The sequence below is a fragment of the Sphingobacterium tabacisoli genome, assembly GCF_017908035.1.
In the GTDB taxonomy this organism is placed as follows: domain Bacteria; phylum Bacteroidota; class Bacteroidia; order Sphingobacteriales; family Sphingobacteriaceae; genus Sphingobacterium; species Sphingobacterium tabacisoli.
Map to the genome: position 1 here is coordinate 115,344 of NZ_JAEQMU010000006.1, position 57,671 is coordinate 173,014.

At 42.1% G+C, this 57,671-nt stretch carries 48 protein-coding genes (2 of these 48 cut by a window edge); 18 read left to right on the forward strand and 30 right to left on the reverse strand.

Annotated elements, in window-relative coordinates:
- Positions 1–638: the 3' portion of a GDP-L-fucose synthase gene (gene fcl, locus JKG64_RS19250; protein ID WP_210355897.1), read on the forward strand. It extends 292 nt beyond the left edge of the window; 638 of the gene's 930 nt are visible here — the last part of the coding sequence; the start codon falls outside the window, past its left edge; the stop codon is at positions 636–638.
- On the opposite strand, the gene JKG64_RS19255 is transcribed toward fcl, so the two are convergent.
- The 3 genes from JKG64_RS19255 to JKG64_RS19265 form a co-directional block, all read right to left on the reverse strand.
- Complete coding sequence (locus JKG64_RS19255) at positions 635–1,168, reverse strand: hypothetical protein (RefSeq protein ID WP_210355898.1); 534 nt, start codon at positions 1,166–1,168, stop codon at positions 635–637. The genes fcl and JKG64_RS19255 overlap by 4 nt on opposite strands.
- Before the next feature lie 181 nt (positions 1,169–1,349).
- Positions 1,350–1,799, reverse strand: coding sequence for a phage holin family protein (locus JKG64_RS19260; protein ID WP_210355899.1), 450 nt, complete (start codon positions 1,797–1,799; stop codon positions 1,350–1,352).
- 103 nt (positions 1,800–1,902) lie between these two features.
- On the reverse strand, positions 1,903–2,172 hold the full coding sequence (locus JKG64_RS19265; protein ID WP_210355900.1) for a YtxH domain-containing protein: 270 nt from the start codon (positions 2,170–2,172) through the stop codon (positions 1,903–1,905).
- Positions 2,173–2,617: 445 nt separating this feature from the next.
- On the opposite strand from JKG64_RS19265, the gene JKG64_RS19270 reads away from it, so the two are divergent.
- Positions 2,618–4,156: a YifB family Mg chelatase-like AAA ATPase gene (locus JKG64_RS19270; protein ID WP_210355901.1), complete on the forward strand. Its 1,539-nt coding sequence runs from the start codon at positions 2,618–2,620 to the stop codon at positions 4,154–4,156.
- Between the two features lies 1 nt (position 4,157).
- Here the strand turns inward: JKG64_RS19270 and JKG64_RS19275 are convergent, their stop codons facing one another.
- From JKG64_RS19275 to rsfS, 4 genes are all read right to left on the reverse strand, one after another.
- Positions 4,158–4,787, reverse strand: a complete 630-nt coding sequence (locus JKG64_RS19275; protein WP_210355902.1) for a rhomboid family intramembrane serine protease — start codon at positions 4,785–4,787, stop codon at positions 4,158–4,160.
- A 5-nt stretch (positions 4,788–4,792) separates the two neighbouring features.
- Positions 4,793–5,440: a LutC/YkgG family protein gene (locus JKG64_RS19280; RefSeq protein WP_210355903.1), complete on the reverse strand. Its 648-nt coding sequence runs from the start codon at positions 5,438–5,440 to the stop codon at positions 4,793–4,795.
- 70 nt (positions 5,441–5,510) lie between these two features.
- Complete coding sequence (gene ftsH, locus JKG64_RS19285) at positions 5,511–7,586, reverse strand: ATP-dependent zinc metalloprotease FtsH (protein ID WP_210355904.1); 2,076 nt, start codon at positions 7,584–7,586, stop codon at positions 5,511–5,513.
- A gap of 30 nt (positions 7,587–7,616) precedes the next feature.
- The gene (gene rsfS / locus JKG64_RS19290; RefSeq protein ID WP_210355905.1) at positions 7,617–7,991 is read right to left on the reverse strand and encodes a ribosome silencing factor; all 375 of its coding nucleotides are present in this window, start codon (positions 7,989–7,991) and stop codon (positions 7,617–7,619) included.
- A gap of 47 nt (positions 7,992–8,038) precedes the next feature.
- Between rsfS and JKG64_RS19295 the strand changes: the two genes are divergently transcribed.
- The 4 genes from JKG64_RS19295 (at position 8,039) to pfkA (ending at position 12,312) form a co-directional block, all read left to right on the forward strand.
- Positions 8,039–8,812, forward strand: coding sequence for a biotin--[acetyl-CoA-carboxylase] ligase (locus JKG64_RS19295; protein ID WP_210355906.1), 774 nt, complete (start codon positions 8,039–8,041; stop codon positions 8,810–8,812).
- Between the two features lie 112 nt (positions 8,813–8,924).
- Positions 8,925–9,374 carry a protein-disulfide reductase DsbD domain-containing protein gene (locus JKG64_RS19300; RefSeq protein WP_210355907.1) on the forward strand — a complete coding sequence of 150 codons (450 nt, stop codon included), beginning with the start codon at positions 8,925–8,927 and terminating at the stop codon, positions 9,372–9,374.
- 81 nt (positions 9,375–9,455) lie between these two features.
- Positions 9,456–11,174: a protein-disulfide reductase DsbD family protein gene (locus JKG64_RS19305; protein WP_210355908.1), complete on the forward strand. Its 1,719-nt coding sequence runs from the start codon at positions 9,456–9,458 to the stop codon at positions 11,172–11,174.
- A gap of 163 nt (positions 11,175–11,337) precedes the next feature.
- Positions 11,338–12,312 carry a 6-phosphofructokinase gene (gene pfkA, locus JKG64_RS19310; protein ID WP_210355909.1) on the forward strand — a complete coding sequence of 325 codons (975 nt, stop codon included), beginning with the start codon at positions 11,338–11,340 and terminating at the stop codon, positions 12,310–12,312.
- Positions 12,313–12,354: 42 nt separating this feature from the next.
- On the opposite strand, the gene JKG64_RS19315 is transcribed toward pfkA, so the two are convergent.
- The 3 genes from JKG64_RS19315 to JKG64_RS19325 all read right to left on the reverse strand — a co-directional run bounded on the left by JKG64_RS19315 (position 12,355) and on the right by JKG64_RS19325 (position 15,568).
- Positions 12,355–13,611, reverse strand: coding sequence for a metallophosphoesterase (locus tag JKG64_RS19315; protein ID WP_210355910.1), 1,257 nt, complete (start codon positions 13,609–13,611; stop codon positions 12,355–12,357).
- Positions 13,612–13,619: 8 nt separating this feature from the next.
- A complete protein-coding gene (gene hemH, locus JKG64_RS19320) occupies positions 13,620–14,648 on the reverse strand; it encodes a ferrochelatase (protein WP_210355911.1) in 1,029 nt (342 codons plus the stop codon).
- A gap of 71 nt (positions 14,649–14,719) precedes the next feature.
- Entirely contained in the window at positions 14,720–15,568 is an 849-nt protein-coding gene (locus tag JKG64_RS19325; protein ID WP_210355912.1) for a 4-hydroxy-3-methylbut-2-enyl diphosphate reductase, read from the reverse strand.
- Positions 15,569–15,761: 193 nt separating this feature from the next.
- Here JKG64_RS19325 and JKG64_RS19330 point away from each other — a divergent pair, with 193 nt between their 5' ends.
- The gene (locus JKG64_RS19330) at positions 15,762–16,181 is read left to right on the forward strand and encodes a nucleoside-diphosphate kinase (RefSeq protein WP_210355913.1); all 420 of its coding nucleotides are present in this window, start codon (positions 15,762–15,764) and stop codon (positions 16,179–16,181) included.
- A gap of 59 nt (positions 16,182–16,240) precedes the next feature.
- Here the strand turns inward: JKG64_RS19330 and ybeY are convergent, their stop codons facing one another.
- Both ybeY and ruvX read right to left on the reverse strand, forming a co-directional pair.
- Positions 16,241–16,675: an rRNA maturation RNase YbeY gene (ybeY, locus tag JKG64_RS19335; protein ID WP_210355914.1), complete on the reverse strand. Its 435-nt coding sequence runs from the start codon at positions 16,673–16,675 to the stop codon at positions 16,241–16,243.
- 3 nt (positions 16,676–16,678) lie between these two features.
- Positions 16,679–17,092 (reverse strand): Holliday junction resolvase RuvX, encoded by a 414-nt coding sequence (gene ruvX / locus JKG64_RS19340; RefSeq protein ID WP_210356143.1) that lies wholly within the window; start codon positions 17,090–17,092, stop codon positions 16,679–16,681.
- A 254-nt stretch (positions 17,093–17,346) separates the two neighbouring features.
- On the opposite strand from ruvX, the gene def reads away from it, so the two are divergent.
- On the forward strand, positions 17,347–18,069 hold the full coding sequence (gene def, locus JKG64_RS19345) for a peptide deformylase (protein WP_210355915.1): 723 nt from the start codon (positions 17,347–17,349) through the stop codon (positions 18,067–18,069).
- An 18-nt stretch (positions 18,070–18,087) separates the two neighbouring features.
- Here def and JKG64_RS19350 read toward each other — a convergent pair whose 3' ends face one another.
- From JKG64_RS19350 to JKG64_RS19365, 4 genes are all read right to left on the reverse strand, one after another.
- A complete protein-coding gene (locus tag JKG64_RS19350; protein WP_210355916.1) occupies positions 18,088–19,125 on the reverse strand; it encodes a glutaminyl-peptide cyclotransferase in 1,038 nt (345 codons plus the stop codon).
- A gap of 38 nt (positions 19,126–19,163) precedes the next feature.
- Entirely contained in the window at positions 19,164–19,517 is a 354-nt protein-coding gene (locus tag JKG64_RS19355) for a YraN family protein (RefSeq protein ID WP_210355917.1), read from the reverse strand.
- 71 nt (positions 19,518–19,588) lie between these two features.
- Positions 19,589–21,583, reverse strand: a complete 1,995-nt coding sequence (dnaG, locus tag JKG64_RS19360) for a DNA primase (RefSeq protein WP_210355918.1) — start codon at positions 21,581–21,583, stop codon at positions 19,589–19,591.
- 31 nt (positions 21,584–21,614) lie between these two features.
- Complete coding sequence (locus tag JKG64_RS19365; protein ID WP_210355919.1) at positions 21,615–21,812, reverse strand: PLDc N-terminal domain-containing protein; 198 nt, start codon at positions 21,810–21,812, stop codon at positions 21,615–21,617.
- A 185-nt stretch (positions 21,813–21,997) separates the two neighbouring features.
- On the opposite strand from JKG64_RS19365, the gene JKG64_RS19370 reads away from it, so the two are divergent.
- From JKG64_RS19370 to JKG64_RS19380, 3 genes are all read left to right on the forward strand, one after another.
- The gene (locus tag JKG64_RS19370) at positions 21,998–23,383 is read left to right on the forward strand and encodes a nucleotide sugar dehydrogenase (protein WP_210355920.1); all 1,386 of its coding nucleotides are present in this window, start codon (positions 21,998–22,000) and stop codon (positions 23,381–23,383) included.
- A gap of 116 nt (positions 23,384–23,499) precedes the next feature.
- Positions 23,500–23,877, forward strand: a complete 378-nt coding sequence (locus JKG64_RS19375) for a hypothetical protein (RefSeq protein ID WP_210355921.1) — start codon at positions 23,500–23,502, stop codon at positions 23,875–23,877.
- A gap of 95 nt (positions 23,878–23,972) precedes the next feature.
- Complete coding sequence (locus tag JKG64_RS19380) at positions 23,973–24,308, forward strand: phosphoribosylpyrophosphate synthetase (RefSeq protein ID WP_210355922.1); 336 nt, start codon at positions 23,973–23,975, stop codon at positions 24,306–24,308.
- A 350-nt stretch (positions 24,309–24,658) separates the two neighbouring features.
- Here JKG64_RS19380 and JKG64_RS19385 read toward each other — a convergent pair whose 3' ends face one another.
- Positions 24,659–25,255, reverse strand: a complete 597-nt coding sequence (locus JKG64_RS19385; protein ID WP_210355923.1) for a TetR/AcrR family transcriptional regulator — start codon at positions 25,253–25,255, stop codon at positions 24,659–24,661.
- Positions 25,256–25,710: 455 nt separating this feature from the next.
- Between JKG64_RS19385 and JKG64_RS19390 the strand changes: the two genes are divergently transcribed.
- Together JKG64_RS19390 and JKG64_RS19395 are read left to right on the forward strand one after the other, a co-directional pair.
- Complete coding sequence (locus JKG64_RS19390; RefSeq protein WP_210355924.1) at positions 25,711–26,220, forward strand: GNAT family N-acetyltransferase; 510 nt, start codon at positions 25,711–25,713, stop codon at positions 26,218–26,220.
- 114 nt (positions 26,221–26,334) lie between these two features.
- The gene (locus JKG64_RS19395; protein ID WP_210355925.1) at positions 26,335–28,800 is read left to right on the forward strand and encodes a phosphocholine-specific phospholipase C; all 2,466 of its coding nucleotides are present in this window, start codon (positions 26,335–26,337) and stop codon (positions 28,798–28,800) included.
- 68 nt (positions 28,801–28,868) lie between these two features.
- Here the strand turns inward: JKG64_RS19395 and JKG64_RS19400 are convergent, their stop codons facing one another.
- The gene (locus JKG64_RS19400) at positions 28,869–29,291 is read right to left on the reverse strand and encodes a nuclear transport factor 2 family protein (protein WP_210355926.1); all 423 of its coding nucleotides are present in this window, start codon (positions 29,289–29,291) and stop codon (positions 28,869–28,871) included.
- A gap of 590 nt (positions 29,292–29,881) precedes the next feature.
- On the opposite strand from JKG64_RS19400, the gene JKG64_RS19405 reads away from it, so the two are divergent.
- From JKG64_RS19405 to JKG64_RS19425, 5 genes are all read left to right on the forward strand, one after another.
- Complete coding sequence (locus JKG64_RS19405) at positions 29,882–30,460, forward strand: RNA polymerase sigma factor (RefSeq protein ID WP_210355927.1); 579 nt, start codon at positions 29,882–29,884, stop codon at positions 30,458–30,460.
- A gap of 115 nt (positions 30,461–30,575) precedes the next feature.
- Positions 30,576–31,760, forward strand: coding sequence for a FecR family protein (locus JKG64_RS19410; protein WP_210355928.1), 1,185 nt, complete (start codon positions 30,576–30,578; stop codon positions 31,758–31,760).
- A 169-nt stretch (positions 31,761–31,929) separates the two neighbouring features.
- Entirely contained in the window at positions 31,930–35,250 is a 3,321-nt protein-coding gene (locus tag JKG64_RS19415) for a TonB-dependent receptor (RefSeq protein ID WP_210355929.1), read from the forward strand.
- Positions 35,251–35,268: 18 nt separating this feature from the next.
- On the forward strand, positions 35,269–36,735 hold the full coding sequence (locus JKG64_RS19420; protein ID WP_210355930.1) for a RagB/SusD family nutrient uptake outer membrane protein: 1,467 nt from the start codon (positions 35,269–35,271) through the stop codon (positions 36,733–36,735).
- Positions 36,722–37,861, forward strand: coding sequence for a metallophosphoesterase (locus JKG64_RS19425; protein WP_210355931.1), 1,140 nt, complete (start codon positions 36,722–36,724; stop codon positions 37,859–37,861). The genes JKG64_RS19420 and JKG64_RS19425 overlap by 14 nt, the downstream gene beginning before the upstream one ends.
- Positions 37,862–38,101: 240 nt before the next feature.
- On the opposite strand, the gene JKG64_RS19430 is transcribed toward JKG64_RS19425, so the two are convergent.
- From JKG64_RS19430 to JKG64_RS19485, 12 genes are all read right to left on the reverse strand, one after another.
- Positions 38,102–39,244, reverse strand: coding sequence for an Sb-PDE family phosphodiesterase (locus JKG64_RS19430; protein WP_210355932.1), 1,143 nt, complete (start codon positions 39,242–39,244; stop codon positions 38,102–38,104).
- Positions 39,245–39,415: 171 nt separating this feature from the next.
- The gene (locus tag JKG64_RS19435) at positions 39,416–40,291 is read right to left on the reverse strand and encodes a phosphodiester glycosidase family protein (RefSeq protein ID WP_210355933.1); all 876 of its coding nucleotides are present in this window, start codon (positions 40,289–40,291) and stop codon (positions 39,416–39,418) included.
- Between the two features lie 21 nt (positions 40,292–40,312).
- Positions 40,313–41,464 (reverse strand): YdcF family protein, encoded by a 1,152-nt coding sequence (locus JKG64_RS19440; RefSeq protein ID WP_210355934.1) that lies wholly within the window; start codon positions 41,462–41,464, stop codon positions 40,313–40,315.
- Positions 41,465–41,469: 5 nt separating this feature from the next.
- Positions 41,470–43,158, reverse strand: a complete 1,689-nt coding sequence (locus tag JKG64_RS19445) for a hypothetical protein (protein ID WP_210355935.1) — start codon at positions 43,156–43,158, stop codon at positions 41,470–41,472.
- A gap of 40 nt (positions 43,159–43,198) precedes the next feature.
- Positions 43,199–44,983 carry a RagB/SusD family nutrient uptake outer membrane protein gene (locus JKG64_RS19450; RefSeq protein WP_210355936.1) on the reverse strand — a complete coding sequence of 595 codons (1,785 nt, stop codon included), beginning with the start codon at positions 44,981–44,983 and terminating at the stop codon, positions 43,199–43,201.
- Between the two features lie 13 nt (positions 44,984–44,996).
- The gene (locus JKG64_RS19455; RefSeq protein ID WP_246512696.1) at positions 44,997–48,527 is read right to left on the reverse strand and encodes a TonB-dependent receptor; all 3,531 of its coding nucleotides are present in this window, start codon (positions 48,525–48,527) and stop codon (positions 44,997–44,999) included.
- A gap of 170 nt (positions 48,528–48,697) precedes the next feature.
- Positions 48,698–49,879, reverse strand: coding sequence for a FecR family protein (locus JKG64_RS19460; protein WP_210355937.1), 1,182 nt, complete (start codon positions 49,877–49,879; stop codon positions 48,698–48,700).
- A gap of 97 nt (positions 49,880–49,976) precedes the next feature.
- On the reverse strand, positions 49,977–50,570 hold the full coding sequence (locus JKG64_RS19465; RefSeq protein ID WP_210355938.1) for an RNA polymerase sigma-70 factor: 594 nt from the start codon (positions 50,568–50,570) through the stop codon (positions 49,977–49,979).
- Positions 50,571–50,739: 169 nt separating this feature from the next.
- Complete coding sequence (locus JKG64_RS19470) at positions 50,740–52,242, reverse strand: PKD-like family lipoprotein (RefSeq protein ID WP_210355939.1); 1,503 nt, start codon at positions 52,240–52,242, stop codon at positions 50,740–50,742.
- Between the two features lie 40 nt (positions 52,243–52,282).
- Positions 52,283–53,062, reverse strand: coding sequence for a DUF4843 domain-containing protein (locus tag JKG64_RS19475; RefSeq protein ID WP_210355940.1), 780 nt, complete (start codon positions 53,060–53,062; stop codon positions 52,283–52,285).
- Positions 53,046–54,554, reverse strand: a complete 1,509-nt coding sequence (locus tag JKG64_RS19480) for a RagB/SusD family nutrient uptake outer membrane protein (protein ID WP_210355941.1) — start codon at positions 54,552–54,554, stop codon at positions 53,046–53,048. Before JKG64_RS19480 ends, JKG64_RS19475 begins: the two co-directional genes overlap by 17 nt.
- Before the next feature lie 8 nt (positions 54,555–54,562).
- Positions 54,563–57,671, reverse strand: partial view of a SusC/RagA family TonB-linked outer membrane protein gene (locus JKG64_RS19485; RefSeq protein WP_210355942.1) — the 3' portion only. 197 nt of this gene lie beyond the right edge of the window; the window shows 3,109 of its 3,306 coding nt (coding positions 198–3,306); its start codon lies beyond the right edge, outside the window; the stop codon is at positions 54,563–54,565.

The window sequence follows — 57,671 nt, forward strand, 5'->3', positions numbered from 1 at the left end:
AGCAGGTCAAGAAATTATTGTTTTTAGGTTCTTCCTGTATATACCCTAAGCTTGCGCCACAACCTCTCAAAGAAGACTATCTATTGACTGGCACATTAGAACCTACTAATGAACCTTATGCCATAGCAAAAATTGCAGGTATAAAAATGTGTGAGGCCTATAGAAGTCAATATGGTGACAATTTTATCTCGGTCATGCCGACCAATCTATATGGTTATAATGACAATTACCATCCGGAAAATTCACACGTGCTCCCTGCCTTGATCCGTAGATTTCATGAGGCCAAGGTTAATAAAGTCCCTGAAGTAACTATATGGGGAACGGGTTCTCCTTTACGTGAGTTTTTATTTTCAACAGATTTGGCAGAAGCCTGTGTCTTTTTGATGAATAACTACGATGAGGAACAATTCATTAACATCGGTGTAGGAGAAGACATTAGTATCAAGGATCTCGCTCTATTGATAAAAACAATTATTGGTTACGAGGGTGCGTTAAATTTTGACAGTAACAAGCCGGACGGCACCCCGCGAAAACTAATGGATGTCAGCAAATTACATGCTTTAGGATGGAAACATAGTATCGATCTAGAAGAAGGTATCCGTCTAGCTTATGCAGATTTTATAGCGAAACACTGTTAATAGGTTTCGCTATCTGGTGGAATCCCGAAATTCACCGTATCGTTATTTTCAATATCTTCCAACGGAGCAACTTCTTTATGCTTCTTTTTGGATTTCTTTGGTCTAACGAATTTGGTAAGCTTAGCCATCAGTGAACTGACTTTACCCTGTGTAACCTGTGCTACAGCACTATCTGAGGCAAGTAGTACGATTGCTTTTTTAAGCCATCCAGAGTTCTTAAGAAAGGTTCTATTCAGCACCAAAGGCAGTCCGAGCTGTAGTGCACGTGCCAACCAATCACTTTGATTAGCGGCCCCTTCTACCTTAGCTCCCCCTCCACTGCCGAAGGCAGAGAAAATACCCTTTACAAAATCAACCCCCGGGATACTTGAAGTAATACTATTTATAAATCGGGCCGGTGCTTCGACTTTATGCTTAAGAAGCTGATACTGGTCGCCCAAGTACTCTTCCTGTTCCCTTTTGAGTTGATTCAAACGGACAATCTCTAACCGAAGGTCTCCTATATTTTTAATTTTTGATTTCACCTGCATATTATTGTCTTCGATGATCCACCAGCTGGCAGATCGGTTTGTCTTTTAATCGCCATTAACTTGTTCCGATTCTCGGGATGGAATGTCCAGATTATATGATACACGCCTCGTTGCAAATGGTGTGCATGCTACTTCGCGGTCATGCATGTTTCTGTTTTGCAATCACGGACATTGCATCTTCTTATGTCGTTTTATTGTCCGATTGTGTATTCTGTCCCTCAAAAGTATTGGCTCCTTCATAAGTGTCCTTACTTTGCTGAGTTTCTTCAAAAAACTCCTCGTCTTCTTGCCATTTACCCAAAACCCGGCGAATGGTTAAATCCATAAACTTGGCTTCCAACTTCGGTTCAAAAGCCCTAATAATAAGAAGTATAACAAAGAAAATAGCCCCTGTGAGCAAAAACCCCAGTGCATTACTACCCAAAAGCTCTCCAAGAAAAAAACCAAGTGCTAGTGATAGAAAAAAAACAACGATTAAAGTAAGAAGCAGTTTGGTTGCGTCAAGGACAAGTGTTCCGATAACGCGTCCCATCCTGGCTATAGTTTTTAACTTCAGCAGCTCTACCTGTGTATCGATATATTCTTTAGCCTTTTGAAAACTCCCAGAAAATGAAAATTTTTGATCACTCATTGGATTGTGTTTTATTTAAATGCCTATGAAGTACAGCGTCGGTAGACACTGCACCCCATAAACTATTGTAAATATTAAGTTTTGGATTATCATTTAATCCAAATTATGCATGTTCTTCTATTTCCTCATCAACGAATGTCTCTGCATTTGAAACCTTCGATTTGACCATCGCTAAAACTTTTTCTTTAAAATCATTAAGCTGATCAAGCTGTTCTTCGGCGCGCTCTTTTAGTGCATCTCCGAGATCCGCTAATGACTCATTTATTTTCTCTCTCGTCTCTGTTCCTTTTTCGGGCGCAAATAAGACTCCTAGTACTGCTCCTGCTGCTAATCCAGCAAGTAATGCTGCTACAACTTTACCGCTATCTTTCATATATACTTAATTTGATTTTCAATTGCCATATGGAATATCCAAACCGAGTGTAACGAGATCACGAAGTAATTTCATTTCTTCGTGTCTGTGTAGATTCTGCTACATGGATATTTCATATATACTTAATTTGTTTTTATTTATTACATGGATACTCGTGGTTGTTTGTGTTTCGTTTTAAACACGAGTATCTCCAATACCCTTATTTCCTACTATCATTATATGCTCCAATCCCTCAGGACGGAATACGGATGGTTATCTCCATAAAAGAATACCACACTATATTAGTTAAACAATAAAAAGACCAAATCGTTTAAAATAAATAATTCTGATGTATCTTTCTTCCTATAATATACCATATTTATCAGAAAACAGCAAAAACAAGTCCAAACTACCGTCTCTCATTAACATATTTTATCTATCTTTAGAATAACCAATTCTAAAAATTATGCTCGTAAAAACCTTTAGCAGTGCAGTTTACGGTATAGAATCCACGACTATATCTGTGGAAGTAAATGTTTCCACAGGGACAAAATATTATATCGTAGGGCTTCCGGATAATGCCATCAAAGAAAGTCTACAACGCATTGAAAGCGCCATATTGTCAATTGGATACCGTATGCCAAGACAGAAAATCGTTGTCAATTTGGCACCCGCAGATATCAGGAAAGAAGGGTCTGCATATGACTTGGCAATAGCTATAGGTATTCTAGCTGCATCTGGGCAGATTCTGGAAACACAGCTGTCGGACTATTTAATACTGGGTGAGCTATCATTAGATGGCAACGTGCAACCTGTAAAAGGCCTCTTGCCAATTGCCATTCAAGCTAGAAAAGACGGATTCAAAGGAATCATCTTACCGCAGTCCAATGCTGCTGAGGCAGCTGTGGTTGGAGATATCAAGATACTCGGTATAGATTCCTTGCAACAGGTGGTAGACTTTTTTAATGAAAAAACGGAACTGGTTCAGACCTCGAGGTCTACAAATAGCGATACTACAACGATCCCCTTCAATCATGAACTGGACTTTGCTGATGTGAAGGGACAGCAAAATATCAAACGTGCACTGGAAATTGCAGCGGCAGGGGGACACAACATTATCCTTATCGGCCCACCCGGATCGGGCAAAACAATGCTTGCCAAACGACTTCCCAGTATACTGCCGCCTTTAACATTTGAAGAGGCATTAGAAACGACCAAGATACACTCGGTCTCAGGCAATCTATCCCGAAAAGAATCGCTCATGAACACACGGCCTTTTCGCGCTCCACATCATACAATCTCTGATATTGCACTCGTAGGAGGCGGTAGCAGTCCTCAACCGGGAGAAATATCACTAGCCCATAATGGGGTGCTTTTCCTAGATGAGTTACCCGAATTCAAACGGACGGTGCTTGAGGTGATGCGCCAACCGCTTGAATCGAGAAGTATAACGATATCCCGGGCTCGATTTACAGTAGACTATCCCGCCAGCTTCATGCTTGTGGCAGCCATGAACCCTTGCCCCTGTGGCTATTACAACCACCCAGAAAAGGATTGCCTCTGCGGTTCATTGGTTGTACAGCGCTACCTGAGCAAAATTTCGGGACCGCTACTGGATCGAATTGACCTACACATAGAAGTTACTCCTGTTGAGTTTAACGAATTGACGGAACGACATGACACAGAGAAAAGCGATACCATACGACAACGGGTAATACAGGCTAGGCATATCCAAGAACAGCGATTTGCAAAAGAAAAAGATGTACACTGTAATGCACAGATGTCCGCAAAGTATGTACAAGACCTATGTCTGCTGGACCAATCGGGCAAAAAGCTTCTTAAGAGCGCCATGGAACGATTGAATCTATCAGCCAGAGCTTATGACCGCATACTCAAAGTAGCGCGCACGATAGCCGATATGGAACAGGAAGAACACATCCTAAACCAACATCTAGCAGAAGCCATACAATTTCGGAACCTAGATAGACAAAGTTGGCTGGGGTAGTTTAAAACTGATCGATAAAGTGTCTAAAAATCCAGGGATAGAATAGAATGGTAATCAATATTCCAGACAGTGCTCCAAACAGGTGGGCATCATGGTTGATCCGGTCGTTGGAGTTCTTGGATGCCCAGATACAATATCCGATATAAAGCACTGCAAATAAATAGGCCGGCATAGGGATAATCATAAATATACCAAGCATGGCCTTGGGCTGAAAAAGAATATAACCAAAGAGGGCCGCTGATATTGCTCCAGAGGCACCCAAACTGTAATACCCAGGATTATTTTTCTGCTGTACGATAGTAGGAATATCACTCAGTACTAGGCTCACTAAATACAAAATGGCAAAATATAAATGTCCAATATCACCGCTTACCTGTACAAAAAAACGCTCCAATGCAAAACCAAAGTAGTAGAAGGTGATCATATTAAATAATAGATGTCCCCAATCTGCATGAATGATTCCGCTGGTGAATACGGTGTACCACTTGCTCTTGTCCCGGTGTATACTATAAGGGTGTAGCATCATCGAACCATATAACTGTGGATTAGAAAATGCGTATATACTAGTCGCTATCGTAATGGCAAAAAAAACAGACGCTACCGGTGTATTTAAAATATATTCTTGAATCATTAGTTTTAGAATCTATCTTCGATTAAAAAAACGTAGAGCTCTTTCGGACCATGCGCTCCTAACACGAGCTTTTTTTCTATATCAGCGGTTCGGCTTGGTCCCGTTATCGTGGTTACCATCGAAGGCAGATAAGTCGGATAACGGTCTTTTAGCTGTGTTATCGCATGACGTATATCCATTACCAATTGTGATGCCTTAGCCAATACGATATGCACCGGCGGATAAATACTGAGACGGCGCCCTCCTTCATTGGCATTAGAAATCATCACACTACCATTTCTAGCAATCAATGCTTCACAGGCAGTAATCCCCACTTCAGCCTGTTCAAAATCCCTATCCGTAGCGAGGTAAGGGAAGCCATAGTGTTTCAGTAATACATTTACGGATGGTTCCCAAGCGTATATCTTTGTTACCCCTAGCTCTTCGACAAGGCCGATTAAATTTTCTATAACTGAAATTTCACCGTCACAATAAATAAATTTCCCGCCTATATCGGTCAACTCACGGGCAAAAGTAACATCTAGCGATTCTTCCTCATCTTTATACAACGCGGAATCTTCAAAGTCTGGATGTGGGTTATCACGCTTCTGAAGAAGAGCTTGTCGTATCTTCTTGAGCATCTTTTCTTTTGCTGTGGTATTTCTAATATTCATTCGTAAGGATGTAATGAGTACGATATGGATAGGTTAAAGATAAAAATAGAGGGGGTTAGCCCTCTATTTTTTATACATTATCTTCATTCAATTTTTCCGATGGTTCAGAATTTTGAGTTTCTTCTGGTATCGGTGGAATTGGCAATTCTGTCTGTGGAACTCCTCCTCCATCAGCACCACCATTGACAAACTCGTCATAGGTTGTACGATTAGAGAACGGGCGTTTTCCCAAAATTTCCTCTAAATCCGCTTGGAAGAGAATTTCCTTTTCCAATAACTTTTCAGCAATACGGATTAATCCTTCTTGGTTATCCAACAACAATTGTCTGGTGCGTTCGTAGACAGCAGATACCAATACACGTACTTCCTCATCAATCAACTCTGCAGTCTGATCCGAATAAGGTTTCTGGAACTGAGATTCGCCAGAACTATCTCTAAAGGATACGTTTCCGACTTTATGGTTCATTCCATAAACCGCTGTCATCGCGTAAGCCAATTTTGTGATACGCTCTAAATCATTCTGCGCTCCTGTACTGATACGACCAAAAGTAATATCCTCAGCGACACGGCCTCCCATAGTCATACACATACTATCCAGCAATTGCTCTGTCGTATATAGGAACTGCTCTTTGGGTAGGTATTGCGCATAACCTAAAGCTGCTACTCCACGTGGTACAATAGAAACCTTGACCAATGGATCGGCATGCTCTAAGAACCATCCTGCTATAGCGTGACCTGCCTCATGGTAGGCAACAATTTTCTTTTCTTCTGGAGAGATGATCTTGTTCTTTTTCTCCAATCCACCGATTACGCGATCGATCGCATCTTGGAAATCCTGCATTTCGATGGCACGCTTATTCTTACGTGCAGCTATCAATGCGGCCTCATTACAAACGTTTGCAATCTCGGCACCGGCAAATCCTGGAGTCTGTGCAGATAATTTCTTTGCATCGACTTCTTCTGCCAGCTTCAATGGTTTAAGGTGTACATTAAATATCTGCTCACGACCTATCAAATCGGGCTTATCAATGGAAATCTGTCTATCAAAGCGTCCTGGTCTCAATAAAGCGGAGTCCAATACATCTAAACGGTTGGTCGCTGCAAGGATGATAACCCCTACATTCGTTCCAAATCCATCCATCTCTACCAATAACTGGTTCAATGTATTTTCACGCTCATCATTCCCTCCCATTACAGAGTTTTTGCCACGTGCTCTACCTATTGCATCAATCTCATCGATAAATATGATACAAGGCGCTTTTTCTTTTGCCTGTTTGAACAAATCACGTACACGAGAAGCCCCTACCCCTACAAACATCTCGACAAAGTCAGAACCTGACAACGAGAAGAAAGGAACCTGTGCTTCACCAGCAACGGCTTTCGCTAACAAGGTCTTACCTGTTCCCGGAGGGCCTACCAATAAAGCTCCTTTTGGAATCTTTCCTCCTAAGTCCGTATATTTCTTTGGATTTTTCAAGAAGTCAACAATCTCCATTACCTCTGTCTTGGCTTCTTCTAAGCCCGCAACATCATTGAAGGTAATATTGATTTGTGATTCTTTATCAAAAAGCTGTGCTTTTGATTTACCGATGTTGAATATCTGTCCGCCACCACCGGCACCACCTCCGCCCATGCGTCGCATAAGAAACATCCATAATGCTACAATGATGATCAATGGCAGGATAAAGGAGATAAAAAATCCTCCCCAAGCGTTGGAACGCTCTTCCCATTTAGCTGACAATTTCGGTGTACCTTCTGGTAAATCCTTTTGGGATTCGACCAGTTTTTGGTTTAATATCTCCGCAGATCCTTCTGTAAATACATATTGGGGGCCTTTGTTTGCAGAGAAACTTAAGCTATTCCCTGAGGGCACCAAATCTTTATATTTGGGATCATTCTTCAGCTTATCACTTTTGATATAGACCTCTACCTCGACAATACTACCCTTATTAAATGCTACTAATTCATCAACATCTCCGGTAAGGAGCATGTTTTTCTCAAAGTTCTCGTAAGTAGTTTTCTCTGCACTCTCGCTATTATACAAAAAGTTTAACGCAATAAAACCTAATATCATGGCGATGTAAAGCCACATCATATTAAATTTAGGAGGAGTTGGAGTTATTTTTTTACTTGGAATTTTCTTCATTACAATATTACGTGTCTTTAGAATTTCTTTTTATGCACTCTGGTAGGATTCTGATTTTGCATCTCCCCAAAGGTCTTCTATACGATAGCGGCTTCTAGTATCTGTCTTGAATATGTGAACAACGACGTCTACAAAATCAAGCAAAATCCACTCTCCATTTCCTTGCCCTTCCTTATGCCATGGGTTTTGACCAAAAGCCTTAAATACTTCCTCTTCTACACTTTGTGCTATCGCATTTACCTGGACATTACTATCGGCATGGCAGATTACAAAATAATCAGAAATAGTAGCATTGACATCCCGCATATCCAACTTGACAATCTCATTACCTTTCTTCTCTTGCATCCCCAATACGACAACCTCTGCCAATTTGTTGGATAATTCTGAATTTTTCTTTATACTCATTAAGAAATGTTATAGTTTTACTCAAAAACTTTAAAATCTTTTATCTTTTGCAAAATAATACATTTTTTGGACATTATCAGCCCCTGTCTATAATTGTTTTGGAGTCGACAGCTTCTACAAATGATTATTCAAAACAATTATTGACAAATTTCAAGCCACAGATAGGTTTTACTGCCATTATGGCAAAACACCAATCCGCTGGTCGGGGCCAAAGAGGGACGTCCTGGTTGGCGACTGCGAATACCAACATGACTGCAAGCTTCATTTATACTCCTGAAGATCTTCCTATTACAAACCAATTTGCAGTGGCCGTACATGCTAGCCTAGCAGTATATGATGTACTCAAAGAAATTCTCCAAAAAGACATCTATATTAAATGGCCTAACGACATTATCGTAGGAAAGAGAAAAATTGCAGGTATTCTTATCGAAAACAAATTGTCGGGACATTTCATCAAGACAGTTATTGCTGGCATTGGCCTTAATGTATATCAAAAAGAATTTGCGTCAGAGATAGCGCATAAGACCACCTCATTAGTCCTAGAGAACCCTACAATCGACTTGAGCATTTTCGATCTGGTTAAAAGAATACAAAAGCGCTTACAGGAGTCTCGTCATATATTGCAAGAAGATGGCTTCATGGCTCACCTTAAGCTTTATAATGAAAGACTTTTCTTAAAAGATACTAACGCGCGCTTTACAGTGAACGGCAACTCCATCGAAGGCTGTATACAAGGTGTAGAAAGTGATGGACATCTTATCATCCGACACAAGGAGGAGATCAAAAAGTATGATTTAAAAGAGCTCGCTTATCAGTTATAACAAAAAATTTACTTGCTCATACGGTAATAATAAATGTACCTTAGCGTTAAACTTTATGACCTTGAAGATAGTCATAGAAGCAAATACAAGTTATAGAAGAATTAGATTTATTATGAAAAAAATTAGCTTACTAATCGCTGCTGTCTTAATGACAGTCACTTGTGCTCTAGCACAAATCCACCAACCTGTAAAATGGTCTGTGGCACACAAAAAATTAAATAAAAACGAAGCCGTAATCTACGTCAAAGCTACAATTCAGAACGGTTGGAACATCTACTCTCAAAATGTTGCTGATGGAGGTCCAATCCCGACATCTTTCAAATTCGATACATCTAAAGAGTATACTTTAAATGGAAAGACTGCAGAACCTACAGCTAAAACAAAATACGAAGAGGTTTTCAAAATGAACGTACCTTACTTCACAAATGAAGTTGTATTCCAGCAAAAAGTTAAATTGACTAAAGGTACAGCTACTGTTAAAGGTACTGTAGAATGGCAAGCATGTGACAAGTCACAGTGTCTTCCTCCAGACGAATATAACTTTGCTGTTACTGTAAAATAGATTTTACACAACCAAGATAGAGAAGGCAGTATTTTACTGCCTTTTTTTATACTTTTATAATTCAACAATTTTTTCAACTTTATGAAGACTTATCTGTTTTCTTTTTTACTTTCCATTTTCTTTGCGACTACACTTGTAGCTTCTACGCAAGACTCGTTGGTGTCCTTCGATGATGTTACATTTACAGATGGTAGCGTCACAGACAGCACCCAGGGAGCGGAAGTACCTGATGACCTGGTTTTCTCTGATGGACAGGATACCGGTAGTGCACAGGTCGACAGCACTGCGACCGTAGATGCTACGGCTGCTGTAACTACTGATGGTGCCGCTGCAGACGATAAGTCGATGTGGGGTATCTTTATCGCCGGTCTTTTGGGTGGTTTTGCGGCATTCTTTATGCCCTGTATCTTTCCAATGGTACCGCTTACGGTGAGTTTCTTTACCAAGAAATCAGGAACGCGTTCCAAGGCGATATCACAGGCCTTCTTATACGGTATCTTTATCATTGTGATCTATGTTGCACTGGGTATGTTGATCACCATTGCCTTTGGACCAGAAGCACTGAACGAGCTGTCTACAAACGGTATCTTTAACTTCTTCTTCTTCCTACTTTTGGTGGTTTTTGCGGCATCATTCCTTGGCGCCTTCGAGATAACTCTTCCGAGTTCATTTGTCAACAAGATCGATGCACAGTCGGACAAGGGCGGATTGATCGGTCTGTTCTTTATGTCGGCCAGTCTGGCGGTGGTTTCTTTCTCCTGTACGGGACCGATCATCGGTACGTTATTGGTAGAAGCGGCCACAAGAGGTGAGCGTCTTGGACCTGCAATAGGTATGCTGGGCTTTTCCATTGCCTTAGCAGTTCCTTTCGTATTGTTCGCGATGTTCCCTTCGATGTTGAAATCTATGCCTAAATCGGGTGGCTGGTTAAACAGTGTAAAGGTGGTACTGGGATTCCTGGAGCTGGCCCTTGCACTTAAGTTCCTTTCCAACGTGGATCTGGCCTACAACTGGAACTTCCTGGACCGCGAGGTATACCTGGCGTTATGGATCGTGATATTCGGACTTTTGGGATTATACCTGATCGGCAAGATCCAGTTTTCCCACGATAGCCCGTTACAGTTCCTTTCTATTCCACGTACGATGATTGCCATTCTGGTATTCTCCTTTGTGGTGTATATGGTACCCGGACTGTGGGGAGCGCCATTGAAAGCGATATCGGCATTTCTTCCTCCTATAGGAACACAGGACTTTGACCTGAACAACCTGGCTCTGAGCGGAGGTGGTCCGGCGGCACATACTGGAGGCGCAGATGCCAACAGCCGTAAGCACTACACCTATTTCCATAGCAAGTCGACGATCAAAGGATTGGACCCTTACTACGATTACGATGAAGCGTTGGCAGCAGCTAAAGCGCAGAAGAAACCATTATTGGTCGATTTTACGGGCTGGAACTGTGTCAACTGTCGTAAGATGGAAGCGGAGGTATGGAGCAGTCCAAAAATTCGGGCGATGCTGAACAACGAGTTTATCCTTGTAGAGCTTTACGTTGATGATAAGGTCTTGGATCTTCCGGAAAGTGAGCACTATGTTTCGAAACAGACAGGTAAGAAGATCAATACGGTAAGTAAGCGCAATGCGGACTTCCAGATCAGTAAGTTCCAGAGTAACTCGCAACCTTTGTACGCACTTTTGGACAATGAAGGTGAGCTATTGGTACCTACCAGTGGTGCAATCTATGATATCGAAAAGTATGGAGCATTCCTACAGTCTGGTATAGACGCATTCAAAGCGAAGTAAATCAAACATACTTTTAATGTAAAAATAACAACATTTGACAACAAATGTTGTTATTTTTGTATAATATAGACTTCAATAGCGAAGCATATCAGTATACGAATGTATTGGAGTGCAACTCACATTTATTTTGCACTTGAAAATAAATTTATCTAGGTTTGAACATATGAGTGAAATTAAGAATATAGCTGTTTTAACATCGGGAGGTGATTCTCCAGGCATGAATGCTGCAATACGTGCTGTAATTCGGGCAGGTATATATCATGGGGCTAACATGTTTGGAGTCCGCCGTGGTTATGATGGATTGGTCAATGGAGAAATAATCCCTATGGATGCCAAATCAGTGGCAAATATTATCCAACGGGGGGGCACTATCCTGAAAACAGCGCGAAGTGAAGAGTTTAAATCAGTCGAAGGACGTAAAAAAGCTTACGACAATATAAAAAAACTGGGCATAAATGGCTTGGTGGTTATTGGTGGCGATGGTACTTTTACGGGGGCATCCAAATTTATTGAAGAATTTGATATTCCGATCGTAGGTATCCCCGGTACAATCGACAATGACTTGGCTGGAACTGATTTTACGATCGGGTATGACACCGCGATCAATACCGTTGTCGATGCTGTAGATAAGATTAGAGACACCGCAGAATCCCATGACCGACTGTTTGTTGTCGAGGTAATGGGCCGTGACTCCGGGCTTATCGCACTTCGTTCCGGGATCAGTACAGGGGCAGAGGCAGTTCTGATTCCAGAATTAACGGTAGACTACCAAGCGATCATGAAACGCCTTGACCAAACACGGAAAAACAAGTCTTCCCGAATTATTATCGTTGCTGAAGGGGACGATGAAGGAGGCTTGGTCGTCGCGGAAAAAATAAAAGAAAGCTTCCCTCACTATGATGTTCGGGTATCTATCCTAGGACATATCCAACGTGGCGGAAAACCATCTTGTATGGACCGCGTACTAGCCAGTAGACTAGGTGTAGCTGCTGTCGAAGGCTTACTGGAAGGACGCCGTGGAGAGATGGCCGGGTTGATCTGTGGACAGATTCAATTTACTCCATTCGGAAAAGCGATAAAACATATTGATAAAATCAACGACAACCTCACTCGGATTGTAGAGATTCTATCGCACTAATACGAATAAAGCCTGTGGATATCCACAGGCTTTATTCGTATATTATGAAGTTACCAATTCAAAAATGGTGATCTCAGGCAGTATGCCCACTCTACCGGGATAGCCCAAGAAACCATAGCCTGTATTAACATAAAGTTTCTTAGGACCTTCTTGGTATAGACCTGCCCATTCTTTATATATATATTTCGCGGGACTCCATTGAAAGTGCTCTCCCCTAACTCCAAACTGCATACCATGTGTATGCCCTGCAAACATAACGTCTACGTCTGTATCGAGCACCTGAGCTCGCCAATGCGATGGATCATGTGACAATAGCAATTTGACTGCTTTGTCTTCCGTGCCCATCAATGCTTTACTCAAATCACCTTTTTTAGGAAAACGTCCTGTCCCCCAGTTCTGTACACCAACAATGGAAAGTTCTTCATTATCCACTTTGATCACTCTATTTTCGTCCATCAGGAGATCCCAGCCCATTACCTTATGGACATCGATGATGTCTTTTAAGTTTTTACGCTTTGCCGGACTGTCTTCCTTACCGTAATAATAATCACCGTAATCATGATTTCCAAGCGTAGAATAAACCCCGAATTCGGCATGTAGCTTGGAAAAAATATCCTGGTAGTCTCTCATCTCTGAAGCCACATTATTTACCAAATCACCTGTAAAAAAGATCGCATCCGGCTTTTCACCAAGCAACATCTCCACACCGCCTAATACCGCTTTCTGGTTGTAGAAAGAGCCAGAATGCACATCCGAAATTTGAGCTATTTTAAAGCCGTGAAAAGCCTTTGGAAGATTTGGTAGTACTAAGCGCTGCCGTCTGATACGATAATCATAAGCACTGGATATAACACCCCAAGCTAAGGGAAAGATTGGCAAAGACGCAACTACGACTCCCGATTTGAGTAAAAAATCAGATCGGCTAATGCCGTTTTTCGCTTTTTCGGGAAGTGGCTTTTCTAACTCTTCAACCCGCTCCTCCAATGTCTTTCCTTTTCTAGATGTAAAAAGCCTAGACACCCAGACGCCCCCTCTCCGAATATCATCAATCAGCAATACAACAACGTATATAAACTTACTAACGGCAGTCATGAAAAAGGCAACCAGTATAATAGAGCGGTACATCAACGGAATGTTGAACTTGAAAGCAATCATTACTCCCGCCAAGAGGCTAATCGAGTAAAACCACCAAGCGACAGCAAACCATTTCTTCTTTACAAAGGATATTTTAGTGGCGCGGAGTGCGAAAAATATGTAAAAATCTAATACGAATAAAAAAATAGCGTTGAAAATCAACATAGTTTATATCAATTTGAGAGTACAAGCTTCTTAAGGGAATTAATCCATCTCGGATTATCGTTAAGGCTCTCGACCATAGCAACTTCTTCTCCCCCTAATGCTTTAAATTCATCAGCATACTCGACCTGTATCTCATCCAGTGTCTCGATACAGTCTGCGACGAAAGCAGGACTAAATACCAAAAGTTTTTTCACTCCCTTTTGAGCCAGATCATGCAATACATCAGAGGTATAAGGTTGTATCCAAGGTGTCTTCCCTAGTCTAGATTGGAAACAAACTGTAAATTTATCCGGCGAAAGGCCCAATTTTGTTGTAATAGCCCGAGTTGTTGCATAACATTGCGACAAGTAACAAAATGAATTAAGTTCTACCTTACAGGTATCGCAACCACCATCTGGGCAATGCAATTCTCCTGAAGGATCGACCTTACCCAATTGGCGTACAGGAAGTCCATGATAACTGAACAAAATATGATCAAATTCCTCTATAGGGTGCTTTCTGCCATTCTCCGCAAATACAGCTACCATATCTTCATCTTGACAATAACTATTCACAAAAGATACACTGGGTATATATTGCCATTTACGCATAACCTCCATTACTTTCTCAATTACCGAGCCAGTAGTCGCGGATGCATATTGCGGAAACAAAGGCACAACCTTAATAGAATCCAATAACATTCCCTCCATCTTTTGCAGGGCTGCTTCGATTGATGGATTTTGATAACGCATAGCTAGCTCCACATGATATTCATCGCCTAACTGCTCTTGAAGCATTTCCTTCTGCAGTAGACTATAGTACATCAATGGTGAACCTGTACTCTCATCCCATATGGTTTTATAGGTGGCAGCAGATTGTGCCGATCGTTGAGGCACGATGATGCCTTTCACAAGTAAGGTTCGACTCCAGTACGGAATATCCATTACTCGTCCATCCATCAAAAATTCGGTAAGGTATCTTTTTACTTCAGCGGTAGCAGGTGCATCGGGTGTACCTAACTGTACCAACAAAACACCTTTTTTAGCCTTTTTGTTCATTAAGACAAAATTATACAAAAAAATAGATTAAGCTGTGGGAATCGGTCTAATATGAAAATCACATGACCTACCTATAGGTTTTCGAGCGTAGTTTTTATCTCCTTCATTAGCCACATTGGGGTAGAAGTCGCACCACAGATACCTATAGCTTCGCCTTCTTTAAACAAAGAAATATCCAACTCTTCAACTTCAGATATAAAATAGGAATTCGGATTAGCAGCTTTACAAACGTCATAAAGAACTTTTCCATTAGAAGATTTCTTGCCGGAGACAAAAACGACACGGTCGTACTGTTTTGCGAAATCTCCTAAATCTTCATATCGATTAGAAACCTGACGGCAAATGGTATCATTAGCTTTTACTTCGTACCCCCGCTCAATAAGTTCCTTCTTTATAGCGTAAAACTTGTCTACGCTTTTGGTCGTCTGGCTGTATAATGTAAAAGAGGGCGGTAAATCGATATTATCCAGCTCATCTATATCCTGAAAAACAAGAGCTTCGTTGTTTGTCTGCCCCTGTAAGCCGATAACCTCCGCATGGCCATGCTTGCCAAATATCAATATCTTCTCAGAATCATCGTAGGAGGTCTTGATCCGATTTTGAAGCTTAAGGACCACAGGACAGGACGCATCTATTAGTGTAATATTATTTTCTAATGCAATACGATAAGTCTCGGGGGCCTCACCATGGGCCCGGATCAAAACTTTTTCATTCTGCAGATTAGGCAAAGCGTCATGGTTGATAATACGAAGACCTTTGGCTCGTAATCTCGCAACTTCTTCATCATTATGTACGATATCTCCCAAACAATAAAGGTATCCTTCTTCTTCCAGAATCTCTTCGGCCATATCGATGGCATATACCACACCGAAACAAAAGCCTGAATCTTTATCAATCGTAACCTGCAGATTTTTTGACATGACACAAAGTTAAGTATTAGTATTTAGTATTTAGACATTAGTAGTTAGTATTTAGACATTAGTAGTTAGTATTTAGATATTCGTATTGAGATGTGAGATATCAGAGACAAGTATTTAGGATATTTCATCTTTTATTTTTGCTCTTTAATCTTTGCTCTTTTCCTAGTATCTTTGCAAAAAATTTATAATTACAATGGCAACAAACAGAACATTTACGATGATTAAGCCAGATGCGGTAGCAAATGGACATATCGGAGCTATTTTAAATGACATTATTGCAGGTGGCTTCAAAATCGTCGCAATGAAATACATTAAGCTTTCAAAAGAAACTGCAGGTGAGTTTTATGCTGTTCATAAAGAGAGACCTTTTTATGGAGAGTTAGTTGATTTTATGACTTCAGGTTCTATTGTAGCTGCAATTCTAGAAAAAGACAACGCAGTAGAAGATTTCCGTACGTTGATCGGTGCAACAAATCCAGCAGATGCTGCTGAAGGAACGATCCGTAATAAATATGCTAAATCTATCGATGCAAATGCTATTCACGGTTCAGATTCTGACGAGAATGCTCAAATCGAAGGAAACTTCTTCTTCTCACAATTCGAAAGATTTTAATCGAATCATCTCGATTACAGAACGGGGCGAAAATGAAAAATTTTCGCCCCGTTTTTTATTTAGAAATCCCGTTTCTGTAGATACTCGTTTTCCTTTGCTGTCATACGCTCCTTTTCTTCTTTCTTCTTATCAAGATAGCCACATAGATGCATGACACCATGTATAATCACCCGATGGAGCTCATCCCGCTCCAGCACTTTAAACTTGGATGCGTTTTCACGTACCCGTTCTATCGAAATAAAAATATCTCCCGCAATCACTTCCTCATCTTCTGAAGAGTCGAAGGTCACAATATCCGTATAGGTATCGTGGTTGAGGTACTCTTTGTTGATATCCAACAAATATTCGTCTGAGCAGAAAATAAAATTCAACTCACTTACTCTTTTAAAACCTTCTGCCTGAATTGCTGCATGAATCCATTCACGCACCTTTGCCTTTTCCTTCAGCGTGTACTCTATGTCTTCCGAGAAAAAGGAAATATCTTTTAATGCCATACACTAGTATTTTTGAGTGTCCATATATGTCTGTAAAATTAGCGTAGCTGAGATGGTATCAACCAGTCCCTTGTCCCGCCTTTTGTTTTTCTTGATTCCGCTTTGTAAAATAGCCTGAGATGCTATCTTAGAGGTAAATCGCTCATCAACCTCTACGACAGGGATATCAGGGTATTCCCGTTGTAAGCGCCGAACAAAGCCGACCACATGATGTGCTGACTCTGACGCTGTACCGTCCGTCTGCAATGGCTTGCCGACCACAAAGGTCTCTACCGCTTCCCGCTGCAGATAATCCTTGAGAAAGTCCCATATCTTTTCGGGATGAACCGTATCCATCGCTGTAGCTATGATCTGTAACGGATCCGAAACCGCAATTCCAATCCGCTTAGTCCCATAATCAAATGCCATCAATCGCATATTTTTTTTTCTGAAGTGCCCGTTTCCAAATACTGTCATCGACTTTCATTCCTATCGATAATCTAATAGCTTCCTAAAAGTCTTTTTGGCAAAGGTACAATTAGATTCCGATTTTGTTTAAAAACTTTAATGATTCTGTCAATCCACAAGAGTGCAATGGATAGCTGTAGACTAGGTCGTCTATTAAAAATAAGAAACGAAAAGCACCTTAGGACAGTTCCAGAAAAAAAGTGTAGATTTAGCTTCTTTATAGCATGAAATCAAAAACTATAAATACGGTAATCCTGTACTTAACGATTACATCGGCTACGCCGCTGTTTTCACAAGTGGCCATACACTCAACAATGGAAGACAATCAAATGGAAAATTCTAAAATCAAGGGCTTTAACAAATCAGAAAAAAGCATCATTCTCTCAGGCCAGACGGATAGTAAACTCCATATTTACCAGACAACAAACGAAAAAGAGTTGGCTACTCTAAAAAGCAAATCATCGGATATAGACCCTACAGATCCGCTGCTACCGATTCTAGAGGCGCGTATGTTATTAACCGTTCAGGATCCTAATCATTCGGGAGTGGGTATTGCAGCTCCTCAGATAGGCATCAATAGAAATTTGATTTGGGTACAGCGCTTTGATAAGGCTGAAGACCCTTTTGAATTTTATATCAATCCTAAAATAATCTGGAAATCAAAACTCACCCGCCTAGGGGCTGAAGGATGTCTTTCTATCCCCGACCGTAAGGAAGATATACAGCGGAGCTATGCCATTCGTCTTCAATACCAGGATAAAAAAGGACAGATTATGGAAGAAAACATAGAGGGATTTACCGCAGTGATATTCCAACATGAGGTTGACCATTTATTGGGAATCCTTTATCCGGACCGTCTTGAAGAACAGACCTCAGCAGGTTATATAGAACTTAACGAGAAGACCCCGTTCTCTCTTCAGATCGATAAAAAAACGATACTACCTTAATACTGGTCGCCCCGCAGATTAACGGGCGACCAGTTTAATTTCAAAAAGTTTGCTCCACAACTTACCTGTTACAAACAGGCGCTTAGCTTGGTGGTCATACGCTATACCATTCAATTCGTTATCTACTGGTTTACGATTCTCATTGTACATCCCCACAAGATTAATTCGTCCCTCAACCGCTCCACTCTCTGGATTTATGATCACGATGACTTCTTGTTGGTACACATTTGCGTAGACCTTACCATCAATATATTCCAACTCGTTCAGCTGGCCGACAGCACCATTCTCGTCGTAGACTCCAATAGATGACTCTTCTGCTCCCGTAGTTTTATTAAGAAAATACAAGCGGTTGCTGCCATCCGATTTTATCATCTGCTTACCGTCATATGTCAGTCCCCAACCTTCTTTACTAGCTCCATAACTGAAAGAACCAACTTGCTGTAAGTTATCTTTACTATAAATGAAAGCAACATTTTCCATCCAGGTCAATAGGACAATCTTATCATCCACAATAGTCATCCCTTCTGCAAAATACTTATCATCCAACTTAATAGACTTCAAAGCCTTACCAGTCTGAAGGTCAATCTTTCTCAGTTGAGACTTTTCATATCTACCAGAAGATTCATACATTACACCATTCTGATATTGTAATCCCTGAGTAAAAGACTCCGAGTCGTGCGGAAAAGTATTGACCACCTCAAATCCGTAATTCTGCGCATTGGGTGGCAACACCATAACATTACTGTAAGCAATATCTTCTTTTCCTTCGACATACACTCTTGCAGACAATGAACGATCCCCTAAGCCATAGCCTTTAGTATCAAAGACGACAGAGCTGGTATCACGTTTAGTTTCAAACACATTACCGTCAATAGAATATACAACAGAATCTACCGCAACATTCGGAAAATTAAGTGTTAATTTAACCTGTTCGCCATAAGCAATGCGCTTCCCAGAGTCAGGATGCAGAAATTCTAGCTTACCTTTTTGCGTTTTACAGCCCACAACTGCAATTACTACTGCTATCAATAATCCTACTGCTGCTTTATTTTTCATCGTAATCTAATTACTTTAATAAGTTTATTCTTCACTTCTTAATTACTCCAAAAGGCATCTTTAATCAATTCAACCTCTTTAGTTTTTAGGTAGACCGATATAATATCGAATCGTATTTCTCCTTCAAAACGCTTAATCTTTATATAGGCCTCGGCCAACTTGATCAAATTGTTCCTCTTCTTCCAATCCACAAATTCTACCGGTTCCCCAAAAGCCGTATTTGTCCGACTTTTCACTTCAATAAAAACGAGAACATCGCCATCCATCGCTACTATATCAACTTCCCAATAACGATAGCGCCAATTTGTATCCAATAGATTATAGCCCAGCTTTTGGACAAAACCGAGAGCCAATTGCTCTCCATACTGACCCGATAATAAATGCTTCGCCATATCCTGGAAAAATCATTTCATAAACTTAGAAAAAATGCATCAAATTCGGTTATCCGTTCCGAAAAAAGGCATCACTTGACAATTGTGTTTCCCAATAGGTTACCCAATAACTGTTCGCCCTCTTTTAGCTTTTGATATTTATGCAATGCAATTTCCATATCTTCGGCACTCAGCGGTTGTTTGAGTTCCTCTCTAACCTTATGCATCTCCGAAGCAAACTTTCTCTTTTTAATCCGATAGATCGCCTGGATAACAAGCTCTTTCAGATGTTCAATCTCCTTCGTTATATAGATTTTGCGCTTATCATCATTCCAGTTAGGGCTCAGTTCATAGCGGGACGCAATACAATCTACAGCTAATTTTGATACATCATTGTCTTCATGCGCAATAAAAAACTTAGCTTCTGGCACTTCAAAACTCTCCGCCTGTTTCTTAAAAACAGCGACAATCTTAGCACTCGCACTATCGTCAAATGTCAGATCTTCGATACTGCCCAGCAAATAAGGGGCAACCGGGATATCTCCGTTTCCCTCCCAGCTTACCAACTCTCTCCCGTAATTTAACAGAATCCGAACAATCTCTCTTTCTTGTAATACCTCGGCCGTAATGACTTGCTCTACTCCCCCTTCAGGCATTCCTGCATCAGATCGCTCCTGCTCTGTCATAAAGAAATCCGGAGGAGGCATATCTCCTTCTGGACCGATCGACATATGAGACGGTGCCGATTTAGCACTACTTGCTTTCTTATCTTGTGCCTTTGCCTTATTGATTCGAATTTTGTTCAGCTCAGTCAGCAATACCCGCTCTTCGATATCCAGTAAAGAACTACACTGACGTATAAAGACGGACACTTTTATTTCATCGGGAATAAGCGCAATACTCTCCACCACATCCCGAATTACCTCAGCACGTTTTATGGGGTCATCCTTTGCATCCTTTAGCAGAATGTGCGTCTTGTAAAATATAAAATCCTCCTGATGTGCAGCGATATAGGCGATAAACGCTGCAGAACCAACCTGCTTAATATAAGAATCGGGATCATTCCCATCCGGGAAAAGAAGCACCTTTACATTCAATCCCTCTTCCAACAACATGTCAGTTCCCCGCAAAGAGGCCTTTATACCGGCGGCATCTCCGTCATAAAGGATCACAACGTTTTTCGTAAACCGGGAAATTAGCTTGATCTGCCCGGTAGTCAACGAGGTTCCTGACGAAGAAACAACATTCTCTACCCCAGCCTGATGCATTGCAATAACATCGGCATACCCTTCTACCAAATAGCACAGATCCGCATCCATCACCGCCTTTTTGGCGTGGTTTAATCCGTATAGGACATCGGATTTATGGTAAATTTCACTTTCTGGCGAGTTGACATATTTGGGCGTAGACTTTTCCGTCTTTAGCGTTCGACCGCCAAAACCAATGATACGGCCTGTCAGATTATGTATAGGAAAAATTACCCGTCCGCGGAACCGGTCATACAGACTCTTATCATCCCGTTCGATGGCAAGCCCTATATCGGATAGATAAGACTCCTGAAAGCCATCTTTTTTGGCGGCATCGACCAAAGCAGTCCATTGATCGGGAGAATATCCCAGATCAAACTTTTTGATGATGTCATCCCTGTACCCTCTTTCCTTAAAGTAAGACAGTGCTATCGATCTCCCAGAATCGGTCTCCCAAAGGTGTTGCTTAAAGAATTTGCCAGCCCATTGACTCAACACATACAGACTCTCGCGTTTATCCTGAGCCGCCATCTGTGCGGGACTACGCTCCACCTCTTCGATTTCAATACTGTATTTGCTGGCTAGATAACGAATTGCTTCAGGGTAGGAAAACTTTTCCAACTCCATTACAAACTTAAGAGAATCTCCCCCTGCCCCACAACCGAAGCACTTGTAAATGCCTTTAGCTACAGATACGTGAAAAGAAGGTGTTTTTTCATTATGAAACGGGCAATTTCCAATTAGCGAAGTTCCTCTCTTTTTGAGATCTACAAACTCTCCGACGACTTCCTCAATCCGTGCCGTATCTAATACCTTATCTATGGTTTCTTTCGTAATCAACTATCCTCCCTGTCTTAATATCCCGATAGAACTACTGCTCTACTTTTGCCTCATTCATAAATAGGTATACCAACCCTCCGAATACAGGAATAATTATAATTCCTAGCATCCAAAGAACTTTGGCTGTCTTCTTAACCTGCGCATTCATGAGGCACTTATAGAGCGCAAAGAGCGGTACAAGAACAATTACTGCCCCGAATAAATAGGTAAAAACCTCTTGTATATCCATACTCACCCTTTTTAGTCTTGTGTATTTCAAATTTAGAAATTAAAAATCAGATTCTCTTATAGTCAAGGTCAAGAGCATTAGATAAAGTTAAGAAGGTAAAAGGGGAAGAGGTGAATTAAGGATTTCACAACATTACAATTTCACAATAAATTAGCTATTTTTGTGCTTCTAAAACTTGCTGAGAGATGGCTTTTACAATAAAAAAAATATGTTGCATTGGTGCTGGTTATGTAGGTGGTCCGACGATGTCGGTCATCGCACAACAATGTCCTGATATACAGATCACACTTGTGGACATGAATACCGAACGGATTGCAGCCTGGAACAACCCAGATCTAGATCAACTCCCCATCTATGAACCTGGTCTATCCGATATTGTAGCCGAAGCCCGTGACCGAAATCTCTTCTTTTCTACCGATGTAGAAAAGGCAATCGAAGAAGCAGATATGATATTTATCTCCGTCAATACACCTACCAAAAACTATGGAAAAGGCAAGGGGATGGCTGCTGACCTCAAATATATTGAGCTCTGCGCAAGACAGATTGCTGATGTAGCTACCTCTGATAAGATTGTAGTCGAGAAATCCACACTCCCAGTACGCACAGCGGCAGCACTAAAGAGTATTTTACACAATACGGGATCTTCCGTAAACTTTCATATCCTATCCAACCCTGAATTTCTAGCAGAGGGAACAGCTGTACAGGACTTGCTAAATCCAGACCGCGTACTGATCGGCGGAGAGAACAAAGAAGCCATACAAGCACTGGTTGACATCTATGCGGGGTGGGTAGACAAAGACCGTATCCTAACAACCAACCTTTGGTCCTCGGAACTCTCTAAACTCACCGCCAACGCATTCCTTGCGCAGCGAGTATCCTCTATAAACTCGATCTCTGAGCTCTGCGAAAAAACAGGTGCGGATGTACAGGAGGTCGCTAAGGCTATTGGCATGGACACGCGAATAGGCTCCAAATTCCTCAAAGCATCGGTAGGTTTTGGAGGATCCTGCTTCCAAAAAGATATATTGAACCTAGTTTACATCGCTCGTTCTTATAACCTGCAAGAGGTAGCTGACTATTGGGAACAGGTCATTTTAATGAACGATCATCAGAAACAACGATTTGCAGATAATATTATTCAGACGCTCTTCAATACGGTAAACGGGAAGAAAATAGCGATCTTAGGATGGGCTTTCAAGAAAGACACCAATGACACAAGGGAATCAGCGGCCATCTATGTAGCGGATCACTTACTCAATGAACAGGCCGACATCCATGTATACGACCCTAAGGTACCTGCAGAAAAAGTATTCGTAGATTTAGAATACCTAAATAGTCGTCCTGATGCCGAAACAAGACGCTTGGCATCGGTAAGTGAAGATCCTTATGAGGCCTGTAAAGATGCTCATGCTATTGCGATATTGACGGAGTGGGACGAATTTAAAACCTACGATTGGGCAAGAATTAAACGCAGTATGAAAAGTCCTTCATTTATATTTGACGGTCGCAAACTATTGGAAAGAGCCCAGCTTGAGGAGCTTGGATTTGTGTATTATGCCATCGGCGAGTAGCGGAATCTCCATCTCCTATATAACGATTTAGCTTGCACATTAGCTCTAGGTTTAACGGTATTGCATATAAAAATGAATTTGCGTATGTTTATACCTAAGAACCAATAAGAATGCTAATGAAGCATATTATTTTTGTTGATGCGGTATATATAGGAGTTTTTCATTTCAGATGCTTCATTTTTGAACACCGTAACCAAGAAGTGGGTTTTGGCATCTTTTTAGATGAACACCCAGAAGCGTTGATTTGGTTCGAACCAGAGGGTGAGAGCAGTGCCATTCTCCACATCAATGACGAACTCGCTCAAGTAATCAGTACGCAGTCACAATCCAACAAAGACCAACGCAAGGAAAACTTCAAACGTTTTATGAAGTTCGTTAAAGATAGCGAACGTATCGCTTCCAAAATGGTATTCAAGGGCCGGAAGGTAGAATATCTGAGCAAGAGCGAGGATCTAGTCAAAATAAAAAATGACTATATCAGTAAGGTGAATTAGGCCTAAATTCAAACATATTTCACTATCTTTAGGACACTAGTGGATAGACCACTAGCAACATAGATCTGCAAACAATGTATTAAAAAACATCTATTATGGACAGTAGTAAAAAGAGATACACCTATGACACCTTGAGTGAAGCCGTCAATGATTTGCAAAAAAGAGGCTATACGTATGACTTTTTGATCCCTGAAGAACAGGAGTGTATCTATTGTACAGAAAACTCTTTGGAACTTTCTCCTGATGAATTCAGCATAGAAGAAATCTACCGATTTGAGGGAATGACCGATCCTGGTGACGAAAGCATTGTATTTGCAATTTCATCAAAAAAACATAACATCAAAGGACTTGTAATCAATAGCTTTGGAGCTGACTTCGGCTATCGTTCATCCAAACTGGTGGAAGATCTTTATAAGAAGTCTAGAGGATAGCATTTATCCAAAAGGATTACCTCACCTCCATTAACGTTCATAAAAAACTTTCATGATTCCTTTGGATCAACAACAGGCATGAAAGTTCTTGATGGCCTTTGAGAACAGACACTTTCAGAAAAAACAAGGACCTTATTTCGGGATTGTTACTCTATAAGGATGTACTGTGGGAAAGTGAATCTAGATCCGTCATTACTTTATAAGCAAAGTACAATCGTCCCTACGCCTACACGAGCCGTAACATTCTAAAGGTTAGAATAATCTACTCCAAGATATGTTATAACCCCGGGCTTCTATACAAGGGATCGTCTCTCTATTTTCGAGAGTTCCCTAATTCGTAATGAACAATTTTATTTTACGTTTTTCAAAACACGCTCTAAAGTGGCTGATACACGTGCTGCATCTTCCTCTTTATTGATATCTAATCCGCAAAAAAGACTGCCATTAATGGTGGCATGCATAGAAAGATAATAAATACCACTCACGAGAAGAGCTATTAATGGTTGTACATCCTCTTTAAAGCTTTCGTTTTTTACAATTGTTGTCAAAAGCTCATTTCCTACTTCATCCCGCTCGTCGGCCAACTTGGACAAGATTTCATTTTTCTCACTCAATTCCCAAATAAGCAACTGCGTCAGCAGTTTATTACTTTTCATTTCAGAAAACTGCTTCTTCAACACCTCAATAACCGCTTCCCAATTTAACTGCTGAGGTATCTCTTCAAAAGCCTCAGACAGCCAAAAATCCTTACTTCTTAAAAACGCATTATACAGTCCCTGCAAATCCCCAAAGTGGAAATAGATCAATTTTTTATCCACTCCCGAAACCTTACTGATATTCTCAACTTTCAAAGCAACAAAACCTTCATTAGCCAATATATCTTCCACTGCCTGAAGCAGTTTACGTTTGGTCGATTCTGATTGTAGCGTTTTCTTATTTACTTTCATAATATAAATATACCACTAAATATCTTTTTATCAACATCCATACAAGTGAGAAAAAAGTTAGATATAGGGCAAATAAAACGCTATTTGAAGTTCAATTTTCATAGAAGGTCATTTCCCTTATCCGCACTAATTATTTATTATATTTAGGGAAATATAATTCAATTATAGGGTAATTGATAGACAAATATTTGTCTACAGATAATTAAAAAACAATACAATTTATAACTATTCGCAGTCTTGGGCTAGGTATCATTAAAAGATAGTCCTGAAGCTAGCACTCCAGGACTACACAAACCAATTATTAACCTAAATTATGAAATTTCTGACTTATTATAAGAATAACGCTACAACACCTTATTTATTATATATAAACACAGCAAAAGAATCATTTTTTATAAAAAACACAATTTTCAGCAGAAAACTTTACTTTTATCATCCATTAAGCGACAAGAAACATGATTAAAATAGTAAAAGCCAGTCTCCGTGATATTCCGGCTATTCAATCTCTGGCTGCAGAAATTTGGCCCGTCACCTTTAAAGATATACTCTCTCAAGAGCAAATCAGCTACATGATGGATTTTATGTACTCGGACACTGCACTTACCCAACAAATTGAAAAACAAGGACATCAATTTCTGTTTGCTCAAAGAGAAAACAAAAATATAGGTTACCTCTCGTTTGAGTTAGATTACAAATCAGACACAAAAACAAAAATCCACAAAATATACCTCCTACCAGAAACCCAAGGACAAGGTGTGGGAAAACGAATGTTTGAAGAGGTAACCCGCATCGCTTTACAACATGGCAACAACACCCTGTCCTTAAATGTAAACCGGGATAACATCGCGGTTGATTTCTACAAACGGATTGGTTTTCATATTGCGGGAGAGGAAAATATCGCTATTGGTAATGGTTTCCTTATGGAAGACTACATTATGGAATGCTCGATTACACAAGCTGTATAGCCATCCTAACGGTATCTTTGCTATAATTTAATCTTTTTTTTCTCCGTAAGCGGCATTTAAGGTATATTGAACAGTGTTTCACCAACAAACACTGTTGCAATCAATCAATTTTAAATGGAAAGTAGAAGAGATTTCATAAAAAAAGCAGGAATGCTGGCCGGTTCTTTTGGACTATTCAGTAGTCTGCCCCATGCTATTCAGGCGGCACTAAAAATAAACCCTCACCCCAATAGCACTTATCTGGACGCAGAACATATTGTTATGGTCATGCAGGAAAACCGTTCATTTGACCATAGTTTTGGTAGTCTCCGTGGCGTTCGTGGATTTAATGACCCTCGAGCCCTCAGACTTTCCAATGGCAATCCCGTCTGGCTTCAGTCCTACAAAAATGGAGACACCTACACGCCATTTCGACTAGATATCAAAAACTCAAATGCAGCATGGACTCAAGATTTGCCTCATTCCTGGGAAAATCAGATTGGCGCGTGGAATCATGGAAAATTCGATAATTGGCTTGAATCGAAACGCTCAGGCAACAAAAATTACCGGGAACTCCCGCTGACCTTAGGCTACTACACACGCGAAGATATTCCGTTTTATTATGCGTTTGCAGATGCATTTACAATCTGCGACCAGCACTTTTGTTCATCAATTACTGGAACCACAACAAATAGGCATTTCTTTTGGACGGGCAAATGTGTTCCTGAAAAAGGAGCTAAACCGTTGGTCCGTAACTCCGATGTTTACTTCAATAGAGAGGCACATTGGCGAACATTTCCAGAGTTACTTGAAAAAAATGGAGTCAGCTGGAAAGTATATCAGAACGAGGTAAGTGTACAGACGGATCTGAAAGGGGAGGCGGAAGCTTGGCTAGGTAATTTTACAGATAACAATCTGGAATGGTTCAGTCAATATAAAATACGCTTCAAGAAAAGCCATATTGATTTTTATGCACGCCGTATCAGCGAACTCCCTACGGAAATCCAAGAACTAAAAACAGAACTAGGTAGCCGAAATGACCAAAAGTTAAAACAGAAGATCGAGCAGAAAGAACAACAACTCGAAAGTTTTAAAAAGGAGTACGCCCATTATAACACGGAACAATTTGAAGCACTAGATGATCGGACTAAATCGCTACATACGCGAGCCTTCCAAACCAACGAAGCAGATCCCTACTACCATGAGGTAGAAACTATCGAATTTGAGGAACAACAGATGACTGTACCCAAAGGGGATGTACTGCATCAATTCAGAGCAGATGTACAAAAGGACCAGCTACCTACGGTATCCTGGCTTGTCGCGCCTCAGCACTTTTCGGACCATCCTAGTGCACCGATGTACGGAGCTTGGTATGTGTCCGAAATTCTACAGATTCTTACAGAGAACCCGGAGATTTGGAAAAAGACCATATTCATTCTGAACTACGATGAGAATGATGGCTACTTTGACCATATCCCTCCTTTTGTTGCCCCAAAACCTGGCGATCTAACTACGGGACTAAGTAGTGCTGATCTCGATTATACAAGCGAGTACGTAACAAAAGAACAGGAACTTGCTTATGGTATAGATCCTGCTTATGCGACAGAAGGTCCCGTTGGATTAGGCTACCGTGTACCATTAATTATCGCCTCTCCTTGGTCACGTGGCGGCTGGGTCAATTCCGAAGTCTGTGATATTACGTCTACCATCCAGTTTGTCGAACATTTTATCCAACACAAGTTTAAAATAAATGTCACGGAAGACAATATAAGCTCTTGGCGCCGGGCTATTACAGGCGATCTGACTTCAGTGTTCAGGCCTTTTGATAGCAAAGAGCAACAGATGCCGCACTTCATTGACCGCAATCAGCAAATTTCTGAAATCAACAAAGCAAGAGACAAACCCATCCCCAACAATTTCAAAAAACTAAGCGAAGGAGACATAACTGCCATACGGCAACATCATGATAAGACACTACTTCCCAAACAGGAAAAAGGAACAAAACCCTCCAGTGCTTTACCTTACGAGCTTTATATCCAAGAACAGTGTAATAGTGAACAGTTGACACTAAGCATGAATGCAGCTTCTTCTTTATTTGGAGCAAAAGCTGCCGGAGCGGCCTTCAACGTATACGCTTACGGCTATAAAGGCGACCGGGCAAACTGGGCATTTGCGACCTCCGCAGGTAATACAGTAACCTACGACTGGTCGTTGAAAGATTTTGAACAAGACGCTTACCACTTGGCCCTCTATGGACCTAATGGTTATTATAGAGAATACCGTGGTGACAAAACGTCCAGCATGGTTCAAATACAGCAGAGCTATGCCGTGGATGCAGATGAGCTCATTCTATCCATAACGAACAACGGCCCGCAGTCTATCACTTTTGAATTACACAACCACTACGAAAACAACAAAAATAAACCGTTGAAATTGGCTCCTTCAAAATCACAGATTGTAAGGATCAAAACGGAAAAGACAGGCCGATGGTATGACGTTGAAATTAAGGCTACACATCCATCAATGAGGTATGGCAGGCGCTATGCTGGGAGAATAGAGAATGGTAAAGCCAGTATTACCGATCCATTAATGTCGCTATAAGAAAAAAGAGCCTGTCCGTATTTGACGGTGCAGGCTCTTACACAATTTGAACAAAAATTACCCAGTTCCTATGGGTAGGTCGTTACTACTTTACTCACCTTCCAGTTATCTGTTCCCTGGCTCAGCGTCACATAATCCACACGTGTAAAGTTTTTGAACTTCATGCTTACCTTAGCGATACAAGCTTTACCACATTCGTCCAATATTTCGTAGCTAGTTTCACAATCGTACCTCAGTCCTTTGTTGGCCTTCAGAAATGCTGTGTACTCTCTTTTTCCATAAGTTTTCTTATCCGTAGCATTCATATACTGAAAATCATCGGCAAATAGATACTTGTGCAGTTCAGGAGCACCTAATGCCGTCACCTCCAGGTAGGTCGCTATTATTTTACTCGTATTCAGATTTTTCAGGGGATTTGCGTTAGTAGCAAAGGAATTCAGGGATAGCATCATAATAAATGCTGTGGCGATTGTTGTGATGGTCGTTTTCATTTTTTTGTATTTTTAATTTTTTAGGGTACTATTACCTGTACGTTATGTCTATTATTTGTTATCTATCTTAACACAATCGTTCCTCTACATCATCACAATCGCTCCTGATTGTTTTGTTACACCAAAGGTATAACGCTACGCTCAGGCTACGAATGGTGATTAGACCAGAACATCGATTTTCTCGGTAAAACTGTCCTCTTTTTCGGTAAATTTTCCAGTATACCTTTTGCCGATAATCAACAGATAATCCCGACTAATTTGTCTTATGCCATTCGTTATCAAGTGTAGAACCAAAAACATAAACAACTGAAAATAGGGACAATAGAAAAAAACACAGATTCCACACTGTACGATATTGAACATAGAACTGTTCAATATTGGTCAAACTACGATATGATGATAGGGAGAGACATCTCCGCGAAAGTCTGAAAGCAAGTCCAATATTAATTTAAAGTCAAGTTTACTTGCTCCATTTGGGAATATAGAAAGACTTTTCTAATTTAGACCTTTGCAAACATAGCCTCATGCCCATAGCAAACACATTTTACAAACGCAACAGGCGGTACTAACCTATTTATGTTTGAAATCATATGACAGAATCTATATTAATAGAGAACCTTAGAAGCGATAGCCAGGAAGGCTTTGTGGCAATCTATAATAGATTCTATACTCCCCTTTTTTACTTTATTTCGAAATATGTTAAAAAACCGGAAGTTGCAGAAGAGATTTTAGCTGATGTCTTTGTTACGGTGTGGAATCGGAGAATGGACTTTCACAGTATGGAGAATCTTCAAGCTTTCCTTTATATATCAGCAAAGAATGCTAGTCTAAATACACTACGCTCTCCTAACAAGGTGACTTACCTCGAATCTATTACTGCATTTGAGCACCTTTTGATAGAAGATAAGGACACTTTTACCCAAATGACTTATGTGGAGCTTCTTCAATCTATTTTTGAGGAAGTAGAGCGCCTTCCTAACCGCCAGAAGGAAGTGTTTAAGCTAACCTACCTAGAGGACAAGACTGTAGAGGAGATTGCGCAACAACTCGAAATGAGTCCTACTGCCGTCTATGCCAACAGATCCCGCGCCATAAGTTCTCTCCGGCTCGTCTTAAAATCAAAAAACGACATGGTACTCATCGCATTTGCAATTCTTATCAACTACTAAAACAAGAAACAAATAAACTCATAACCAACCACATAAAAATTAATTAAAGTTTTTATGTAAGATTCTATTGGCTACTGTGTTTTTAATGCAAGTCACTGTTATTAACATTCACGACATGCAAGAGACCACATATCGCGTTGACCTTCTTAAGAAATATCTCAAGGGAACTATACATCCGGACAATCACATAGAACTAAAAAAACTATTTGAAGAATATCCCGATCTTTTTGATCTGGTACACCGCCTAGAGGACCCAAGCCATCTACAACAGGCCTTACAAGAGTATCGGCATTTTCACAGCGCACACACTGTACATAATAAAGAACAGACGCTCCAAAACATTCTCCATCGCATCGAAGAGGGGCCCAAGCAAGGTGTTCGATCAGGTACCTATCGAGCTTTGCTTCGCTATACCGCCGCAGCCTCCATACTTGCAATTCTTTCCATTGGCATCTGGTACCTGTTGAGCCGTCCGAATCTAAATCCCGATCTGCAGGCGCTGAAAGAGGCTGAAAAGCTAAGCCCAGGGAGCAATAGAGCGACCTTACTCGCAGCTGATGGGTCAGTCATCGAACTCAACGCCTCACAGAGCGGTATTGTTATAGGCGATCAGATCACTTACAATGACGGTTCTTTATTGTTAAAAGACATACAGGAAGAAACGGTACAATTAACATTATCTACCCCAAAAGGGGGGCAGTACCATGTCACTTTACCTGATGGGAGTAAGGTTTGGCTTAATGCCGATAGCCGCTTGAAATACCCCAATCGATTTACGGCCCCGCTTCGGGAAGTTGAGTTAGACGGAGAAGCTTACTTTGAAGTCACTTCCAACCCGAAACAACCTTTTATCGTTAAAACCCCTAACGAGCAGGTCGAAGTACTGGGCACCCATTTTAATATTAATTCCTATCGCAATGAAGAAGCTTCCAAAGTAGCCCTCCTGGAAGGAAAAGTACGTGTTGTTGCAGAAAACAGACAATCCAGCACACTGCATCCCGGACAGCAGACATTCTTCAGCAATAACCAAATGGCAATTCAGAATATCAATGCAGAAGAAAGCATCGCCTGGAAAAATGGAGAGTTCACCTTCAACAATGAATCTTTGGGTAGCGCGATGAGGCAGGTTGCAAGGTGGTACGATATTGAAATCGAGGTCGATCCATCGTTGAAGCAACTTGCACTTTGGGGATCTGTATCTCGATTAGACAATTTTGACAAAGTATTAAAAATAATAAAAATGACGGATGACAATATTAAAATCAGGATCGAAGGGAGGAGGGTTAAGATCATGAGATAATTCAGACAAAAAGCAAGAAAATTTGATCTGTTAATTTCAAAAGATACCGGAGAAGGTGGCACTTCCCCGGCTTTCGGCTCAGTATCAAATAAAATCCATGTAATCGTTTATTAAAAAACTAAACCAATCAAAAGTAATGAAAAATAAGCTTTGTAAACACCTCATTATTATGAAAATGATCGTTGTGCTACTTTTGATCACGGTTGGCCAAATCCAGGCAGAAGGTTTGGCCCAAACCGTGAGCATTAGAAAGAAAAACAGCCCCATCACCGACATCTTTCGGGAGATCAAGAAACAAACCGGCTATACCATACTGAGCAAATCAGAGGTTATCAAAAACACGCCATATGTTGACGTGAATTTTGACAATACGGAGCTGAATAGTGCATTGAATACCCTCCTGAAACCTCTGGCACTAACCTATGTAATCGATGGCAAGTCCATCGTAGTCAAGACGGCTTCAACAGAAACAGCAAACTCACACAAACAAACTATCACATTATCCGAGGCCGTATTTGTACAGAATGATATCCGAGGCCGGGTAACCGACCATCAGGGGAAAGCCTTGTCAGGAGTTCTCGTTGCTATAAAGGGCAAAAAAACATCTACTGCAACAGACGACAATGGTAATTACCACATCGCTGCAGAACGTGGTTCTACCCTGACATTCAGCATCCTCGGATACGAAAAGAAAGAAATAGAAGTCAATTCATCAACAATCAATGTCAGTCTACAATTTGTCGAAGCTGATCTGGAAGAGGTTATCGTCACTGGCTACGGTAACTTTAAAAAATCGGACTATACCGGTTCCGCCTCTACGATCAAAACCGACAGAATGAAAGATATTCCAGCGGTGGACTTTTCGACTATGTTACAGGGAAATGCACCTGGCGTACAGGTCAATTCACTATCAGGTCAACCTGGTGGGTCTACTAGTATCCGTATACGCGGTATGGGATCTATCAATGCAGCAAACAATCCGCTTTATGTAATCGATGGGGTTCCCGTCATGTCTGGTAATATAGCCTCTAGTAGCTCTAACAATGCTGGTTTTGATGTCATGTCGACATTGAACAACTCCGATATCGAACAGATTACCGTTATCAAAGATGCAGCAGCAGCTTCGCTATACGGTTCACGTGCTGCTGGAGGGGTCATCTTGATCACTACCAAATCGGGAAAAGCTGGCAAACCTGTATTCTCTATTAAAGGAGACTATGGAATATCGAGTCAAGCTACTGATTTCAGAGAGGTAATGAGTGGACCCGAACGTCGAGCAATGCTATTAGAAGGTCTTCGAAATAAGGCCCGTTATACCGATAAACTGACCGATGAGACAAAAATCGAAGAATATGCACAAGCCAATATTGACAAATATGCACCAGAGCCGTGGAGCGGATGGGCAGATTGGAAAAAAGAGCTTTTCCGTAGCCAAGCCCCTTTTAAAAATGTAGACTTTTCTGCTTCTGGAGGAGACAGCAAACTATCTTACTACAACTCCTTGTCATATATGAACCAGAAAGGCTTATCTTATCAGTCTGATTTTGAACGTCTCTCTGGTCGTCTAAATGTAAAATATAAGATGACCGACAAAATGGAAGTCGGCGCCAATATTCTCTATTCCAACGTTGCTCAGGATGTCAATGCAGAAGGTGGAACCTATACATCACCAATCTACGCTACACGACACAAAATAACAGGGTCAGAGCCCGTATACAACGAAGACGGATCTTTCTTTACGGATTTCTTCTCTAATGGCCCACGCAACCCTATGGCTGCATCTATGTATAATTTTAGGACAGAGAAAGCCAACCGCTCCTTCAATACGCTTTTCGCTAACTACAAATTTATCGATGGACTGGTATTTAACACCACTTTCAGTCTAGACAACACCACGACCAAATACAATTCCTGGTCCGACCCTAGATCTTCTGATGGGGAGAAACAGAACGGAGCATTGAGTTCTAGTTTCAAACAGTATAACCAGATTGTATGGAAGAATAGCCTTACCTATACGAAAACCTTTGCGGACAAACATAATCTAGATATCTTAGGAGGCTATGAGGTCAATAAATACACCCGCGAAGATCTAGATGGCGCCAAAGAGAACTTCCCTTCGGTAGATAAGATCGTTATCTCCAACGGTTCTGTTCTTAAAGATCTATCTGGTTCTACAAATGAATGGCGTTTACTATCCTACTTATCCCGTGCCAACTATAATTACGACAACAAGTATTTTTTAGGTGCCAGTATACGTGTCGATGGCAGCTCTAGACTACACCGTGATAGCCGTTGGGGAAATTTCTGGTCGGTATCAGGAGCATGGAAGCTGGGTAATGAGGATTTCATGCAGTCCTTACAACCTATTGTATCCGATGCTAAACTTCGCGTATCATACGGTACCAACGGAACGCTTCCTTCTAGTCTTTTCACCTATATGGATCTAACTGGCTTCGGCTTCCCTTACGGTAGCAACCCTGGTATTCGGGAGACTCAGATTGGAAATCCGTTTCTAAAGTGGGAGAAGCAAAATAATGTAAATATCGGGATGGATCTACGCTTACTAAACCGTATTGACTTCACCTTTGAATGGTATAACAGGCAATCATCGGATCTACTAAACGATATGCCTACATCTTACACAACCGGTTTTTCTTCCTACTTGACCAACATCGGAGCATTACGTAATACTGGGATTGAAGTAGACATCAGTGCCGATATTTTACGGGACAAAGCGTTGAGTTGGACTACATCACTTAATCTGGGCATGAATAAGAACAAGACCATTTCTTTGGCTGATGGCAGCTCCGAACTTCGTAATGGTACATTGATACACCGCGTCGGGCAACCGTGGTATAGTTACTACCTGGTGGAATTTGCAGGGATCAACAAAGAAACCGGCGTACCACAATACTATGTCAATGATCCAAACAACCTAGACTCTAGAGAAATTACCGAGGATGACACCAAAGCCAACCGTATTGCCTACAAAAGCGTAGACCCTAAGCTTACGGGTGGTTTTACCAATACATTCCGTTATAAGTTCATGGATCTAAACTTTACTTGGACCTATACTTTGGGAGGCAATTCCTATGACTATGGCGCAAGTAAAACAGAGCTTGCGGGCAAAACAGGGTATGACAATATTCCTAGATATTACGAAAGACGCTGGCAGAAACCCGGCGATGAGACCGATATCGAAATGTTTATGGTGGGTAATTCGTACGACATGAGCAGTGTCGCCAACACCCGCAGGGTACACTCTACTGATCACATCCGTCTAAAGAATCTTACTTTTGGCGTAGCCGTTCCACAAGAGTTTGCCCGCCGACTTAAAGTCAGCAATATACGCGCTTATTGCTCAGGCGTCAATCTATTGACATTTGCTGCATACAAAAACTATGACCCCGAAGTACCTGTCGATGGTAGCGTATACTTTGAGTCACCAAAACTAAAGACAGTGACATTTGGATTGGATATTAAATTCTAACAACAAGATTATTCAGACATGAGAAATATATTATCAATCGCATTTATTGCTAGTCTATTATTCACGGGATGCGGCAATAAATGGCTCGAAGAAGCTCAACCCAGTACCTCTACAGAAAGTAGTGAAGCCATAAAATCTGCCCGCGAAGCACAATATGCGCTAAACGGGGCTTATGATTTCCTTCGAAATTATGAATACTATGGAGCCCGCATGACTTATTATGGTGATGTGACAGGTGAGGATCTACAGGCCAATGGGGATACGAAACGTGCTGCAAAGTTCTATTTATTTGACTATAACAAAGACACTGCTCCATCCTCTCTCTGGCGCTTCCCCTACCGTGTGTTGCGCAATGTAAACGGTATCTTAGCTTTCGTGAACGGTCTTCCGGCAGAAGGACTTAGCGAGGAATTGAAGGATATCAAAGGACAGGCATTAGCTCTACGTGCCCTAGCACATTTTGATTTAGTAAAAGTTTTTGGCGCTCCCTTCAGCAAAGACAATGGCGCATCATTAGGCGTACCTATTGAATTAGAAAAGCACAACTCGAGCAGTAAGCCTTCTCGCAATACGGTCAAACAGGTCTATGACCAGGTAATCATAGATTTAGAAGATGCCAGCAAACTGCTTAGTACGGCGCGTAATAATGGCAAGATAAACCGCTTTGCCGCACAACAATTACTATCACGTGCCTATCTGTATACGGGACAGAATCAAAAAGCTTTTGATACCGCAACACAAATGATCGCCGAAGCACAAAAATCAGCTTCTTCTACCAAGGGGCAGTATTTTTTGTGGACCAATGAAGAATACAGTACGGTTTGGTCCAAAGACTTCACCAGTGAGATTCTGTTTCAACTACCTATTATCAAAACAGAGACAGGTTCTGACACCGGTGGTCCTGGCAAAGATGGGATAGGTTATTTATTGTGGCGCCTAGGTTATAATGATATTATATTGTCTGGTGATTACATGAACTTATTGAAAGCTGATCCAAACGATGTACGTCATAAAATCATCACCAAATACACCAGCAAGCAGGTCGATTACTATTACCTCAATAAGTATCCTGGTAACCCAGCCGAAGGCGAGACACCACAGGAGGCTGACATTCCTGTCCTACGTCTATCGGAGGCATACCTTATCGCTGCTGAAGCTGCTGTAAAAACAGGAGATAACACCAATGCGCTGAAGTACCTTAATGCTATCGTCAGTCGTGCAAACCCTGCTAAATCGGTATCGGGAACTGTCACTTTAGAGCGTGTTATGGAAGAACGCCGCAAAGAGCTTGTTGGTGAGGGACATCGCTTATTTGATGCCATGCGTAATAATATGCGAATCGAACGCAAGGCTGCATCACACAATTCGCCACTACTCCGTGCAGAGACAAAATCCTTTGACCGCACTTATTTTAAAACTGTACTGGCTATCCCTCGTAGAGAAATCGATGCCAATACAAACATTATACAGAATGATGGTTATTAAACAGACTGTCCATGGTTATACCTGCAATGCTTACAGCAGGTATAACCTTTGGATTACTTTTTTCTTTTGTCTATGCACTATCGGAAATGTTGTTGCACAGCAAGCTCCGTTATCTCAGCATGATGGTCCCTATATATTATATACTGCTGAGCAGCGTAATCTGGTTCGCGTTTATAAAGGACAATTAGATGTTCAGCAAAACAGTGCGCCAACAGTTGAAGTTATTTCCGAGAATGGACAGCATCAGTTTCAAGTCACATTGCATCCCATCGAAACTCCTCGAGCAACCTACAGCAAAAGCAGCGAGATTCTTGTTCTATCCGATCCTCATGGAGATTTCGACTCTTTTCATGCCATCCTAAAAGCACATCGTGTCATTGGCGAAAAGTATCAATGGACCTTCGGCAAAAAACATCTTGTAGTGATAGGTGACATCTTTGACCGTGGAGACGATGTCCTTCCCTTGTTTTGGTTGCTTTATAAATTAGAGGCCGAAGCCTCCCAAGCAGGAGGTGCTGTTCATTTTCTTTTGGGCAATCACGAGGAAATGACTTTACGAGGCAATCTTAAATATGCTAAGGAAAAGTACACCAACCTCGCGCAACATCTTGACATCAACTATCAGGAACTATGGGGCATGGAATCCGAACTGGGGCAATGGCTACTGAGTCGAAATACGATAGAAAAGATTGGTGATCACCTATTTGTCCATGCAGGATTGAGTGCCGATATTATTGGCAATGTCTGGACTATAAATGCCATTAATGATTCTACACGTGCGCATGTACATCAGCGGAAAGAAGAGCGGGAGCAATCTTCCGCAGCCAGATTTTTGTTCGGCAGTAATGGCCCCCTTTGGTATCGCGGTATGGTACGGACAGATGAAAAATACAATCCACTGTCTACAGCTGATCTCGAACAAATCATGAAACAGTATGATGTAAAACACCTATTTGTAGGTCATACCATCTTTCCTGAGGTTACTTCATTTTATGAAGGAAAAGTCTATGGCGTTAATGTGAGCAATAAATCCAACCGGGAAAAAGGAGCAAGTCGCGGACTTTTGATCAAAGGGAACAAATGCTATCGCATCTATGATGACCCGAAGAAAAAGGAAAAGATTTAATAAAAAATTATTTCCATAAAAAATGCCTTCTACACATGAGTGTAGAAGGCGTAATATTTACTGATTATCTGTAAAAAGCCCCTATTTTACGGGCAGATAGGTCTCCATATTTGGCGTCAATCCCCAACTTGCATTCAAGTTAATGGTTGGATTGTTGATTTGTAGAGCTTGTCCTATTACTAAAGGCAAGCTCCACACATACAAGTTATTTTCTTTATTAAAATGAGATGCAACCAAGTACTAGAGACTCAGTTCTACTTTCAGATGCTTATCACTACGTATATAGGTCGACACTACTTCGTACGACAACTTAGTCTGTCCTGCATCGGCGACCACTATCTGCGCCGACTTAGGATACAACACAATATTTTTTGTTGCCTTTCCATCGACCAATTGTAATTCAAAATACAGATCCGAATTATTCTGCAGTTCGTAATATTTACTGTTTGCTTTCTTTCCATTCTCTTTTTCATGGAAAGCAGGATTCAACTTGACACAAGCATCAAACAAGTTGCGCACATGCTCTTCCTTACCAAATAGATAATTACTGGACCATGCTACCGTGTTTCCATTTTCGAGTGCGGTACGTATTGCCTCTGCCGAACGATCCTTAGCCATCACAAGCGTCATCGTACGATGCACACCGGCACGCTCTATATCATATTCATGTGCGATCAGATTATGAATATCTGTATTTCCAATGATCGTCAAATTTCTATCCAAAGCCCAGTCCAATGCCTTTTTGTGGAATCCAAAACCATTGACCACCTCGATACCATGAAGATTTTTATCCTTATACATCTTATCGACAAATGGGATCCATTCATATGAACCTTCGATCTGTGTTGCCTTCCATCCAGGATGGTTCCAAAAAATAAAAGCCTTTTGATCCACTACCGCCTGTATAGCTTGGTTGTCCAACTCCGAATCTCTAGACACCACAAGATTCTTGTCATCCTGGATAAATAAAGCATTAAAATGTCCTGGAGGCGTGTTTCGTGTTACTTCTGTTCCTTTTATCAAAAGGATATTCTGCTCTGCTGCTAAATTTTTTGCCAATTCATGAGGCCTTAAATTTCCAGGTTTAACATCGTCCTTATGCGGAGTATACTCCACATGTTCTGTAAATGCAATAGCATCCAAACCTTCTTTCCATGCCTCCTGTACCCGTACATTGGGCCAAACATGTCCATCTGTAAAGACAGTATGCATGTGAAAATCACATTTCAATACCTGCAGACCATTTACATTGGGAATATCGATTATCTTACGTTGTTTAGGATATTTAAACTCATCGAGTTTCATAATACCAACATCATCTTGCGCATAAGATGGTACCGAAAAGGCAAATACTGCAGCGACCAAAAGTAAAGTTTTGTTCATATATGGATATTTCATAGTAGCGTATAAATTTTGGGACAAAAATATCCCTCTAGGATTAAGCTACTATTAAATCAAGATGGTCTTTGCATGAAATCACATCCCATAATAATAGCAATTCCCGGATAAGCCTATGCTACATCCGGGAACCTCTCCTTCTTTAGGTTGATTATATTACTTAACAGTAAAGACAGTGGCTACGCCACGTTCGCCTTCATGATCGAATACACCATTGTCTGATGGAAAGTTTACAACACCTTCGCCTTTGACCCAAGCCGTAGAAGATCCTCCTCCGTCAAGGTTAAGTGCTTGCGTACAGCCCAGCGCGGCCATCAGCTCAGAAAGCTGCGCAATGGTGAGGCCTTGGGATTGTGAGGATCGACCATCCACCACAACAACAATCATTTTATTGTCAGCCGTTACCCCAAACGCAGTTCTGGGATGTCTTGCCGTGTTGAAATCCACATTCAGCTGAGACTGCTGTTTACCGTCCAATAGCAACAAAGGACCTCCTGCCAATACAACAGGCTCTGCTACTGTAGCCCAACCCGAACCGGGCTTAGCAATCACCTTAGCGCCTCCTTTATTATCCAGTACTACTGCTCCATTTTCCCGATAGGCACTAAATCCGGAAGCCGTATTATTCACCAGATTTCCGTTGTACTTAAAAAAAGTGGTTGATCCTCCAGTACTGGTATTAAAGTAACTGCCATTGAAAGCGACTAAAGCGTTATTTTCTACCGCTGCGGTACTCGTCTTCAAAAACCCCGTTTTTACATAAGGAATTTCGATATGTAGTCCTTTATTCAAATCTACTTCCAGAATATTGATATATTGCTTAGAATCAAAAATCTGTGGAAATTGATAATACTTCCAAACTATCCCTCCAGACACCTCCTTGCTCTTCCAATCGGTCTTTTCAAGGAGTTCCTTAAGCCCTGCCTTTTCAACATTCGAGTAGTCGTACGGCAACTGTGTTCCTTCCTCTTTCTTACTGCATGCGAAGACGAGGAAAAGTAGCATTAAACTATATAGAAATTTCTTTTTCATGTGTATCAAATTATTCGGTTATCACTTAGGATCTTCGATCCATTTTAACTTGTTGGATGCTGGCTTACCCACGACCTGTAGATTCTTCTCCACCTCTACACGTTCCATATTCCGATAGAGGATCAGCCGTCCAGTAACAGGGTCTACGGTAGCCGCTGCCACATTACTTTTTCCCCAGGCGAAAGGCCAGTTTCCAAAGTATTCAGTTGCCGGCACCTCTTTCACAAATACCCAATTCTTCCTTTCAGCCCGGGCGACTAACACTCTTTCATTGGCAAATAATATCAGAGAATTATTCCAAAACACTCCTGCATTAACACCAGATTCTTTCCAGGCTTCTGGCAAACCCGTGATCCAATCACACCAGATCATTTTTTCCAGTATTTTTTTGGTCTCCTTATCCACTTTCCACAAGCTATCCCCATTACGTATACACCAAAACTTACCCCCGTCTATAAATGCGCGCGAATGACTTGTATCCAATAACTTTAAGAACGGCAATACCTCTTTCGCTTCTGTTACGGTGAATGAACTATTCTGCTTATCCGTCCCATACACGATATTATTCTGGAGATAATATACACTATCGCCTACCGACCACTGTGCCTCCGGGGTCAGCCATGAACCACGCAGCACAAACTTTTCATTATCAGGCTGTCCATTAAATATCCCTACATAATCCAATTTGTCTGTTGCCTTGGGTATAATACTCCCTTCAATATAAAAGCGTCCTACGACCCCATCATACTGTTGCAATCGTGCGGCAACGGCGATTGCATGCCAATGGTTGGATACAACGAAAACCGTGTCCCCAGGCTGGATGATCTGTTGATCAAGCTCATCCCGCAAGATTCTGCTGAACACATAATTCTGTACTGTAGTTTTCGCATTCTCTTCTTTATATACTTTGTGTCTTTCAACACCTCTGGCCCACAGCCCTTCCTGCATTGCTGTTGCCTCACAGATACCCGACCCATGTGCCCCGCAACCACCACTCACTATTATTTTTTGAATAGATTGCGTACGGTACAATCTCGCCGCAATCTCAATACGTTCTTCTAATACTGTGGCATCTGCCGACCCCAAGACCAACATAATGGTCTTGGGGTTAGCTATTGCACCGATCTGTGATACACAAATCCAAGACATTATAAACCCAAAAAGTACTTTCATAACAACTATTTGATTTTAGCTCCCATCACAGTACCACTTCTTGACTCTCCATTAATATCTTTCTCTATACGTTTATCAAGCACTGGAGTATAGGTCTGCCCTATCGTCGCCAAGCTTGCCCCCGTAAGACCATAGGTCAAAGCCGGATTGCTGGCTCCCACAGGCAGATATGCTGCGCTCAACATCGAAGATGGCGTAAATATGGCTCCAGCCACAACTGCACCTGCATTATCATAGGTAGCTGTAGCATTCACCGTACTCTTAATACTTGGAATTACCGTTGCATTATCGGTATGGGCATCTACGTCTTTTGATGTAGACGCTTGTTTATTCCCTGATATAATGGAGTTGATAACGGTCAGGTTATTCACCTTATCTCTTCTATATATACCTGCACCCGGACCAACGACCTCATTTCCTGTTATCGTCGAACTGATGATATCCACTTTCGTTCCACCATATTGCATGACGCCACCGCCCCCATTCGTCGATGTACTCTTATTACCAACAATAAGACAATTTACAATCACTGCATTTGAGTTTTCACGCACATAGACGCCTGCCCCATAAGAAGTGTTATTATTGTTCATCACCTCCGAATCATACAAATAGATATTGGCGTTAGGATATCCATGTATCCCCCCAGCTGTACCTCTAGCATAGTTGCCGTTAAACTCACAGCCGTATGCCGTCAATGTAGCATCGGCAACCCATACTCCACCTCCATTGTTATTATTGTTGGTATTCTCATTTACCTTGGAGTCCTCCATGGTTACCCTGGCACCAGCAAATACGTACATCCCCGCAGCAAAACCTGCCGTTCCTTTGTCATTAGTTGCCTTATTGTCCACTATTTCAACTTTTTTCAGGTATACAATAGCATTTGCAATCAACAGACCTCCTCCATTTCCACGGCTATATTTCACACTACTGATAGTGGTATTGGTCGCTCTATCCGTTGCATTCCCCCCCTTTATAGTCAATCCCTCCAAATGAACTTTGGAATCCTGATCCAATGCGGCAGTAACTGTCACCGTATGGAACACCTCTTTGCCAGAGATCAGTTTGCCTTCCAATACTGTTTTATATAGTTTCGCATTTGGTCTTGCTCCCGGAAGGGCATCTGCAGGAAAACCGCCAATCAGACTGATGTTTTTCGAAATTTCGAAGGTCTTGTCAGATTCTTCGCTCGCATCTCCGTTACGGATTGTCTTAGATGGCCTATATATTCCCTCTGCCAAATAAATAGTACTGTTGGCCGTCGCTTTTTCTATTGCCGTGGTTAGATCTGTAGGCGTATTCCAAGATTTACCATCTCCTGCACCATCGACCGTGACATAAAATACAGGAACTTTCCCCGATTCCTGGATAACAAGCACCTGACGTGACTCATCCTGATTAATCCGTACGGAGATCGTTCCCGACCGCTCATCATCTTCATTGGTCACTGTCGAAAAACCAATCCGTTGTTTCCCTTTTTCGTACGCCGTTGTATCCAATACAATCCAGTCAGCATCCGTTTCTACCGCTATCGTTGTGTTGGAGAGTACCTCAAAAGTATACGTATTCGTCTTACTACTGACCTCCATATAGTCTATATCCATCAGCAGCCTCTCTTCAAAGCCCTCTTTATCTTTTTTACAACCTGCCAACATCAAGAGTAAGCACAGCAGTATATAGTTTATATTTTTCATTTAGCATATCTTTTAATAATTTTCTACCTATTGCTGGAGCCTATTCGTCCCATTTATCATTCTGCTTCAAGCTCCGATTCAGCAGTAACTCTTCCGAAGGGATCGGTGCCAAATAATCCCTATCCTCCCTAAAACCACCCCGATTGGGAAAAGGATCTATATTTCCAGAAATCCCTCCTTGCTGACCGGTAATAGGATCCCATAGTGTCCGCTGTTTAATATTCACCATTGATGTCACCGAAGAAGGTGCTCCCGACGTACTGCCTGTATGTACAAAGACATCCGCCTGTCCATCTCCAGTAAAATCATATGCTCCCACTCCTGGAAAATATACCCCTACAATAGGTTGGTTTACCTTCAGCCCCTCTTTCCACCGCATCAGGTCGTCCCAACGGAACCCTTCATTAAATAACTCAGCACGACGCTCCCTTCTGATCTCCAATATCACCCCCTGCATTCCCTTTACATTAGGGTACATGGCCAACAGATACGGGTCGGGATTTGCATTAGCCTGTGCCATATCCAGATTCGGCATCCCCGCCCGGCTACGCAATTTATTGATCGAGATATTCAGGTCCGCTTGAGTCAAGTTACCCAATTCAGCCTTTGCTTCTGCAAAAACCAACAAAGCTTCTGCATAGCGGAATAGTATAATATCAAAATAAGCTCCAGAGGTCGCCCATTGGCTCCGATCCGGCAGTGCTTTAATCAATCGGTATCCTGTTGTTGTAATTGATAGATTGACAGGTTCATTTTTAGACTCTCCAATTACCCTAAAATCAGGACCCGCAGTTGTCTGTGTCAATCGAGGGTCACGGTTTTGCATTTCGTCCAGAAAGCCCATGGTCTTGTAGTTGGCTTTATCGGTAAATCGAGATCCGTCCCGCATAAGGTAACTATTGACCAAGTCTTTAGGTACACCATAAGATCCCTGCGTAGCTGACGTAAAGGACGATCCCAAAGAATGCACTTTAAGTCCCAAGTCAAAATCTATAGCCAATATGGTTTCCATATTATCTTGGTTATTTCTCGCAAAAAGATTTCTATACGCATTTTCGGCACCACCCTCCGTATACAAGGTATAGGCATTGGAAGTGATCAGATCCTGTGCGGCAGATGCGGCCAAGGTCAAGTATTTATCAGCGCCTTCCAAACCATGGTATTTACGAAATGTTCCTTCAAATAAAGCCACACGAGCTTTTAACAACATCGCCGTATAGCGTGTTATCAGATTCACCTGCTTCTCTGCTGGAATATTAGCTATGGCAAAGTCAAGGTCAGCCATGACCGAATCCATGACCAGTGTGCGGGAGTCTCTGGCCTTGTATAGCTCCGGATCCTTGGCATCCAACACACCACTGTACCACGGCACATCACCAAAGGTTTTGACCTTATCGTAATAGAAATATGCTCTAAAAAAACGGGCTATGCCGCCATATTTTGCTTTGGCCGCTTCGTCCTTTACCTTATGATAATTGATCAAAAAATAATTGATCTTTCGCAAATCGTCCCAGTTCCAGCCACCTGAACCGCGGGCCACTGGAACGACCCTCGATCCCCGCACCTTGGCCGCTGGATTCAGTGGCATCAGATTATCCGACCCCGCATCATCCGTATAGCTGTCAGTCCATTCTTTTTCCTCAGAATTTCTAGAAAACGCACTGTAAAAGTCATTGGTAGCGACCTCTAAATCTTTGGCTGTATTAAAAAAGAAAGGAGCCTCTACCTGATCTTCCGATGGTCTATCCAAGAAGTCCTTGTCACAGGACATCATCATCCCACTCCATATAACTCCTAATCCAATTGTTATTAGTTTAATTTTCATGATGTCTTCCTATTTATAACCCTATCATTACCCCAAAAGAATACGTCTTACCCATTGGGTATACACGTTGATCGCCGCGCTGAGTGGCATCCTTTGGTGCCGAATAACTTACCCCTGCTCCAGCCTGCTCCGGATCGATGTATTTCGTCAGCTTGCCAAAACTCCATGTAAACATATTTTCACCACTGAAAAACACACGCAGGCGCTCTATTTTAGCTTTCTTCGTCCATTCTTGTGGCAGCGTATACCCTACCGTCATATTTTTGACACGCAAAAAGCCCAGATTGGTCAAGTAATAATCATTGACCTCATAGAGCGAACGTCTCCCCTGTAACGAGGAATATCCTCTATAAATCTGCGGATAGGTATTCCCCGGTTTGTCGGGCGTCCACGCATTGTCTATCAAGTCTTTACGGATAAATGACAGGTAAGGTCTTTGATACGTACCCCAGAACAACTCGCCTGTAGGATACCAATCCTGACGTCCTACACCAGACAGCGCTGTTGAGAAATCAAAGTTTTTCCATTTCGCATTCAGGTTAAGTCCAAAGAGATATTGAGGCATCGCATTACCAATACGCTCCAGATCACCGTGATTGTCTAAGGTATTGTCCCCTTTATCTATTTTCTTATCACCGTTCAGATCCAAGTACTTGATATCACCGGCACGCAGGTGACTCCATTCACTGTTCTGCATCACGTTGAGTATATCGTCATATACCTGCCCCAGATTGACCGATGCCTGTGCACCACCCGGTATATCAAAATGACTTTGGTAAGCCGCCGCCTCTTCATCCGATTGGAATTGCCCTGCTACGCGGTAGCCCCATATTTCTCCCAAACGCTGCCCTTCATAATAACTGCTCAGGAGCCCTTTCGTATTATTGTATTTCGTGATTGTACCTTTAAAGTTTGATACATTGGCTGTCACGTTAAACTGCAGTGGAGCTCCTGCCACGTCAAACTTGTCGCGGTAGGACACACCGACTTCCCATCCATCATTACGCAATGCAGCGTAGTTTTCACGTGGTTCCCGAGCACCAAATACACCTGGCAGTGGCTCTCCCGGCAAGTACATCCCTTCCACATTCTTACGGTACCAATCCGCATTGACAAACAATTTATTGTCAAGCACACCGATATCCGCTCCCAGGTTCAAGCTTTTGGTACTTTCCCATGTCACCACACTCGGCAATGGTCCTGGCATCTGTGCAACGGTCAGCTTCTCTCCTCCGTTCAGCCAATTTCCACGTTTCACCGCCATTAATTCTTTAAATGTATTCACCGGTACTGTCTGATTGCCCAGCTTACCATAAGATCCCCTCAGTTTGAAAGAAGACACATAGGGTTTTATCTCTTCCCAAAAACGCTCTCTATCCAGTTGCCACCCCAGTGATACCGACGGGAAAAAGCCCCATCGGCTATCTGCAGGAAATCGCGAAGAGCCGTCATAGCGCGCATTGATTTCCATTAGATATTTACCCTCATAATCGTAGTTGAAGCGACCAAAGAACCCACGGACTGCCCAGTTTGTAGCACTTCCGGTCATTGCATTCATTACAGTTGCCAGAGAGAGATTAGACAAGTCCTCCAGCAGTAGGTCGTCTCCCTTCGCACTTATAAAATCCTGATCATACTCCTCTTGGTTAAAACCCAACAACAGACGCAGATTATGTTTATTCGCTACAGTCCTATTATACGTACCGAAAAAATTGAGCGCGTTATATTTATCCTTAGTACGTTGCTCCTCCAATCGGTTCAGTCCCACTGTCAATGGATTCAGCCTATTACCGGCCAAGTATGTAAAAGGATTCAGGCGTAGCGCGAGACTCTTATTCTCGATTCTGTTGCTATAATCAAAGTTAAATTCCAAACCTTTCAGTGGTCGAGCTACTATACGGAACGTATTGGTAAACTCTTCGGTATCTATATTTCTCCAACTCTTGCCCGAAGCCAATCCTGCATTACCACCTTGCCCGCCAGAACCGGTACCGATATCCGTAGGGATACCATCGACAAAGTTCGGGTAAAACGGCATTAGGTTATACCAAGTGGTGGTACTCCACAGTCCCCCAAATCCATTCGAAAAACCACCATAATCTTTATCATTCTCATTGATAAACTGCACGTTATTGGAAACCTCTAACCAATCATAAGGTGTGAATACCAGATTAGCCTTCATATTTTGGCGCCCTATTCCAGCATCCTTGTTGATATTATTGATACTTTGTCTGTCGTACACGCGGCCAGATAGATACCCTTTCAATTTATCGGTACCACCCGATATCGATATATTGTGAAAATTGGAAGCTTGATACTTGCGAAACAGATAATCCCACCAATCCGTCTGGTAGAAAAACTTATTGGTTCCATCAGCCTGCAATTCGTGAAATGGTGCTATCTCACCTTTAGACACCATCTTGATCGCCTCCCAGTCCATCGCATTGTACTGACTATAACTACTTCCATTGTACCCCGAAATAGCGGCATCCACTGTCTTTGCATAGACATACGGATCCGTGATAAAATCGGTACGCGCAGCAGGTGTCGTCCAGGCAAAATTATTAGAATAATTGATTTCCGTTTTACCTGCTTTACCTCGCTTGGTCGTGATCAGGATCACCCCAAAAGCGCCCCTCGCTCCATATATAGCGGACGAGGCAGCATCTTTCAGCACCGTCACCGATTCAATATCATTGGGGTTGACCCGAGTGATATTACCTTCGATACCATCGATCAGTACCAATGGATTGCCACCATTGATGGAATTGAAGCCCCTCACATTGATATCAGGAGTCGCTCCAGGATCACCATTATTAATCTGAATATTCAGGCCGGGCATCAGTCCTTGTAATGTCGAAGCTATATTAGCATCCGGGCGCAATGCGATATCTTCTGCATTGACCTGCGCAACCGCACCCGTCAGGTTGGCCTTCTTTTGAACACCATATCCGACAATTACGACCTCATCCAGATCACTCGTCGCCTCGACCATACGGACCTCGATCGCTTTTCCTACTTTATAGTCAATGACTTGATCTTCATAGCCCAACGCAGTAATCAGGAGCTGTCCTTCGTCCTGTACAACAGGTATCGTAAAGGAACCATCTGCGAGTGACGCCGCGGCAATATTACTCTGCTGTAACCGCACCGAAGCACCAGTTAGCGGAGCGCCTTTACTATCGAAAATCTTTCCTTTTAACTGCTTTTGCTGCACTCCCAATTCAGAAGCAGCAACCTCCATCTCCGATGCCTTTTTAATCAATACCGTCTTGTTCTGCACCACGTAGAACAATCCCCTTGGCGTCAGACAAGCATCCAAGACCTTCTTCAAGTCCATATTTTTGACATGCAGATCGATCTTCTCCACCTCTTTCAGTTGGCTGCTGTTATAGAAAAAATCAAGATTGGTCTGCTCTTGGATCTGTGTCAGTACATCAGCGAGCTCAGCTCGCTTTACCGACAGACTTACTTTCTGTGCATAGGTACTTCCATTTGCCTGCATGAAAAGACCCAGCAACAAAAATGAATATAACTTCATCATGAGTAAACATGTTAGCAATCGGCGGGGAGCCCCTCCAATTGCGGTAATATTTTTATACATTTGATAGGTATTTGGTAAAATATTATTAATTCAAAACTGATGCTATTTCCAGGTACTATCGAAGAGAGGGTGTTGGCGCATCCCCTCTTCTCCTGTTCTGATAACCGTCCTTATTTCATCACGACCACCCTCCCTTCTTGAATATCAAAACGTAAATCAGATACTTGTTCTATATTCGCCAAGACCTCGCTCAGCTTTTTGGAGCGCTTGAAGCTCCCCGTAAATAAATCTGTCGACCCCGCTTTAAATTCAACCCCAGCAATCGTATACCACTTGGCCAAGTCTTCCATAATATTCTTTATAGACTCCTCCTTAAATCGGAAATAACCTTCCTTCCAGGCCAGCACCTGCCCCATATCCACCCTGTCTTGCAATTGTATACTCGCCGAATGATTAACCCGTGCCTGCTGTCCCGGTTTGATACGAGCCTGCCCCTGTGCGGCATCCACCTGTACCGAACCTGATACCAAGGTCGTCGCCACATCCTTATCCGTCTTATAAGCCGACATATTGAACTGGGTTCCCAATACGGTTATCGCTGCATTCTTGGCATGTACCACAAAAGGCGAAGTCTTATCGTGGGCTACCTCAAAGAAAGCTTCTCCCGAGAGCGTCACTTCGCGTTGTTTCTTACCAAATAAACTAGAGATTTCCACCTGCGAATCTGAATTCAGCTGGACGACCGAAGCATCTGGCAACATCAGACGTAACGTCACGCCTTTAGGTGCTACAAAACGGTGCTTTTCGTTTGCCAGAAAAAAATCTGCCTGTTGACTCTGTTGCATAATGATCGTACCATCTCCGCCGCGCAGCAGCGCCAAGCCCTTATAATGAAGCGTATCCTTCCCCACATCAGCCAGCGAGAGTTGCTTGCCATCCGCCAATGTTATCAATGCATCCTCCTTTGGCAGTTCGATATCCGTTGTTATCTCCTTAGCCGTAGCGACTACCGGATCATTATCCACTGTTCTGTTCTTCCACAACTGATAGCCCACGACACCTACAATTCCGGTCAAAAGCACCACCGCTGCGACCTTTCCCAGGGAGCTCCATCGCTTATAAAACGGCACCAAGACAGCTTCTTCTTCCGCTGTTTTGCTCAAAATGCGTTCAAATACAGCATCCTCTTGAAAAGCCCTATTTCCCTCCAATTGGAGCGATCGGTCCACCAAATCCGAAAACTCGGTCTCCTCCAATTCCTCCATCAATACATCCAACTCCCGTTGTTCGGACTCCGTCAGCGTACCATTCAGGTATTTATTAAAAAGTAGTTGTAATCTATTTCTATCCAATTTTCTTCGCCTTGATTATAGGTAGTACACCCAAGTCGGGCGAAAGGACTAGTCAGCATGTAAAAAAATAATTTGGATACTAAAGGAGAAATAGGGACTAATGTAATAAATAGTCAGCCACTTTTACCACAGGGAGCGATAAAAGCAACAAATAATTATAATCCGCCTGTGGGAGCGTCTTTCTGAGATTTTTAAGAGCCTGTGTAATATGATTTTTCACCGTATTGGGCGATATACCCATTTCTACGGCAATCTGCTGATGGCTATATCCTTCTAAGCGGCTCAACCGTAACGCTCTTTTTTGCTGCTCAGGCAGGCTTTCTATAGAATGTTCCAAGTGACTTTCCAACTCCCGTACGTCCAGTCGCTGCTCCACATCGTTGACCTGCACGTCTGTCACCTGCACCAAGTATCTTTTTGTTACGCGCGCATGGCGCAGCTGATTAAAGCATAGGCGTTTGGCCATTACATAGATCAATGGCCATAGATCCTGACCTTCACGGATTTCCTCCCGCGTGGCCCACACTTTTACAAAACAGTCCTGCACCAGCTCTTCTGCAGCAGCTGTATCTCTCAAGAGCCTAAAACCCAAGTCATACAACAATGGCGCGTAGGCATCATACAACGAACGAAAGGCGAGCCTGTCACCTTGCTTAATCCGCAGTAATATACCTTTTGTAATTGTCGTCATGAGTTTTAGCGATTGTCGCTGTTAATTTAGATTCCCGATAAAGGTATAGACATTTATCTATAAATCCAATCTGCCCAAAGATACAACGCTAATGTTAAGCGAATATTAATAACCGAAAAGGGTTAAAAATCAATTATCAAACCCGTTTAAAGAATTCCAATTCTACCTGTTAATAACTCGTATTATGAGTAAAAAAATCTTTCAGACCATCTCCCACATACAATAGATCACCGACATAATCGCCATTACCTTCTAAAATAAACGCCGGCTCCGGGTTCAGCCTGCCAGTATTTTTGGTAAACATCCGGACTTTATACCTTCCGCCGGTTACCGTCCCTACTGCCACATAACTATGCGCATATGCGGGTTCTAAGGTATACTTACGATGCCTTAGCAGTGTAATTTTCTCCCCTTGTGGCACCACGTACTGCAACTGCTCCGTATGATTAGAAAGGTTACGCGACCATATTTCGTTACCGACTACAAAAAACAACAAGTTTTCCTCCCCTTCCAACAACATATACCTACTGGCATTATAGAGCTTTTCAGTTGGCCGTATAGGATAACCTTTCATCATAAAATGTGTTGCACTTGGTATCACCTCAGCCACGGTCTTTATCAGCGGATTGCTTTTATCCTGAAATATAGCGTAGCCCGTTGTAGGCGTCTCCGTCTTAAGTCCCATATACAGCATATTTTTAGCACTTTTATTGGCGGGTATATCCGTTTTCGAACTATCCCGTACAGGAGCCAGCATCCCTCCTGCACTTACCCCCAGCACAAATGAACTACTTAACTCATCAAAAAAATACGCACCACTTCCCAATACCGTGCCTATAAAATATTTAGAAAGGTGATAAGGTGTATTTCTATCATCGATGCGATTTGGTGCACCAAACTGCCCTGTACTTCTAGAAGCTACCGAATACCCATATAACTGTCCATCATTAGCGGCATACTGCGCAATCGCTGCACTTATAATAAAAGTCGGCTTTCTTACAGGTGGAGTCATAAGAAATAAGGTTTCAAAGGATCTGAATTCCTTAAAACTATTGATACCGATCGAGCTTCCATCCCGTTCCGACACCACAAACAACGTACGTGTCGGAACATATTCCTTCCCATCCCATGCAAAATACCGCCCGTAAAAACTCATCAAAAGTGGATCTCCTTCCAGTTTTCTATTATTATTCAAGCTAAAGACGTTGTCCATATATTGATATTCCTGCGAGGTATTCCCAGGAACAAAAAGATCAATATCCGTCTTACTCTGCGTAGACTTAGCCACATACCACCCCCTAGTATAAGCCGTCCCAATTTTCAGTTCCGCAGTTTCATAGTGCGAATAATCCGTCCTTTTATTTCTCACCTGTAAACGTATTCTATATAAACCAGGTTCCTTATTCAGCTTAAGATCAAGTATTCTTGTTCTCGTCAACGTATCATTGGGCAACATCACCCAAAGATATTCCAGATCAGCCTGTGCATCCGAAGCCTGGACAATGGGATCGATTACTATATTTTTGCCATGCAATAGCCCGCTATAAGACTTTTCTACACCTGTCACTGTGATCGCCTCCTTCTCCCTAAGCCCATAACTGCTATTATCCTTTATACACGAAGTCAATGCTATTATCACAAAGACACTATATATACAATGTTTCATTTTCATCGGTAACAATTATTCGCAATCTAAATACCTTCAAACTATCTTAGAAATTGATCAACTCATTTGTCTCGGGATCCCGCAACGGCTCTTCATGGTCCCGATTATAATCCGCAACAGCCCGGCGCAATATGATTATCCAATACTCCATCACCGAAGTCAAAGGCACCACTTCTTCAAAAAAAGCCTGATTCCACAACTGCCCTGTTACTTCAATCATAAATTCATGCTTTCGCAGGCTATATTTACCCAGATAATAGTCTTCCATTGCGATATCCCAAGCTTCGGGGCGACTCAGTTTATCACTAAAAATCAACTTACGCCAACTATTACTGACACTTCCCTCCTTAAAATTTTCATTATCCGCTATCTTAAACTTCAGCATCACCTCCTGTTGTTTCAACGTTTTATCCCTTAGGAGCACAATAGGCACCCGTACATGATATTGTCCCGCTTTCATCACATAGACCGAAGCCATAGTCGTATTTTGAAATCCGACATAATGTACATCTGCAACTGCATTGACCTGACCAACCACTATTTCCTGTTCCAACCTATACGTACGATCATACCCTACAACCTGTCCCACAGTATACAAATCAAAATAAACCGTATCGCGTACAATAGCAGGCTCATCATAATAAAAAGTCGTTCTTTTCAGGGTATCCATTAATCTCCGACGTACATCACCAGCCCATTTCAATTCCGGACCAAACTGCAGATAATCCTCTCCTTTATAGAATTTGTAATCCTCTTTCTGACAGGCCAACGCTACAAAAGCAAGCAGCATAGCAGCTATCCGGTATATATTAATTATTCTCTTCATCGCCATAGATTCTTTTGATATACTCCGTTTCTCTCAAAGGTTCAGGAATCCGATATTCCACTGCCGAAGTAGGTGACTTAAATATAATTTTATTAGCCATTGCCTCCATTCTCTTATAGGTATAAAAGGCCTGGCCCTCTCCAAAGAATTCTCTTCGGAACTCATTCATGATCTCGTCCCTCCTTGCTGGAATTCCCTGCGGTAATTGTCTATTCGGGAGACCTCTACTCGACAGGTACCTATTCCAATACAGTTGTGCTTCATTTTCTTCTCCCGCCTCTGCAAGTAATAGATACAACTCAGATATTCTTATCAATGGTATCTGCTTCAACTCGACCTCATCTACTATCCCTCCATGACCTTCTTTGCCCCCATACTCCTGTACATTATACTTTTTCAGGACATTAATCCGGTCTGTATTTGACAATATCCGCATCTCCCACAGCCTATTATTTCTGATATCCTCCGTTACATTGCCATACAGTTGCCTTTTGACCGCATCAGGCGTATTTCCCTTTTTAAGGCTTCCTGATGCAAAATATTGATCAAACTTTTTCTCCAGATTATGGTCAAATAATCCAAAAATATGCTCATTGATCAAGGCAAAGTCGTTCTTCCCCAGATCCACATCAGTCCCCAACCTAAATTTAGCTGTCCCATTAACATCTTTTACATTCACTAATTCCTTTGCTATGGCGCAAGCCTTATGGATATCTCCGTCCCAGATATAGGTTCTGGCCATCAATGCTTTCACGGCATACACATTCATACGTAGCATCCGATGCGAATAGAAATCATCTGCCGGATCAAAAGGCGTATTTTTTGCCGGATTACGCAGCTGGAGCAAAGAATACTTCGTGATCGGATCGATACTCCCCAACAGTTCTTCAGCGGCCTCTAAATCCCTTAACAATTCCCCTATAAACGTTTTAAAATCGACCTTGGGATGCACCTTTTTAGATACCGTCTTCACATAGGACAAGATAGGTGATGCATTTTGTTTTGACGGCACCGGTCCATAGATGCGCAATAAGTCCAGATGCAAGTAAGCCCTTAGCCCCAATGCTTCTCCTTTGACCAGCCTATACATCATTTCGGAAGAAAACACCCCACGTCTTTCATCCATATTTTTCAATAATGCATTGAGATTAGCGATAGCGGCATACATATGAGTATAAATCGAATCAAACTTCGCTACCACATCCTGTGCGGCATAATCATGTCTATTCAGACCCCACTCGGCGGATCCCTGACGTACATCCCAACTCGAGACCAGGTGCTCCATAGTTCCAAAAACCAGCGCCTTACCATACAAACTCGTGTCCTTCATCTGTATGTATACTCCTGTGAGCACCTTTTTAAAGCCCTCTTCGGTACTATAGGTCAGCTCTTCGGGCGATTCTGTGCGCGGGGTTACCTGCAAAAATTTCTTACAGGAGACCGACAGCAGCACCATTATACTGTACAAGATCCATCTATACATCTTCATCATATCAAACATTAGAATGTAACCGAAAAATTAAGTCCAAAATAGCGGGTAAACGGATAGTTCGTCCCTCGCTCCCTTTTAATCGTCGATAAATAAAATACATCCGACATATTAGCCGTCACTATTAATCCCTGCACCCCATAGTGTCTTAGAAAATCTCGATTTCCCATATCATAACGCAAGCTTATATTCTGTAAGCTCAGGGTACGCTCATTCTGCACAAACCGTGAAGTCTTATAAGTTGGTGAACAGGAACAGTTTGATTTAAACGCCACCTGATCCCCTGGTTTCGTCCAGCGGCTATCATACACCCGGGCATCCATATTGAATCTATAGTCCATTACCTCTATACGCTCTCCCAATGTTGCATTATATTGCTGCCCACCGAAGCGATAGCCAAAGAAAGCATTGAACGTAAAAGACTTATAGCGCAACATCGTACTGAAGTTGCCAAAAAAGGTCGGATCCGTACCTCCTACCGCCACGACATCCCTGCCATTCCAGGTAGATGTTGGTTTACCGTCTTTTCCGATGAAAAATTCCTCTCCCGAGCTCGGATCTATTCCTAATGAAGGCACCGCCCATATCGTATTACTCGAGTATCCCTCCACAAACAATAGCGCTTCGGGATTACCTGTTGCATTCTTAATCACCTCCTGCGCCTCTTTCAGTGCCTTAGAAGTCTTTAGCACCTTATTCTTATTCCGTACTGCTGTCGCCGTCACACTCCATGCTATCCCCTCCTCAGGCATTTTCCATAGATAGGCTGTAGCAATCAACTCCATTCCTTTATTTTCCATTTTTCCGATATTGTCGATATAACTGCCAAAGCCATTGGACGGCGGGAGCATAACCGACGATACCATATCTCGAGAAGTTTCTTTATACACGTCCGCCATCATTGAAAAATACCCCTCAAACATTTCCAGTTCAATACCTATATTGTTTTTATAGTTCTGCTGCCACCTGAGTTCCTCATTGCCGAGCCCCATCATATAGCTTCCTGTCCAGTTAAAATACCGGTCATCGGTATAGTATTTATAGGTTGAAATGGACTGATAAGCCCTGAAGTTTTGTGAGCCTGTAACACCGGTAGACATCCTTATTTTTAAACGATTTATCGCTTCGGGCAATGTGAAGAGTGTTTCCTGATGCAAGTTCCAACCAGCTCCTACAGACCAAAACGGCGCAAACTGATTTTCAGCGCCAAATTGTGATGCACCGTCCATTCGCAGGGAGGCATCTGCAAAATAACGATCTGCATACGAATAACTTAGGTTACCGGTAAATCCAACCGCTCGGGACAGTACCTCGCCCCCATTAGGTTTACCATCCTTGGCATACTGCAGTGCTGCAGGAAGGAAATCCAAATCGGGATTATTGAAGCCCTCTGCCAGAATCTCATAGTACAGTCGTTTGTTCTGACGGATATTATAATCCACTCCCGCAAACAGCATGTGATCCTGATTGAACACCTTATTGTACGATAGGTTGAGCGATGCGTCATAGCGGAATCCTTTGCCGGTAGAAAATCGATAGTCCCCTTTTCGGGCTATATCTTTTGCACTGTACCGTGCAAATGCCGTATGCTCCGCCGGTCTAAACCGGTCTCCTTGCTGTGTAGATCTTGTAATACCAATCTGGGCCCGGAAGAGCAAATTGCGATACGCGGCCCATTCCACACTCGTGTTATTCGTCAATTCAAAGGTTTCTCCCTTATCAAAGGTATTAAGCGTTGCATTATACAGCGGATTAGTCGGTAGGTTATCTCCCCAAAATCTCAAATAATCCTCGTTACCGGGATCGCCCAGTACTTTCAGGGCCTTGCCATTATCATCATAAGGCCTCCAGTACGGATTCATCCGTACATATTGATGAAAAGCACCATAAGGCGAGTTGGCCTGCAGATTCTGCGTCACCATCAGGTTGTTCTTAAACTTGACCCGGTCATAGACATAAAACAATCCCATTGTACTATTGATGATTTTCTTTGAAGATCCTTTCATGCCCCCCTGTACATCGTTGTACTGTGCCGACAGCACATAACGGAACTCTGGGCTGCCACCATCCAACCGTAGGTTGTGCCGCTGCCCTATGCCATTACGTAGAGGCAGGCTGACCCAGTCCGTATTTACCCCACTATTGACCTCATTGCGTATAAAACTATAATAACGTTGCAAAGAAGTCGATTCAGGTTCATCATAGTACCCCACCGCTTTCTCCAGCTCCAATTTATCCGCCGCATTCAACAGTTTATACGAACTCACATCCGGCAACTCCACATTTATATCCGCACGATAGGTTATCCTTAATTTTCCCTCCCGCGGGCTTCTGGTCGTGATCACGACCACCCCATTGGCCCCTCTTGAGCCATATATCGCCGTTGCCGAAGCATCCTTCAGCAAAGTAATCAACTCCACTTCATTCTCATTGATCTCCAATAGCTTTTGGATGTTAGTTTCAAATCCATCAAGAATAATCAGGGGAGTATTTAGGTTTATTCGTGCATCGCTCTGCAACTCGTCGACATTCGGAATATTACTATTGCCACGAATCTGTATTTCCGGGAAGCCATTGGGGTTAGAGCCATACCGGTTATTTTCAATGAGGTTAAACGAGGGATCTATATTTCGGATCGACGAGACCAGGTTACGGGTTCCCGCCATCTGCAACTCGTCTCCTGTAATAGTAACCGCAGCTCCCGTAAAACTTGAAAGTGCTTTTTTAAATATCCCGGTCGTCACGACCTCATCCATGGTGATGTTTTTGGGGAGGATCAGCACCGTCATCCTCCCCCTATCATAGGTAGCTTTTATTTCTTTAGTCTCATATCCAATACAGGAAATAACAAGTTCCTGATTCTCTACAGCGGCGGGCAGATAAAACTCCCCTTCTTCATCGGATGTAGTTACGATATGAGGTTTATTCTTGACCCGTATCGAGGCTCCTTTAAAGGGGGTTTCCCTTTCATCCAATACCCTTCCTCTTATCCCCTCCCTCTTTCCTATTGCATGCTCTTTATCCCCACTATGTATGACAACAATATTGTTTTTGATTTCATAATGCCATCCTTGGTTCTTTAAGCAATAATCCAGCACCTCTTCTACCCGGGCATCCGTG

Excerpts from the sequence above, each read along its gene's own strand:
- JKG64_RS19255 (WP_210355898.1), bottom strand. The coding sequence starts at position 1,168 with ATGCAGGTGAAATCAAAAATTAAAAATATAGGAGACCTTCGGTTAGAG.
- JKG64_RS19260 (WP_210355899.1), bottom strand. The coding sequence starts at position 1,799 with ATGAGTGATCAAAAATTTTCATTTTCTGGGAGTTTTCAAAAGGCTAAA.
- JKG64_RS19265 (WP_210355900.1), bottom strand. The coding sequence starts at position 2,172 with ATGAAAGATAGCGGTAAAGTTGTAGCAGCATTACTTGCTGGATTAGCA.
- JKG64_RS19270 (WP_210355901.1), top strand. The coding sequence starts at position 2,618 with ATGCTCGTAAAAACCTTTAGCAGTGCAGTTTACGGTATAGAATCCACG.
- JKG64_RS19275 (WP_210355902.1), bottom strand. The coding sequence starts at position 4,787 with ATGATTCAAGAATATATTTTAAATACACCGGTAGCGTCTGTTTTTTTT.
- JKG64_RS19280 (WP_210355903.1), bottom strand. The coding sequence starts at position 5,440 with ATGAATATTAGAAATACCACAGCAAAAGAAAAGATGCTCAAGAAGATA.
- ftsH (WP_210355904.1), bottom strand. The coding sequence starts at position 7,586 with ATGAAGAAAATTCCAAGTAAAAAAATAACTCCAACTCCTCCTAAATTT.
- rsfS (WP_210355905.1), bottom strand. The coding sequence starts at position 7,991 with ATGAGTATAAAGAAAAATTCAGAATTATCCAACAAATTGGCAGAGGTT.
- JKG64_RS19300 (WP_210355907.1), top strand. The coding sequence starts at position 8,925 with ATGAAAAAAATTAGCTTACTAATCGCTGCTGTCTTAATGACAGTCACT.
- JKG64_RS19305 (WP_210355908.1), top strand. The coding sequence starts at position 9,456 with ATGAAGACTTATCTGTTTTCTTTTTTACTTTCCATTTTCTTTGCGACT.
- pfkA (WP_210355909.1), top strand. The coding sequence starts at position 11,338 with ATGAGTGAAATTAAGAATATAGCTGTTTTAACATCGGGAGGTGATTCT.
- JKG64_RS19315 (WP_210355910.1), bottom strand. The coding sequence starts at position 13,611 with ATGTTGATTTTCAACGCTATTTTTTTATTCGTATTAGATTTTTACATA.
- hemH (WP_210355911.1), bottom strand. The coding sequence starts at position 14,648 with ATGAACAAAAAGGCTAAAAAAGGTGTTTTGTTGGTACAGTTAGGTACA.
- JKG64_RS19325 (WP_210355912.1), bottom strand. The coding sequence starts at position 15,568 with ATGTCAAAAAATCTGCAGGTTACGATTGATAAAGATTCAGGCTTTTGT.
- JKG64_RS19330 (WP_210355913.1), top strand. The coding sequence starts at position 15,762 with ATGGCAACAAACAGAACATTTACGATGATTAAGCCAGATGCGGTAGCA.
- ybeY (WP_210355914.1), bottom strand. The coding sequence starts at position 16,675 with ATGGCATTAAAAGATATTTCCTTTTTCTCGGAAGACATAGAGTACACG.
- ruvX (WP_210356143.1), bottom strand. The coding sequence starts at position 17,092 with ATGCGATTGATGGCATTTGATTATGGGACTAAGCGGATTGGAATTGCG.
- def (WP_210355915.1), top strand. The coding sequence starts at position 17,347 with ATGAAATCAAAAACTATAAATACGGTAATCCTGTACTTAACGATTACA.
- JKG64_RS19350 (WP_210355916.1), bottom strand. The coding sequence starts at position 19,125 with ATGAAAAATAAAGCAGCAGTAGGATTATTGATAGCAGTAGTAATTGCA.
- JKG64_RS19355 (WP_210355917.1), bottom strand. The coding sequence starts at position 19,517 with ATGGCGAAGCATTTATTATCGGGTCAGTATGGAGAGCAATTGGCTCTC.
- JKG64_RS19365 (WP_210355919.1), bottom strand. The coding sequence starts at position 21,812 with ATGGATATACAAGAGGTTTTTACCTATTTATTCGGGGCAGTAATTGTT.
- JKG64_RS19370 (WP_210355920.1), top strand. The coding sequence starts at position 21,998 with ATGGCTTTTACAATAAAAAAAATATGTTGCATTGGTGCTGGTTATGTA.
- JKG64_RS19375 (WP_210355921.1), top strand. The coding sequence starts at position 23,500 with ATGAAGCATATTATTTTTGTTGATGCGGTATATATAGGAGTTTTTCAT.
- JKG64_RS19380 (WP_210355922.1), top strand. The coding sequence starts at position 23,973 with ATGGACAGTAGTAAAAAGAGATACACCTATGACACCTTGAGTGAAGCC.
- JKG64_RS19385 (WP_210355923.1), bottom strand. The coding sequence starts at position 25,255 with ATGAAAGTAAATAAGAAAACGCTACAATCAGAATCGACCAAACGTAAA.
- JKG64_RS19390 (WP_210355924.1), top strand. The coding sequence starts at position 25,711 with ATGATTAAAATAGTAAAAGCCAGTCTCCGTGATATTCCGGCTATTCAA.
- JKG64_RS19395 (WP_210355925.1), top strand. The coding sequence starts at position 26,335 with ATGGAAAGTAGAAGAGATTTCATAAAAAAAGCAGGAATGCTGGCCGGT.
- JKG64_RS19400 (WP_210355926.1), bottom strand. The coding sequence starts at position 29,291 with ATGAAAACGACCATCACAACAATCGCCACAGCATTTATTATGATGCTA.
- JKG64_RS19405 (WP_210355927.1), top strand. The coding sequence starts at position 29,882 with ATGACAGAATCTATATTAATAGAGAACCTTAGAAGCGATAGCCAGGAA.
- JKG64_RS19410 (WP_210355928.1), top strand. The coding sequence starts at position 30,576 with ATGCAAGAGACCACATATCGCGTTGACCTTCTTAAGAAATATCTCAAG.
- JKG64_RS19415 (WP_210355929.1), top strand. The coding sequence starts at position 31,930 with ATGAAAATGATCGTTGTGCTACTTTTGATCACGGTTGGCCAAATCCAG.
- JKG64_RS19420 (WP_210355930.1), top strand. The coding sequence starts at position 35,269 with ATGAGAAATATATTATCAATCGCATTTATTGCTAGTCTATTATTCACG.
- JKG64_RS19425 (WP_210355931.1), top strand. The coding sequence starts at position 36,722 with ATGATGGTTATTAAACAGACTGTCCATGGTTATACCTGCAATGCTTAC.
- JKG64_RS19430 (WP_210355932.1), bottom strand. The coding sequence starts at position 39,244 with ATGAACAAAACTTTACTTTTGGTCGCTGCAGTATTTGCCTTTTCGGTA.
- JKG64_RS19435 (WP_210355933.1), bottom strand. The coding sequence starts at position 40,291 with ATGAAAAAGAAATTTCTATATAGTTTAATGCTACTTTTCCTCGTCTTC.
- JKG64_RS19440 (WP_210355934.1), bottom strand. The coding sequence starts at position 41,464 with ATGAAAGTACTTTTTGGGTTTATAATGTCTTGGATTTGTGTATCACAG.
- JKG64_RS19445 (WP_210355935.1), bottom strand. The coding sequence starts at position 43,158 with ATGAAAAATATAAACTATATACTGCTGTGCTTACTCTTGATGTTGGCA.
- JKG64_RS19450 (WP_210355936.1), bottom strand. The coding sequence starts at position 44,983 with ATGAAAATTAAACTAATAACAATTGGATTAGGAGTTATATGGAGTGGG.
- JKG64_RS19455 (WP_246512696.1), bottom strand. The coding sequence starts at position 48,527 with ATGATGAAGTTATATTCATTTTTGTTGCTGGGTCTTTTCATGCAGGCA.
- JKG64_RS19465 (WP_210355938.1), bottom strand. The coding sequence starts at position 50,570 with ATGACGACAATTACAAAAGGTATATTACTGCGGATTAAGCAAGGTGAC.
- JKG64_RS19470 (WP_210355939.1), bottom strand. The coding sequence starts at position 52,242 with ATGAAAATGAAACATTGTATATATAGTGTCTTTGTGATAATAGCATTG.
- JKG64_RS19475 (WP_210355940.1), bottom strand. The coding sequence starts at position 53,062 with ATGAAGAGAATAATTAATATATACCGGATAGCTGCTATGCTGCTTGCT.
- JKG64_RS19480 (WP_210355941.1), bottom strand. The coding sequence starts at position 54,554 with ATGATGAAGATGTATAGATGGATCTTGTACAGTATAATGGTGCTGCTG.